The organism is Dyella sp. OK584 (assembly GCF_057787755.1).
In genome coordinates this window covers 1,317,303-1,374,450 of sequence record NZ_CM173542.1, presented here as the reverse complement: position 1 = coordinate 1,374,450, position 57,148 = coordinate 1,317,303, and the positions used below count along the sequence as shown (strand labels likewise).

Genomic DNA, 57,148 nt, shown 5'->3' with positions numbered 1-57,148 from the left:
ATGAACCGCCCGAGCCTTCGCGCGGCGTTCGGCGATAAGCACACCATCTACCTGAAGGCGCTGGCCGATTACTGGGACTTCAAATTCGTTGTAATGCGCGAAGCGCTACAGCGTGGCCTGACCTTGAAAGACGCCCTGATGCGCGTCTACGACGCGGCCCTATCCATCTATTTCTCCGGTGATGGCCACGCGCGCGGATGTTTCGTGGTGGGTACGGCCATCACTGAAGCTGTCGAAGACCCTGAGATACAGCGCGTTGTGATGGACGGCCTTCATCTGCTCGATGCGGATTTCGAGGCGCGCCTACGACTGGCACGTGACGCGGGAGAACTGAAAAAGGACGCTGATCTCGGCGCTCTCGCTTTGCTCGCTTCCGCGACCATGCACACCATAGCCATTCGCTCCCGCGCGGGCGCCTCCCGGAAGGAGCTGCGGAAGCTCGCGCAGAAGGCAGTGAGCGTGATCTGCGGATGACCTGCGAGCAGCAGAGCCATGCTTGATGCACTCCCCGACGTGATTGCTCCACGTCTTGCAGTGTTGTTCTGCGGCATCAACCCCGGGATGTTGGCGGCGACCACGGGACATCACTTTGCCGGACGAGCGAATCGCTTCTGGCGTGTGATTCATCTCGCAGGCTTTACGCCCGAGGAACTCCAACCAGAAAACGATCAGGTGATCCTTCAGTACCACTGTGGTCTGACGTCAGTAGTCAAGCGGCCGACAGCACGAGCGGACCAGCTGTCGCTGGAGGATTTCACTTCTTCTGCCACCGAGTTCGAACAGAAGATCGGCCGCTATGCACCGCGTTTCGTCGCCTTTCTCGGCAAGGCTGCGTACGCCGCGCTGTCGGGTCAGCGAGATGTCGCCTGGGGTTTGCAACCGGCCACCATCGCGGGCTCCGCCGTTTGGGTACTACCCAATCCGAGCGGGCGGAATCGTGCCTTTACGCTCGATCATCTGGCCGAGGCTTATCGTCAACTTTATTTGGCAGTGCGTGAGGCCTGATCTTCATTGGTCGGGCGGACGCTTCAAAACAATCAGGCTGATTCACATCAGGGCTTGAACGTCACCGGGCCCGACACGTACCGACTATTCGGCACGCTCCATCGCCACGGCAAATCCATTCCCACCCGGATCCCGACACGAGGTCCACCCGACAGACCTCTGGGTGGCGCGACACCGTCATCGACTATCGCAAAACCATCGCGAGCGCTGACAAGATCAATGCCATTTTGCGGCCCGGCTATTCCCATGGCCTGCGTCAGGCGTGCCGGCCCGCGACACAGGTCGCGATCGTTAATGCCCGAGGGACGTGCATCGCGCATTTTCTCCAGGCCATGCAAGGGCTCCAGCGCTCGGATAAGCACGCCCTCACCTGCCGGCCTGCACACGCAGTTGCAGCACCAGTGCATGCCATAGGTGAAGTAGACATACATGTGCCCGGCGGGCCCAAACATAATGGCGTTTCTCGCGGTCTTTCCGCGAAACGTATGCGCTGCCGGGTCGATTGAGCCGACGTAGGCCTCCACTTCCACGATGCGGCCCGCCCGACCGTCTGCGCAGGCCAGAATCTTGTTGAGTAATTGAGGCGCCACCGTCGTTGCAGGCCGCTCGAAGAAGGGCCGCAATACGATGGCTCCTGGCCAAGCTCTAGCCTGACGAGACCCTTTGGGCATCCGACTGCTCCGTCCGTCTTATCGATGACGGCATTCTAGGCATCCCGAATGTTTTCCCTTGGTCAACATGTTCCCGATGCGGGCCTGCAATTCAGAAAGCGCTCCAAAGATTGCTTCTAGACGCGACGTCCGTTGACGTTCCAAACGGACGGAATATCAGGATGGGGATTGATCCGCTGCGAGCACTTGTGTGCCTGAGTAACCAAGAGCAACCTGACTACTCCTTTGAGCGCACGCACGTACTGCGCGCCGCTCAACTCGGGTGTTGGATGCCTACTTCGCGCGTTGGTGCTGTAGGCACGCGAACCAGAATGGAGGCCGATGATGGAAGCGCAGAACATTCGGATGGCCATCGATCGACACTGGGCCGCATCCGCTGCGGGTGATCAAGATGTCGAGCATGTGATCTATCACGATGATGCTGTGTGCGAGTACCCACAGTCAGGCGAGATCATCCACGGTCGGCATAACCTGCAAGCGCTTCGCAGCCATCACCCAGGCAGACCATCGGGCTTTGTGGTCCGACGTATCGCAGGAGAGGGCAACCTCTGGGTTACCGAGTACGTCATTACGTACGAAGGCAAGCGTGCCTACACCGTCAGCATCATGGAGTTCCGGGAGGGAAAGGTGTCGCACGAAACTCAATACTTCGCCGACCCCTTCGACGCTCCTGCCTGGCGTGCGCAGTGGGTCGAACAGGGAGCGTAATCGACGGCATTCAGCGACAGCATCTGGTTCAGCGGCCTTGCGGGAAGCTGCCGGACTTTGGGGCAGTCTCGCCGGCCCGCGTCATTGGCCGCTCATTTGCTGGCATCACGTCACGGCCGGCATCGACAATACGAACGCAAAAGCGCCATCCGATTCGTATCGGCAGCCAAGCTCGCCGCCGTGATGGCGAGCAATCTGCCGCGCCAGCGCAAGGCCCAGTCCGGTGCCGGCGCGGTCGTGTGCTGCGCTACCTCGGTAGAACGGCTCGAGCACCCGGTCAAATTCGTCTTCCGGCAAACCCGGACCGTGATCGCGCACGACGAGTTCGGCACGGCCTTCTGCTGCCCGCAGCCGCACCTGCACCGGCGGCAATCCATGGCGGCTCGCGTTATCCAACAAGTTGCGCATGAGCCGAAGCAACAGCCGCGGGTCACCCTTCACAGTCACATGTATCCCATCCAGGTCGACGCCGTCGTGGCGCGCGCATTCTTCCGCGGCCAGCGCCAGCAGATCGACCGGTTCGGTCACCTCCAGATGCGGCATCGCTTCCAGACGGCTGGCCAGCAGGATCTCGTCAATCAAGGCATCCAACTCGTCAATGTCCTGCTTCAGGCCGTCACGGCGATCCTTATCGACGCTGGGCCCGATGAGTTCCAACGCCAGGCGAATACGCGTTAGCGGCGTGCGCAATTCGTGCGAGGCATTGGCCAACAGGGTCTTGTGATGTCCGACGAGCGCTTCAATCCGATCGGCAGCCTGGTTGAAGCTGAGCGCCAGGCGCGCCACCTCGTCGCGGCCCTCCACCGCAACCCTGGCACGCAGATCACCGGCGCCCAGTGATTCCACTGTGTGCTGCAGTCGCTCCAGACGGCGGGTAATCCGCCGCACCACCGGCAACACCAGGAGGCCGATGATGGCGCCCAGCGTAAAGAGACTCAGCAGCAGTAGATGCAGAGGGGGGCGTTCACCACGGGGCAGGCTTGCCTGCAGCGAGCGACCATCAGGCAGATGCAGCGTCCAGAGTGTGTCATCCGAGCGTGGCAACGCCGGCCGGCCACCGGTGCCCAGTCTCGCGCCCGACTCGGCAATCAGCCGGTGGGAATCGTCCAGTAATGCCAGGTGCAAGGGCTGCCCCTGCGCCAACCTATCGAGGGTTCGCTGTTGCTCCGCCACGGGTGCTTGCATGGGCGGAAGGGCATTGACGATGACTTGTGCCTGCGAATGCAACATCGTCTGGTAGGGCCCGCCACTGCTGTGCCAAAACCAGGCGATAGCGATGGCGAAGGCCATGAGGCTGGCGACGACGGTGAGGTAAATGCGCAGGTAGAGGCGCGTCATGGTGGGCTCAATCCTGCTTGCGCGCGAACAGGTAGCCGGCGCCGCGCACCGTGATGATGCGCTTGGGAGACTTGGGATCGCCCTCTATGGCCGCGCGTATGCGTGAGATATGCACGTCGATGGAGCGATCGAACGTGTCCAGTTGTTCGCCGCGCACCAGGTCCATCAGCATGTCGCGCGACAACACTCGCCCGGCATGCTGCGCCAGCGCGAGCAGCAGCTCGTACTGGTAAGAAGTCAGCTCCGCCTCGCTTCCCGCGACTTTCACCGAGTGCGCGTCGGTGTCGATCTCCAGCTGGCCGAACACCAGCGTCTTCATCGCCCCTGTGGCCGGCGCCGTTCGTCGGCGCAAAATTGAGCGCAGCCGCGCCAGCAATTCGCGTGGCTCGAACGGCTTGGGAAGATAGTCGTCGGCGCCGATCTCCAGGCCAACGATGCGGTCGATCGCGTCGCCCCGTGCCGTGAGCATCAGCACCGGCAAGTCGGACCGCTCGCGCAGCTTGCGGCAAACGTCGAGCCCGTCCATGTCCGGCAGCATCAAGTCGAGAATGGCGGCATCCAGGGCGTCCGCGCTGAGTCTTTCCAGCGCTTGCGCCCCGGTTGCCGCCTGCGATACCTCATACCCATGGTTACGCAGGTATTCGTCCAGCATGCCGGCCAGACGCGGATCGTCCTCTACCACCAGGATGCGTTCGCTCATTATTTCCGCTCTAGTGCGAAAGCTGCATCATAGCCACCAGACAACGCGTTCAACCATGCATCGACGCTGTCATCGACATATGTTGGGTCAAGTGTTCGACAAGCTTTTGTCGCTGGCCCGGCGTCAAGACGTTGCTGCTGTCTTCCACCAGCCGGGTCATGCGCTGCGCGATCTGGTCGTGCACGGCGACCTGCGCGGCACTTGCCTGCTCCAGCGCCACGCGATCGATCGTGGGAGCCGCTAGCAGATCCAGTACTTGCGCATGGCCCGCGTGCAACTGTTGGAACATCGGCAGCAGATCGGCCGCCGCTTGCTTGAAGATAGGGTCCAGAGCCGATTTCTGGACATCAGTCGCGTCGACCTCGATGTACAGGTGCTGGCAGACCTTGTCGATATGCGCAGCCATGTCGGCCTGGGACATGGGCCCCGCCATATGATGCATGGCTGAAACACCGCCGTCGGTCGCCAGCACCGCGACGCCGGCCGCCAGCGCGGCGCCGCCGATGAAGCCCAGGAGCGCAGCGCGCAGAGTGCGGTTCTTTTGCGTGTATTGATCGATTGCCATGATTTTCTCCTGTGCGGGATCAGTCGTTTCGACCAGGCGTAGCTTGTGCCCAGTGCATGAGCGCTTTGCGAAGCCCAGGTAAAGAAATGTGAAGCAGTCGGAAGCTCGTCAGACTGACGGCCGCTCGCGCAGCATCAGCACGCCGGCGGCAACGTTCCATACGGCCTGCAACAACAGAGTGCCGACGACCACGCCCAGGTCCATCTGCGCCCCGGCAGCGATCACCATCACCGCTGGCAGCCCTCCCGCGACCAGGCCGACGCAACCCACCACGCGCCGCATGCCCGCGTCGCGCAACAGGGCCACGGACCATGCGATGGCCGCCACCGATTGCAGCACCCATGCCACACGCGCAATGTCGGTCAGGGCGATGGATTCGACCACGTGGATCATCCACCGTGCTGCCTGCATCGCCTCAGGTGTGCCGTTGACGAAATCTGCCGCGATGCCCGTGCTGATGAAGCCGTCGAGAATGGTGGCTGCAAACATCAACACGCTACCCAGGGCATAAGTCATCAGCCCGATCAGCACAGGAGCCCGTCGCAGATCGAGCCGTTGGGATAGCACCGTAAAGCCGTACATCAGGCCGCATATGCAGGCCATCGCAACCACGTGTACGTTCTGATGCCACGATTGGATCTGCACCATGCTTTGCAGAATTTCCAGCGTGGTCTTGCCGCTCGCCCCGCGATCCAACGCGACCGTGGCGGTAGATACAATGGCACTCGCCAAGATGGTGAGCCCGGCAAGGCGATCATCACCACTGGCTGGTATGGCCGTCGCGTAATGATCGACAGAGTGTTGCAACGATTCGATGCGGGTAGTCATGGCGAGCCTTTCACCTTGTCCAGTCGCACGGATGTGCGGGACATCAAGCTAGGCCGTCTGTTTGGCTGCGATATGTACTGCCGGTAAAGAATTGTGAAGACCGCTGCGGATCTGCCAGCGCCGGAATCGCCGGTTGGACGTGGCTGGAATTCGGGGTAGCGAGGAAAAGCGGTCAGTGACATTTTTGGATGGAATGACGAGATCGAAAAATGACTCCGACCCCTTTTGCTACCCATGTGCCCACACCACCATGGCTTTCCAGCAGAACTCTTTCCGTTGTCGCTGCGAATGATCTTCGGCAGGCCGCGTGTGAGTGCCAGGCGATCCATAACGCGAGTGACGCCTGCACCTGAGATCGCGCGTTCCACTTCGATCACGACTGACTCATGCGTGGCATCGTCGACGACGGTGACCCTTCCAAAATATAGCGATAAGCGGCGCCGGATGATGTCCCGGCCAACACGAGTGGGCAGTTCAGCGCTGTGGCGAAAGCCTATGGTGTCGCCGCTGGCCAACCTTCCAAGTCTCGAGCCCGGGATAAGTAGAATCGGCAACACTGTTCTCGTGGGCACGACATTTCACAGGGACTTTCCTCCAGTCTCCAGGTGTCGCTTCCGCCCCTTTTTTAAGACATCAAGCGGGCCGCGCGTTAGCGAGGATCAGTGCCGCGTCAATGCCGCCCTCCAAGATCTTCTCTGCGTGCGCCGCGTCTGGCACTGCGCGCGCGAACTCAAGTGTCCCCACCATCAGTGCGAAGATCGCTGTCGCACGGCGATGAGCGTCGGCCGAGTCAGCGTTTTCAAGCAAGGCTGCCAACAGCGAAACATAGCTGCTCAGCCCCTGCTCGTAGGCCTTCCGAGTTGGCTCAGGCTGCCGGGCGATTTCCGGCAGTAGTGCCGCAGAAGGACAGCCACTTTCCGGTTCTTTAAGGTGATCAGGGCTCAAATAGCCCCGGATGACGCCCTCTAGATCGAGACCCGCGTGCAGATCTTCCTCGAGGCGAAGTTGCTGGTCCCTAAGCGCGTCGACCAATGCGTCAAGAACCAGTTTTTCCTTGGACTCAAAGTGGGTATAGAACGCTCCGTTCGTCAAACCCGCCTCGCCCATAATCCCAGCGACTCCCGCGTCCGATACCCCATCACGGCGAAAGCATTTCGAGGCCGTCTCGAGTATCTGGCGCCGTGTCGTTGCCTTTTTACCTTTCTCGTAACGCATCGTTCTATTCGCTCTTGAGATATGCCTGCGAGCTCAGCTTGCGGCCTCTTCCAGCAAGGCCCTGAGGTCGCGATCAAGCTGTAGCGCCACCTCATCGACTTCATCGCTGCCAAACTGCCCAAAAGCAAAAGCAGGGCGGTCGTACTCGAATGCGACCTGACCATCGCTATCCTCGCGCAGTAGCACTGCGGATAGGCGCATAGAGCCCAGCTGACAATTGGTGCCGTGTCATCTTGGACGCGGTAAGTGGATTCCCAATATCGTACTGAATGGAACGGCGCTGGAGTCCTGCAACAGCTAGTAACGCGCCATGATCACGCTGGGCGAAAATAGACAGTGGGGGGCATGTTTCCAGTTCCTGAAGCGCTCGCCTGCTCTCACCGTAGCGCAGGAGGACGAAGATCCCATCATCAATGCGAGGCGCCAAGGATGAGAGCTTGGCGCGAACGTCTTCGAAAGGGTTTGCTGAGCTGATAGTGACGTGCTCGACCGAAATCGTGCGCGCAGAATACGTTGCGTTTGACATGTGGTGATCCTTCCTATTGCTAGCGCGAGATGGTGTCGGCCCCTTCCCAATGGAAAGGGGCCAGAGTTTCAGAAGGTTGCCGCCTGGGCACCCAAAACGGCTTCAATGCGGCGAGCCAGGCCCAGTAGGGCGCGGTCGCTTCGTAAAGGAGCATCTAGCTCAAGGCCAATGGGAAGGTTGCCCCCCGACAGACCCATGGGCAGGCTGATGCCCGGTAGGCCCACGCTGTTTGCGGATACGGTGTTGGTCGCCAGGGCGAGATAGGTGACGTCCTTGCCCCCAATAGTGAAGTTTGTCTGCTGGTCGATCAGAGGTGCCGTGCATGGTGTGGTCGGCTGCAGAATTGCCGCAGCTCCTTGCGCCAGGAATACCTTGTCCAGCCGACGCTGGATTTCCGGGCGACTGACAGTTAGCGCTGCTTGATAGGCTTCGTGGGAGATCGCGCCCCCACCTCCGGGCAATACCATGTGTCCCCAAACGTCGCGTAGCTCGGGCTTGAGGGCGTGATAGATCTCATCAAACGTTGTCGGGATTTGGTGGCGGCGAACAAACTCCGAGACCGCGCCCATCGTTTCGTGGAAGAAGATGCCCCACGTTGCGGAATGGATGAGGGCGCCATAATCGTCGCCAAGGTCTACCTCAATCACTTCAGCACCCGCGCCCCGCAGCTGGCGCAGCGACTCATGGAAGCGAGCTTCGACTTCAGGATCGACCAGGTTGAGGAATTGGCGCGGTGCGTAGGCCAGACGGACGCCCGTCAGGCTATGCCCGCGCTTGAATGGTTCCCCCGCGCGGTCGCCTGTCACCACCTGATCTACCAGCGCGATATCTTCAACGCTGCGGGCGAACACACCGGTCGTGTCGAGAGTATGGGAAATGGGTGCCACACCGGCGCGAGGCCATCGACCAGTCGTCGGCTTGAAGCCCACCACACCAACAAGAGACGCGGGCACACGGATCGACCCAACGGTGTCACCACCCAAAGAAGCAGGAACAATGCCGGCGCCCACGGATGCAGCGGAGCCGCTCGAAGAGCCACCGGTCACCCGATCATGCGCGTGTGGGTTTTTTACTTGGCCGAAGTCTCCATTGCTGCCGGTCAACCCGAAGGACATCTCCACGAGGTTGTTCTTACCGAACACCAATGCGCCGGCATCTTTAATCGCGCGGACAACATCTGCGTCTTCCCCCGGCACGAAGTGCCGGAGACCTCCGATCCCCAGGCTCGTTGCCAACCCCTTCGTCAAGTAACTGTCCTTCACCCCGATCGGGACGCCCAAGAGCGGGGCTGCCGACCCGGCGGCGCGCGCCTTGTCCGCGTCCCTTGCTGCGGCGAGGACTCCGGCCTCATCAATGCTGATGAATGAGTTGAGATCGGTCTGCGCTCGCGCCTGCTGCAATAGAGCAGACGTGTAAGCCTCGGACGTAACTTCGCCGCGGCTGATTGCGGCGGCGGCCTCTGCTAGCCCGAGCATGGCTAGGCCCCCGGCGCCTGCCTGCGCAGGGCGGCTGGAGATATCGATGGCGGCGGTTGTGTCGTTCATAAAAGCCTCGCAAGAGCGGAGTGAAGTGCCGTTGTCATGGCCGCGCAGGGCGCCACCGCGATGCCATTACGATCATAATATGGCATTACTAGCGTAATTCAATAGGCCGCAGCCAGTCGCTCGGGGAGTTAGGTTCAGGATGGAGCGCAGATGGGGAATGAGTGGTGACGGCAGGGCCGTGTAATTGCGTGTCCCTGTGACCGTACGGTCACCGCGCCCCCCAGGCTAAATTCCGTTTTGGGTTGCGGATTCAACCGGTCGTTGCAACACCCATAGACTGCGACAGCAGGAGGTGTGTTGCCAATGGCCCAGCGACCGCGGATCCATTACACAGACACCCACAAGGCCCTGATGTGGGACCGCTGGCAGCGTGGCAAGTCGTTGCACGAGATTGCCAAGCTGTTTGATCGGCACCACTCGGCGGTGCATCGGATACTTGCCGAGACCGGCGGCATACGACCGGTGCCCCGTCGCCGTGCCGAGCGCGCGTTGACCCTCGCCGAGCGCGAGGAGATATCGCGAGCGATGGTGGCGGGCCGTTCGATCCGCGCGGTTGCCTTGCAACTGCGGCGAGCACCGTCGACCATCAGTCGCGAGATTCAGCGTAGCGGTGGTCGGGACGGTTACCGCGCCAACCAGGCTGACCAGAAAGCCTGGGATCGCGCGCGTCGCCCCAAGGTCTGCAAGCTAGCCAGGTACCGGAAGCTTGCGACCCGGGTGACGAAGAAGCTGCAAGGACGATGGGCGCCGGAGCAAATCGCCGGCTGGCTCAAGCGCACGTCTAAGGGCAACGAGGACGATCAGGTGTCACACGAGACCATCTACCGCAGCCTCTACGTCCAGGCCCGTGGCGCCTTAAAAAAAGAACTATTGGCGCACTTGCGGCGCACCCGAACGATGCGCCGGTCGCGGCAGCACACCCAAAAGACGCCCGGTCACGGCCAGCTCCGCGACACGGTATCCATCAGCGAACGCCCAGCCAGCATCGAGGACCGGGCTGTACCCGGTCATTGGGAGGGCGATCTGCTCTGCGGCAGCGGCAACAGCCAGATCGTCACGCTCGTCGAACGGTACACACGCTTTGTCATGCTGATCCAAGTCGCGCGCAAGGACACGGAGACGGTCATCGATGCGTTGATCAAGCACGCACGCACCTTGCCCAAGGAACTCTATCGATCGCTGACGTGGGATCGCGGTAGCGAGATGGCCGACCACAAGCGCTTCACGCTGGCGACCCATATCCAGGTCTACTTCTGTGATCCGCAGCATCCGTGGCAGCGCGGCTCGAACGAGAACACCAATGGATTGCTTCGGCAGTATTTCCCTAAGGGCACCGACTTGTCCGCGCACTCGCAGGCCAAGCTCAACGCCGTCGCGCGGGAGTTGAACGGACGTCCAAGAAAGACCTTAAACTTCGAGACGCCGGCCGAGCGATTTCATCAAACTGTTGCGATGACCGGTTGAATCCGCAGCCGAAAGCGGACATTACGGGATGCCCTCGTGGATAGGACGAGAGCCCTCAGTGCAGCGATATAGCGCAGCCCCTACCCGAGGCAAGAGTTCGACTGCATCCTGCTTTGAGTCTGCCCACAGCTTTATGTAGATCCTGTCGGCATGCTTCGTTGCCCCCACGTAGAAGTCGTTCGCAGTGAAACCATAAAGTCTTTCTTCAAGCGACGCATTGCTGACGTACCCAGTGATGAGCGACATAGTTGTTGGCAATTCCTTTGCTCCAACGGCGGTCCACGGCCTGAAATCACCCTCGAATTTATCGGGTCCCGGGTGGCGGCTGATCTCGTAGTTCACGACACGGCTATTTCTACGAATGGTTCCCATAATTCCGTCGATACCCACTACGAACGTGAGCTTGTACTGGGATGGATCTCTAATGCATATCTGAAACGAGGGGCTGATGGCCTTAGGTTCATCGGCCGAGAGGCAGATCATCGGCGCCAGGGCCAGCACGCATACCAGGATGGTCTTTCGAAGCATTAAGTCGTCTCCAATCACAGACCAGTCGCCCATAGTACGGTGCCTCAACGGTGTCCACTTTGGCTCGCAAGCGGAAGCCAGTGCGAGCGAGATTACTTCCTCCGTTTGCGAGCCAAAGTACGAGCCAACGCTAGCAGACCAAACCCGGCGCCAAGGGCGACGCAAAACCAGAATAGCCATAGGAAGACCACTGGTCTTTGGCATCGAACCAGCCTGGCATCAAGCGAAAAGGTCCCATCGCAAGGTATGTATGCCAACGAAAAGCCGCTCACCGCATAGACCCAAAAGATCGCTGCGAGAAGGAACATGGCCCCCATGACAACCACTAACCATTTTTGAGACCGCTGACGTTCCTTCATGTCTTCCTCCCGCCCCTTCACCAGGTCCGCTCCGGGTCGGAAGCAGACCTTACCCCTAGCCTAAAGATCACGATCCTTGGTTACATGCCAAGCAAAGCATTCCGCTAGATCCGATGGTATTCCTGGGGCGCTTTTGATCGCCCAAGCATGAATACTGGCCTCCTCATCAACCCGGGCTCCGCCACTCCATAAGGTGACGTAATGCACCTTGTCGGGTGCGCCATGGAAGAAGATGAAAGGCGAATCAGAGTTTGGAGTATCGACGTAAACGATCTTCCAGTCGCGCAGCTCGAAGGCCTGGAGAACCGACACCCTGGGTACGTTGAGCTGCCTTGCGATTGCTCCAGCCCATTCGAGCCTCTGCGATTCCGATAAGTCACGCCTAACCAAGTCGCATGGTGAAGCTGCCGCGACCCCGCTGACTAGGAGCAATCCGATCAAATGCAATGAACGCATACGCCCCCTGAATTGGTATCTCGACATCGTCTGCTCCGGGTCGTGAGCGGACTTTGCCGTTGATCCTCGAACCTACGGCTAAGCCTACTCAACCTGGCGCGTGGAAATACTCCTCGTACCGCCTGACGGAGGCAGAAGCGGGCAACCCAACGGATCCGGCCCCAGCCACTTCAAGCCCAACGATTTGATCATCGACCGCCCAAACGATGATGTCGATGGTCTGACCGTTCCAAGTGCCACAGGCTTCAGCGACTTTTGTACCTGCCGCTGCGTCACCGTCTGGACCGAACCACACCGTCGCGCATCCACACTTGCAAGATGCTGTCACTTTGAGTTGTCCGACCGAGGCCATCATCTCTGATGACACGGCCCGGACGGCGCCGACCTGTACGGTGCGCTCCACCACCGAAGCTTCTTCCAGCGAGATTGATCGAATCATTGGCATGGGATCGGGTCGTCGTATCGCGCAAGTTATCGGGTGGTCAAAGGTGGCGGCGCTTAGGTCCGTTTTGGGTCGATGGTGTTGAAAAAGTCGCTTTTGAAATTTGGGGTCGCCGGAAGCTCGAAAAGTTGGCCGCGACGATCGCTTTCTGGCGAATCTTATGCGCAAATTTACGCAGAATCGAACTGTCGCGGGCATCGCGAACGAAAATTTCTACCCATATTTTCTTGGTCGGACTTTTTCAACACAATCGGTCGGAAGCGGACCTTTCCCGCAAGAAACGTCTGCGCAGCCTCGGCCTCCAACTCGCCTTGCGTATGCATGCGAGCAAACTTCCCCAAAGATGCGTCCAACACATTGGCGTTCCGCGCATCTTCCCCTTGATACACGCAAAAAAAACCCGCCTATTTGCGCTTGCGACGAAAGGACGTTGCAGAGGCGTAGCGGGTGCGTTGGGGCGATGATACTGGGTCGGAATTAATAGATGTCAAGCATATCATCGACCGTCGCCGGGCCGCCCTTTCCCGGCTGTGGTCCAGCCCTGTCCGGGGCGTGGCCAAACTATGGTTGCGAGTCGCATAGTTTGGCCAAAGTGGCCAAACTATGGTTACCCGCACAAACTCAGCAGTCCGCTACAGAGAAATGGTGGGCCCACCAGGATTCGAACCTGGAACCAAGGGATTATGAGTCCCCTGCTCTAACCGTTGAGCTATAGGCCCATGCTGTGCCGGCGATTGGTGCCGGGCGTGGGGCGATCATGGTAACGGTGTCGGGGGAGGGCGTCGACCTTCGGCGGCGGGAGGGTTGCGGGGCGGGTGTCGGCTTGGCGGCGCGGGTAACGTAGACTTTCACCCGCTGCGCCACTTTGCTGGCGCCCCACTGCAGAAGGATGCGCCATGCGCGAGCTGATTGAACGTTATCTGGCTGCCTATAACCGCATGGATGTCGACGGCATGCTGGCGACGATGCATCGCGAGGTGGTCTTCGAAAACTATACGGCGGGCGTGCTGAGCGTGCGAACGCAAGGCGTCGACGAGCTGCGCCACCTGGCGGAGAGTTCGCGCTATTTGTTCTCAGCGCGCCACCAGCTTCTGCTTGCTTATGAGGAGCGTGAAGGCACGGCCACGACACACATCCTGTTCGACGGTACGTTTGCGGTGGACCTGCCCAACGGGGTGCGAGCCGGGCAATCGATTACGTTGAACGGGCGCAGCGAGTTTCGGGCGCGTGACGGGCTGTTGGCGTATATCGCCGACTACAGCGAATAATCCGCGGCATGCGCGTCTGCGTGCATGCCGTCATGCTCGGCACGACGAAGCAGTGCATTGCGCCACCGCTGTTGTTGCGCCGTCGTCGCATCCAGCAGCCATTGCGGTTTTCCGGCGATCAGCGCGGCCACCGCCATACCGTCCTCATACAGCACGCGCGTGCCGATCACGGCGGGCAGCTTGTTGCCGACCAGCACCGTTCCTACGAGATTGAGCGGGTCCGATCCGCTCAGGCACACGAGTTCGCCTTGTGGTTCAAGCTGGCGTACGGCACGCAATCGAGCAATGGCTTCCGGTAGCGCGAACTGCTCGCCGACCAGACCTTCGACGAAGCGACCACCGCGGATTTCGCCGCGAGCTTCCAGCCGGTGATAGACGCGCAGCAGTTCGCGCCAACTGGGCAGCCAGGGGGCTTCGCGTTCCAGCAGTTTCCAGAACACGACGCCGTAGCGGCGCAGGAGGCTTCGGGCGATGTGCTCGAGGGTGTCGGGGTCTTTGGCGGTCGCGATAGCGGACGATTTCGCGGGCACCCGCCCTTTACCCCCTTCAGGGGGCTCATCCGACCCTTCGGGCCACCTTCTCCCCGGTGGGGAGAAGGAACTGGGCGTGCGCACGAGTGACCAGCGGCCCGCGTCCTCGATGCCGGTGAGCATGTGACGGCGCAAGCGGCGATGGCGATGTGCATCGCGCTTGGCGGCCGGCACCAGCAAGGCACGCAGGCCGGCGAAGCTGTCGGCGGTAATGCGACCGGCTGCCACGAGTTCTCCGAGCGCGTCTTCCAGTTCGGTACGCAGCAGGTGCGCGGCGGACAGCAGCTCATCGAAGAACAACGCGCCTTCGTTGCGCAATACATCCAGCACCGCCTGGGCGCGCGAGGACACAAGCATTTCCTGCGCGTTGCCTTCGGCGACGGCCGCGCCCGTCCATATCGACAGGCTTCGTCGCGGCAACAGCACGATGGGCGTGGCGCGCACCGGGCCACCTCCGCCACCGCTGCCCGTTCGCAACCGACTCCAGCTGATGCGACCCGCGCGGCAAAGATCGTCCAGCCAGCTGATCGCGTAATCGTCGATGCGCGCCGGTAGAAGCTCCGCTTCCCACGCGTTGGCGGCCGCTTCGAAACCTTCCAGTTGGGTGAGCACGGCTGGCAGCGCGTCCGGGCCACTCAGGCGTGAGCCCGGCGCGACGTGCTGCCATTCAAACAGGAAGCGCATCAGGTCGCGCCGACTGACCGGCTCGATCTCACGACGCAGGCGACCGATGGTATAGCGGTGAATGCGCGCGAGCAGGTGTCGCTCGCACCACTCGATATCGGCGTGGCCCGGGGTGAAGTGGCCCTGCATCACGTAGCCTTCCGATTGCAGGCGCAGTAACGCGAGGTCGATGTCGGAGGCAGGCACCTGCAGCGATGCGGCGAGTTGCGCAACGGTGACCGGACCGAGGCCGGTAAGGCGACCGCGCACGAGTTCAAGCAGGGAGTCTTCGCGGGTCCACGTTTGTGCGGCGTATTCCGGTGGTGCGGAAATGGGCGGCTGCAGGGTGGCATCCGGGTGAATGGCTTGCCATTGGGGGAGTTTTTCGGCGGCTATCCACAGGGACTGGAGCGAGCCCTGCCCCTCACCCCGGCCCTCTCCCCGGAGGGGAGAGGGAGTTAGGAGCGTGGCGCGATGAGATTCGGTCAGTGATTTCAACCAGTCGGTCCAGCCTTCGTTGGTGTCGGCTTCGCGCTGCGTGATGCCACCGAGCATGCCAAGCGCCTCATGCATTTCGTCGGCGCTGCGCACTTGCGGCCACGCTTCTTCGCGCACGGCGGCGATGGCGTCTTGATCGAGGCGCCCAAGATCGTCCGCGCTATCGGCATTGGTCCAGCGCCGCGATTGCACCGCTTGCGTGCGGCGCTCTTCCAGCGGCGCGTCGTCGAGATAAGCGTAGGGCGCCGCATTAAGCACCTCGCTGGCCAGCGGGCTGGGCGCGGCAAGGTCGCGTGCCACGACGGTGATCGAACCGTCCTCCAGGCCACGCAGGATGTGCAACAGCCCATCGATATCCATCGCCTCACGCAAACAATCGTGCAGGGTCTGGTTAACCAGCGGGTGATCGGGAATCTCACGCTCGCCCACGATGTTCTCGAGACAGGCCACCTGGTCAGGGAACACTGCGGCCAACAAGTCCTCGCTCTTCATGCGCTGCAGTTGCGGCGGCACCTTGCGCCCGCCCTGGAAACGCGGCAGCGCGAGCGAGGTGGTGGCGTTCCAGCGCCAGCGCACTGGGAACAGTGGCGCATCGAGCAGCGCTTGCACCAGCACGTGCTCTGCCGAGCTGGAATGCAGGTAGTGCGCCACTTCTTCCAGCGGGAAGCTGTGACTGGTGGAGAGCGACAGCACGATGGCGTCTTCGGTCGCTGCCGCCTGCAGCTCGAAGTTGAACTGGCGGCAGAACCGCTTGCGCAACGCCAGACCCCATGCGCGATTGATGCGGCTGCCCCAGGGTGTGTGGATGATGAGCTGCGTGCCGCCCGATTCGTCGAAGAATCGCTCGAACACCAGCGTGCCCTGCGTTGGCAGCACGCCAAGGGCGGCTTTCGCGGCGGCCATGTAATCGGCCAGTTGCTGCGCCGCCGACTCGCTCAGGCCCAGCGTGTGCATCAGCCAGTGCATCACCGCGCTTGCGCCGCCCTCGTCCAGACGAACAGCAATTTCTTCGCGCAGGCGCGACACACCGTGGGACAACTCAGCCGTGCGGCCAGGTGCTTCGCCCAGCCAGAACGGAATGTTCGGTGGCACGCCCTGCGCATCTTCCACGCGCAGACGATCGCGCTCCACGCGCAGGATGCGGTAGCTGGTATTACCCAGCTGGAATACGTCACCCGCGAGGCTTTCCACCGCAAAGTCCTCGTTCACCGTGCCGATGATGGTGGCCTGCGGTTCGAGTACCACGAGATAGTCGGCGGTGTCGGGAATGGCGCCGCCGGACGTCACTGCTGTCAGCCGCGCGCCACGTCGTGCGCGCAGTTGGCGATGCACGGCATCGCGATGAATGTAGGCCGCACGCGCACCTCGTCGAGTGGTGAAGCCATCGGCCAGCATGCGCACGGTGGCGTCGAATTGCTCGCGGGTGAGATCACGATAGGGATGCGCGCGGCGCAGCATGTCGTACAGCGCGTCCTCATCCCAGTCCTGGCAAGCCACCTCGGCCACGATCTGCTGCGCCAGCACATCCAGCGGCTGCGGCGGCTGGATCAATGTGTCCAGCTCGTTGCGGCGTACGCAATCGAGCAAGGCCGTGCACTCGACCAGGTCGTCGCGCGTGGCGGGAAACAGGCGTGCCTTGGGCGTGCCATCCACCGCATGACCCGAGCGGCCGGCGCGCTGCAAAAAGGCGGCAATGGAACGCGGCGAACCAAGTTGGCACACCAGGTCCACATCGCCGATGTCGATGCCAAGTTCCAGCGAGGCGGTAGCGACCAGCACGGAAAGCGCACCGCGCTTGAGTCGCTGCTCCGCATCGAGGCGCTGCTCCTTGGCGAGACTGCCGTGATGCGCGGCCACGGCTTCCTTGCCGAGGCGTTCGGAAAGGTGCCGTGCTACGCGCTCGGCCATGCGGCGTGTGTTGACGAACACCAGTGTGGTGCGATGCGTTTCCACCAGCTGGGCGAGGCGGTTGTAGACCAGCTCCCAGCATTCGTTGGACATCACCGCTTCCAGCGGTACCGGTGGCACTTCGATGGCGAGGTCGCGCTGGCGCGTGTGGCCGGTGTCTATGATGACAACCTGACCCTTCTCCCCTTCGGGGAGAAGGTGGCCCGAAGGGACGGATGAGGGGCGGGTGCTTGCGAGGGCGTCTTTCAATGCACGCTTTGAAGAGGTGCCTTCGCTAGATTGGCCCTTTACCACCTTTAGGTGGCTCACCCCAACCCTCTCCCCAAAGGGGAGAGGGAGACAAGCGTGCGCACCGACAAGGAACTTCGCTACTTCTTCGATTGGCTTCTGCGTGGCGGAAAGACCGATGCGCAACAACCGACGCTGGCACAGAGATTCCAGCCGCTCCAGCGAAAGCGCCAGGTGCGCGCCGCGCTTGCTGGATGCGAGCGCATGGATTTCATCGACGATGACCGTGCGCGTGCCCGACAGCATGCGGCGTCCCGATTCGGAACCGAGCAGGATGTACAGCGACTCGGGCGTCGTCACCAGAATGTGCGGCGGTTGCTTGCGCATCACGGTTCGTTCGGCCTGCGGCGTGTCGCCGGTGCGAACAGCCGTCCGGATGTCCACGTCGGGCAAGCCCAGTTTTGCCAGTTCCGCGCGGATGCCCTCCAGCGGGGCTTCCAGGTTGATGCGGATGTCGTTGGACAGTGCCTTCAGCGGCGACACGTAGACGACGGTGGTGACATCCGGTAGCGCGCCGCCGTTGGCCACGCCCTCGCGCACCAGCGTATCAATGGCGGAGAGAAAGGCCGTGAGCGTCTTGCCGGAGCCGGTCGGCGCCGCCACCAGGGTGTGCCGGCCCGACCGTATGGATGGCCAGGCAGCTTTTTGCGGCGCCGTGGGCGCAGCGAAGGCGCCCTGGAACCAGGCCGCGACGGCAGGATGAAAATCGTGCAATGGCATGGACTTAGGCCTGGCTGGCGCGCCCGGGCGACCGCTCCAAGATGGGGGCGACGGGACGTTTTGGCAACGCATTGCAGGAAAATGCGCTTTTGTCAGCCGCCTCTTTCAATGACAATAGCGTTACGCCGCCGTTCGTTTAGGTATGTTCTTACGGCGCCAGTTGCCTTCCATTATCCCGGGGACTTTCCAATGACCGCCGCCAGCCCGACGCGCCTTGCCGTGCTTGCCCTTTCCATTGCCAGCGCCTTGGCCATGGGGGCTGCTTCCACCGTCCACGCTCAGGACACCACCTCACCGACCGCCCCTGCCAAAGCGCAGAACAGCAAGCCGGTGGAACTTGCGACAGTGAACGTGACTGCTGAAAAGCGCGTCGAGAACCTGCAGAAGGTGCCGATTTCGATGACCGTGTTGACGGCTGCGCAGCTGGACAACTACGGCCAGTCGGGCGACACCGTGCTGCAGCTCGCTTCGCGCGCACCCAGTGTGTACGCCGAAACGTCGTATGGCCGCGAGTTCCCGCGCTTCTACATCCGCGGTCTGGGCAACAGCGACTTCGACCTCAATGCATCGCAGCCGGTGTCGATGGTTTACGACGACATCGTGCAGGAGAACCCGATCCTGAAGGGCTTCCCGCTGTTCGACCTCAACCAGGTGGAAGTGCTGCGCGGTCCGCAAGGCACCATGTTCGGCCGCAACTCGCCGGCCGGCGTGATCAAGTTCGATTCGGTCAAGCCGAGCCAGGACACCAGCGGCTACGCGCGCGTTTCGTACGGCAGCAAGGGCACGGCCAACGCCGAGGCAGCACTGGGCGGCGCGCTCAGCTCGCACTGGTCGGGCCGCGTGTCGGTGCTGGCGCAGCATCGCGACGGCTGGATCGACAACGACTACACCGACAAGAAGGACGCGCTGGGCGGTTACAACGACCGCGCCCTGCGTCTGCAGGCACTCTATGAGAACGACGGCTTCAGCGCGCTGCTCAACGCCCATGCGCGTTGGCTGGATGGCACGGCGGAAGTCAATCGCGGGAACGCCATCCCACTCGGCAGCGACAGCCTGGTGCCGGGTTTCAGCCGCGATACCGTCTTGCAGGATGGCCGCAACAAGCAGCACCTGTTCAGCTGGGGCAGCAACGCGCACCTCACCTGGAACCTCGGTGACTACACCTTCACCTCGATCACCGGTTTCGAAAAGGCTGACACATACAGCCTGGGCGACGTGGACGGCGGCATCGCCATTCCGCTCAACCCGAGCCAGGACAAGGCAAAGACGGCGTTCCCGGTCGAAACGGCCGACGCACTACCGCATGATCGCCAGATCACCCAGGAATTCCGCCTCGCCAGCAACCAGCAGGATCGCCTGAACTGGCAGGTGGGCGCGTACTACTTCTACGAAAATATCGCGATCAGCAACTTCGACTACGCGACACTCAACAATCACGCGCTCGACGGCTATGCGCAGCAGAGCCAGACCACGCGTGCGTGGGCGGGTTTCGGGTCGGTCGACTACCACCTCACCGACGACTTCGACGTGCGCGCCGGTACGCGTTACTCGCACGACTCGCGCGATTTCCACGTGGACCGCATCCTGTCGCCGATCGGCGGTGGCCCGCTGTCGCTCAGCGCGAACCCGCATGACTCACGCTGGAGCGGCGACCTCACCGGCACCTGGACGCTCAACCCGAACGTCAACGTGTACGGCCGCATCGCCAACGGCTTCCGCGCACCGAGCGTGCAGGGTCGCGTGCTGTTCGCCGACTTCATCTCGCAGGCCAAGCCCGAGACGATCACCTCGTACGAGCTGGGCATCAAGACCACCAGCATGAACAACCGCCTGCGCTTCAACGCGGACGTGTACGACTACAACATGCACAACCAGCAGCTCACCGCGGTGGGCGGCGACATCAACGTCACGCGCCTGATCAACGCGGCCAAGACGCAGGGTTACGGTGCCGAGTTCGACATGGAGGCTTACCTCACGCCGAACTTCGTGCTCACCGCCGGCGGCAGCTACAACCACACGGAGCTGAAGGATCCGAACCTCGCGGTGGCCATCTGCGGTTCCGGCTGCACGGTGCTCGACCCGCTCAATGCGCAGGGCAATGCGCTGGTCAACGGCAACCCGCTGCCCAACGCGCCCAAGTGGATCGGCAACCTCACTGCACGCTACGGCATTCCGTACGGCGAGAGCGGCGAGTTCTTCATCTACACCGACTGGAGCTACCGCAGCGAAGTGAACTTCTTCCTGTATGACTCGACGGAGTTCCGCAGCAAGCCGGTGGCCGAAGGTGGTTTGCGCGTGGGTTACAACTGGAATTACGGCAAGCGCGAAATCGCCCTGTACGGCCGCAACATCACGAACAAGCAGTACATCACCGGTGCGATCGACTTCAACAACCGCACCGCGTTCGTGAACGACCCGCGCATCATCGGCGTGGAATTCCGCGCCGACCTGTAACGGTCAGGGCCGACCTAACCGTCGTGCCATGGAAGGGAGCGGTCATGCCGCTCCCTTCTGGTTTTCCACCGGCGGACAACCATACCGGTTCCGCTTGTTGCAGAATCCTCACCTTTCCCGACGAGAGCGCGTAGTGAACCACCCTGGCGACCACCGCAACGACGGCCACCATCTCCTGGCCATGGCCGATGAGCAGGCACTTTTCGTGCGCGACTGGCCGCATGCGCGTGCCCAGGATGCGGTGCTGATCGTGCATGGACTGGGCGAACACAGCGGGCGCTACGAACGGCTCGCGCAGTGGTTCCACACCCGCGGCTATGCCGTGCGCAGCTATGACCAGCGTGGCCACGGCCGCACGGCCGGAGTGCGCGGGGGCTTGAGTCACGCCGACGACCTGCTTGAGGATCTGGCCACGGTCTACAACGACTACGCCTCGTCCCTGCCCCGGTTGCCGCTGCTGCTCGGCCACAGCATGGGCGGCCTGGTGGCGGCGCGCTGCGTGCTGGACCGGCGTATCCGGCCGCCGGCGATGGTGCTTTCCTCGCCCGCCCTTCGCACCTGGGAGCCCGTCTGGCGCCAGCGCCTGGCCGGCATGGTCAGTCGCGTGCTGCCCAATCTGCCGCTGCCCAATGGATTGCCGTTCGACAAGCTCTCGCACGACCTGCAAGTGGAGCCGGCCTATCGCGCCGACCCGCTGCGACACGGCTGGATAACGCCACGCGTGGCCGACTTCATCTTCCGTGTCGGCGAAACCACCATCCGCGACGCAGCACAGCTGTCCATTCCCACCCTGCTATTGGTGGCGGGCGCGGACAAACTGGTGGATCCATCGGGCAGCCGTGACTTCGCTGCCGCCTCGTGGGCAGGCAAGCATCTGACCACGCGTTACTTCGATGCGCTGTACCACGAGCTGTTCAACGAGGCGGAGCCTTCGCGCAGCCAGGTATTGAAGCAGCTTGGCGACTGGTTGCAGAAACGCGGATGACGTTCGCGTGTCTGTAGGAGCGCACCCAGTGCGCGACAAGCCTGCGATGCGGTCACAACGTAGCCCTGCGGTCGCGCACAGGGTGCGCTCCTACAGTGGATCTCGCTACATCCATTCGTGCTTGCTGGTGAACGTGATGGTGAGCCATTCCACGCGGATATCGCTGCCCACCCGGCGCGCGATGTCGCTGCGCACTTCATCCACTTCGCTCATGGTGCCCAGTGGCCGTGAAGGCTCCACCAGGATATGGATGTCGATGAAGCGCATGCGGCCGATCTTGGCGACGTAGCTCGCAAACTCGAGATAGCCGCGCTCACGCACCAGGGCGTCCATCACGGTGCGCACGCGCTGGTCCAGCGCGTCGGGTGCCAGCTGCAACACTTCGCGCAGCGCCTGCCAAAGGCTGCTCAGCGGCAGCGGCAACAGCGCCACGATGAGCAGCAGCAGGATGGCGGAATCGATATAGCGGGTCCAATGATCCAGCGGGCCGCCCTCGATCAGCGCCGCCAACGCAAAGCCCACCAGCACCGCGATGCTGATGCAGGCGCCGATCAGCCATCCGCGTGCATCCAGCTGCAACAGCACCGACCCCAATGCGTTCGCCTGACGACGCATGATGATGGTCATGCCCATGCTGACCACACCCATGAATGCCGCCCAGGCAGCACCGAAGCCGAACGCGAGTTCGTGACCGCCGGCAAGCAGATCGTGCAGGGCCGTGAATGCGGCATAGCTGCAGATGATGGTGAGCACGGTGGCGTTGAACACCACCATCAGCGGCTCCAGGTGCCAGTAGCCGAACTGAAAACGGCGACTGCCTTCGCTGGACAGCAGATGCGACACCAACAATGAGCCGGCGGTGAGCACCACATCCACCAGCGAATAGAAACCATCGAAGGCGATGGCCTGCGAATGCATCAGCAGGCCCACGGCGACGCACGCGGCGCCGACCAGGAACGTCACCAGGATGGAGAGGCGCAACTGGCGCTGCTCGCGGGAAGTGTCCATGCAAGACCCCGTAATCTGTCGCGCCCCATTATGTAGGAGCGCCACCCGTACGCGGCAAGCTGGCGGAGCGGCATCTCGTGACCCGACGGTTGCGCACTGGGTGCGTTCCCATGAGGCGTTCAAGCGCCTGGCGCCATGCCACGGGTGGACTGGACTATGAAAGCAGCGGCGACGTGCGGCGCTGTCTTCAAACTTTCACGTTTTACATCCACGCAGAGCGCCAGCATTTATAACCGCTCTCTACTCGATCGCCTCGAGGGATGCCATGTCGAACAAACCCAGTTCGCCGTCGCGACGGGACTTTCTGCGACAGTCGATGATGGCCGTACCGGCGGTGAGCCTGCTGGGATCGTCTGCCCTCGCGCAGTCTCAGGGCGGTGTGGCAGCGACCGCAAGACCGGCGTACTCGCCCCGGTATTTCACCGCGCCGGAATGGGAATTCCTGCAAGCGGCGGTCGACCGGCTGATTCCTTCCAACGAGGATGGGCCGGGCGCCGTGGAAGCGGGCGTGCCAGAGTTCATCGACCGCCAGATGGAGGACACCTACGGCCACGGCGGCTACTGGTACATGCAGGGTCCCTTCGCACCCGACACGCCGCCGACGCTGGGCTATCAGCTGCGTTTCACGCCACGCGACCTCTACCGCACCGCCATCGCCGCGATCGACGACTGGTGCCAGAAGCAGCACAGCAAGAAGTTCGCCGCGCTCTCGCCCGACGAGCGTGACGCAGTGTTGCATCAGCTTGAGAAGGGCGAGATCAAACTCGACCAGTTGCCGGCCCCCGCGTTTTTCACGCAACTGCTGACCAATACCAAGGAAGGCTATTTCGCCGACCCGATGTATGGCGGCAACAAGCACATGGCCGCGTGGAAAATGATCGGCTTTCCCGGCGCACGCGCCGACTATGCCGACTGGATCGAGCAGCCCGGCAAGGTCTATCCGTTTGGCCCCGCGTCCATCGACGGAGACAAGACATGATTCGCATGAAACCGGTCGACGTGGTGATCGTCGGCTTCGGCTGGACCGGCGCGATCATGGGCATGGAACTCACCGAAGCTGGCTTGAACGTGCTGGCGCTGGAACGCGGCAGCTATCGCGACACATCACCCGACTTCACCTATCCGCACAATGCCGACGAACTGGCCTATGGCATTCGCGGCAGGCTGTTTCAGCCGCTGGCCAACGAAACCATCACCATCCGCCACAACCTCAACGAGACGGCGGCGCCCTATCGGCAATACGGCTCGTTTCTGCTTGGCAATAACGTGGGCGGCGCGGGCATTCACTGGAATGGCCAGCATTACCGCCCCTCGCCGGAAGATCTGGAGTTCCATAGCCATATCAGCAAACGCTATGGCGCGAAGTTCATGCCCGATGACATGCAGATCCAGGACTACGGCGTGGGCTACGACGAGCTCGAGCCGTTCCTCGACCAGTTCGAATACCTGTGCGGCACGTCGGGTCGCGCCGGCAACCTCAACGGCGAGATCAAGGACGGCGGCAATCCATTCGAAGGGTTGCGCAAGCGCGAATATCCCAACCCGCCGGTGGCCGACAACTATGGCGCAAAGCTGTTTGCGGACGCGGCGCGTGCACGCGGCTACAAGCCGTTTCCGCAGCCTTCGTCCAACGCGTCGCGGCCGTACACCAACCCGCATGGCGTCAGGCTCGGGCCGTGCAACCTCTGCGGTTACTGCGAGCGTTTCGGCTGCTTCATGTATTCCAAGGCGTCGCCGCAGACCACGATCCTGCCGGTGCTGATGCGCAAGCCCAACTTTGCGTTGCGCACGCAAAGCCACGTCACGCGCGTCAATCTCGACAACACCGGCAAGCGTGCGACCGGCGTCACTTACATCGATGCGCAGGGCCAGCAGGTGGAACAGCCGGCAGACCTGGTGATCGTTGCCGCGTTCCAGATGCACAACGTGCGACTGATGCTGTTGTCTGGCATCGGCACACCCTACGACCCCAACACCGGCAAGGGTGTGATCGGCAAGAACTACGCGTACCAGATGATGAGCAGCATCTCGCTCTTCTACGACAAGGACGTGGCGATCAATCCTTTCATCGGCGCGGGCTCGGGCGGCAACCAGATCGTCGACGAGTACAACTCCGACCATTTCGACCACGGGTTACATGGCTTCATCGGCGGCGGTTACATCCTCGGCGGCCAGACGGGTGGTCGGCCCATCCAGCAATTGGTCGTGCCACCGGGCACGCCAGCCTGGGGCGAGAAGTGGAAGCGCGCCGCCAAAGAAAGCTACCTGCACACCACCTTCGTGGGCACGCATGGTTCGGTGATGGCGTATCGCGACCGCTATCTCGATCTCGATCCAACCTACAAGGATCACCTGGGCCAGCCGCTGTTGCGCCTGACGTTCGACTGGCACGACAACGAATACAAGATGACGCGTTTCCTCACTGACCGTGCACAGGAAATCGCCGATCAGATGAAGCCGCGCCAGACATCGCAGACCATTCGCAAACCCGGTGACCACTACGACACGCGCCAGTACCAGACCACGCACACCACCGGCGGCGTGATCCAGGGTGCTGACCCGAACACCAGCGCGCTCAATCGCTTCCAGCAGAGCTGGGACGTGCACAACGTGTTCGTCACCGGCGCCTCGGCGTTTCCGCAGAACCTCGGCTACAACCCCACTGGCCTCATCGGCGGGCTCACCTATATGTCGGCCAAGGCTATCCGCGAAGCCTATCTCAAGAACCCCGGCCCCCTGGTGCAGACATGAACACCGTAGCCCGGCGTCGACAGGGTGGTAGCGGTCTGGTCCGCCTCATCGTGATGTTGGTCGTGCTGGTGCTGCTGGCGTGGGGCATCACGCACCTGTTCCGTGGTGGCGGTGGCGATGCGTCCGCCACGGCGCCCGCGGCTACGGCGGAACAGATCCAACAGGGCGAGTACGTCTCTCGGCTCGGCGATTGCGCGGCATGCCACACCGCGCCCGGCGGCAAGCCGTTTGCGGGCGGGCTGCCGATTGCCTCGCCGATCGGCACCATCTACAGCACCAACATCACACCCGATCCCAAGACGGGCATCGGCAACTACACGTATGGCCAGTTCGAGCGCGCCGTGCGACGCGGTATCAATGCGGCGGGTCATACGCTGTATCCGGCCATGCCCTATCCCTCGTACGCGAAGGTGAGTGACCAGGATGTCCAGGCGTTGTACGCATATCTCATGCACAGCGTGGCGCCGGTGGAACAGGCCAATCGCCCCGAGGGCATCCATTGGCCACTGTCGATGCGTTGGCCGCTCACTTATTGGCGGTGGATGTTCGCGCCGCCGGTAGCGCCGGTGGAAACCGCATCAACGGGCGATGCCGCGATGGCTCGCGGCCAATACCTGGTCGAAGGACTGGGTCACTGCGGCGCCTGCCATACGCCACGCGCGTTCACGCTGCGAGAAAAGGCGCTCAGCCCCAGCGACGGCACGGCCTACCTGAGCGGTGGTGAGAGCGACAACTGGACCGCACCCAGCTTGCGCGGCGAGCTGGCCAGCGGATTGGGTGGCGTCAGCCAGGAAGAACTCATTGCCCTGCTCAAGACCGGCCGCAGTGAACGCAGTGCCGTGTTCGGCGGCATGGCCGATGTGATCGAACACAGCACCCAGTACATGAGCGACGAGGATCTGACCGCCATCGCGCATTTCCTCAAATCGCTACCGGCGGCGCGCCAGGAGAATGCATTGAGCTACGACCAGGCGACCCGAACCGCGCTGGCCAGCGGCAATGTCAGCGCGACGGGTGCCCAGCTCTACGTCGATAACTGCGCCACCTGTCACCGCACGGACGGCCATGGCTATGGACAGGTCTTCCCCGCGCTGGCTGGCAACCCGGTGCTCAATGGCAGCCATGCGGATTCGGCGATCCGCCTGGTGCTGCACGGCGGGACCATGCCTGCCGGCCGCATTGCGCCGACGCAGTTCAGCATGCCCGCTTTTCGCGATCGACTGAGCGATCAGCAGATCGCCGAACTGCTCACCTTCGCGCGCTCCAGCTGGGGTAATCGCGGCGGTGCGGTGAAGGCCCCGGACGTTACGCGCCTGCGGAGCCTGCCACCTGCTGGCCAGCCTTTGATGACCGGCTACGATCCGCGCGCCAACGCCGAACCTGAAAAGAAGTAGCGCCGGGCTTCGTCGTTCAGCGCTCCGCCACCGCAGGTCCTGATGCCTTAGCGGTGTCTGCGACGCTGCCCGACCATCCACCGCCCAAGGCGCGGAAGGTCGCCACCGCAGCGCGCGCATCATCGGCGTGCACACGTGCGAGCTGATCGCGCGAAGCCAGCAGTTGTCGGTCCTCGTCGAGCACTTCGATGAGACTGATTGCGCCACCCTTGTAGGCATCCTGGGCCGCATCGCGTGCCTGCTGGTGTGCGATCACTTCCTGCTCGAGATCGCGGTGCTGGGTTTCCAGCTCGGCCAACGCAACGATGGCGTTTTCCACATCTTCCGTCGCGCGCAGCATGGACTGCCGATATTGGGCGAGTGATTCGGCGTTGGCACCCTTGGCCTGCGCGACCTCCGCATCGACTCGACCGAAATCAAACAGGCGCCAATGCAGGCCAAGCACCGCCTGCGGCTGGAAGGCCGCTGATGAAAACAGCGAGCCACTCTGCAGGCTCTCAAAACCGAGCAGGCCGCCCAGTGAAACTTTCGGGTAGTACTCGGCAACGGCCACGCCGATGCGTGCATTGGAAGCAGCGAGCTTTCGCTCTGCCGCGATCACGTCGGGGCGGCGGCGCAGCAACATATCCGGGCCGCCTTCGGAACCAATGACGGGTACGGTGAAAGTCTGCGGGCTGTCCTGCAGCTCGGCGGCGTAGGTGCCTGGTGCGGCGCCCATCAGCACGTCCAGGCGATTGAGCTGCTGCGCCAAGGTGATGCGCAGCGGCGGCAAGGTCGCCTTCGCCTGCAGCACCAGCGCCTGCGCCTGCGCGATTTCACGGGACGTGGCCAGGCCACCCGCAAGCCGCATCTTCACCAGATCAAGCAGTTTCGTTTCGGTATCAACCTGCTCCTGCGCCAGACGAATGCGCGCCTGTGCGCCACGCACCTGGAAATAGCTGTCGGCCGCCTCAGCCGCCACCGATACGCGCACGCCGTCCTGGCCCGCTTCGGCGGCTTCCGCTTCTGCGTTCGCCGCTTCTGCTCCGCGATGCAGGCCACCAGCCAGATCCAGTTCCCAGCTGGCTCCTGCACCGATGTTTTCCAGCGTCTGCGAGCGCTTGTAACCGGGAAAGGTGCTGCCAATCGCGCCGAGCGGGCTTTTTGTGGACTGGTGTTGCTGCGCCACCTGAGCGTCCAGGCTGCCTTGCGGCGCAAGCTGCGCGCCTGCTTCGCGAGCGGCGGCACGCGCCTGATCCACGCGTGCCAACGCGGCGGCGAGGTCGAGGTTCTGCGTCATCACACGACCGATGATGCGAGTGAGCTCCGGGTCATCGAACCCCGACCACCAGGCGTCCAGCGACGGTGCGGGACGCGTGGCATCGCGTCCGCCCAGCATCGACTGGTACGCGTATTCATTGCCAGCCTTGACGTCCGGTCGAACATAATCCGGGCCCACCGTGCAGCCTGCCAGGCCCGCCATCGCGGCGACGAAAGCGGCTAGTCGAAGCGTGAAACGACGCGGCAATGACGAACGAGTCATGTCGCCGGAAGAAAGCGAAGTGTTCATCGTGATGTCCTGGGCCGTTGAGCCCGACGAAAGGAAGAATGAAACCTGGAGTGGAATTCAGTGCGCATCGGCGGACGGTGCGGCTGGCGGCGCCACTTTGCGCATCAGCGGCACCATCGCGGTGGCGATCACAAAGCAGACCATGATGGTGAGGAAGGCGTCGGCATAGGAAAGCGTCTGCGCCTCGCGAAACGCCAGCAGCCAGAGCTGGTGCAACGAAGCGTTGCCGGCTTCCGTCGCGTTCTGGCCAAGTTCCGCCAGGTGTCCGGTGGTCTGCGCCAGCCAGCCATTCATCGCCTCGTTGTTGGTATTGAGGCGTTCGGCCATCCGGTAGAAATGCAAGTTGGTGCGGTCGTTGAGGATGGTGGCGCACACGGCGATGCCGATGGCGCCACCGAGGTTGCGCATCAGGTTGAACAGGCCCGAAGCCAGTTTCAATCGCGACGGCGCGAGCCCACCCAGCGTCAGGGTCACGGTCGGCGGAATCGCCAACTGCTGGGCCATGCCACGCAGGGCCTGCGGCAGCAGCAATTCATGCGCGCCCCAGTCGTGCGTAATGGGGGAGAAATCCCACATCGACACAGCGAACAGCGCCAGCCCGGCCATCATGATCCAGCGCAGATCGAATCGCTGCGCCAGCATCGAGTAAATCGGAATGGTCAGGATCTGGAAAATGCCGGTGGAGAACACTGCCTCGCCAATCTCCAGCGCGCTGTAGCCACGCACACGTCCTAGAAAGAGCGGCGTCAGATAGATGGTGGCGAACAGACCAATGCCGGTGACAAAGGAGAAGAAGCAGCCCAGCGCAAAGTTGCGATCGCTGAGCGCGCGCAGGTCCACCACCGGATGGTCATAGGTCATGCTGCGCAGAATGAAACCAACGCCCCCGAGGCCCGACAGCCACGCGGTAGTGAGGATGGTGCTGTCACTGAACCAGTTCCACCGAGGGCCTTCTTCCAGCGTGTATTCCAGGCACCCCAGGAACAACGCCAGCAGCAGCATGCCGAGGTAGTCTGCGCGACGCAGCAGCGAAAGGTCAGGAGAGTCGATGTTCACCAGCGTCGGCACCGCGACCGTCACAAAGATGCCTGGCACGAGATTGACGAAGAAAAGCCATTGCCACGACGCGTGATCGGTGATCCAGCCGCCCAGCGTTGGTCCCAGGGTCGGCGCCAACGATGCGATGGCTCCAATCGTGGCAGCGGCAATGACGCGCTGCTTGCCGCCGAAGAACACGAACGCCGTGGTGAATACCAGCGGGATCATCGAGCCGCCGAGAAAACCCTGCAGCGCGCGGAACACGATCATGCTCTTGATGTCCCAGGCCATGCCGCACAGCATGCTGGTGATGGTGAAGCCCGCCGCGGATGCCGCAAACAACCAGCGTGTGGAAACCACGCGCGACAACCAGCCCGACAGCGGGATCACCACGATCTCGGCGATCAGGTAACTGGTCTGCACCCACGCGGTTTCATCGGTACCTGCTGACAGGCCACCGCCAATGTCACGCAACGATGCGGACACGATCTGGATGTCCAGCAGCGCAATGAACATGCCCACGCACATGCTGGCAAACGCGAATACTTTCTGCGCCATGCTGAGCGACGCCGGATCCATCGGCCCGTACAGCGGAACGGCAGATGCCGTGGTGCTCATGGTGCGTTCGACCGCCCGGCGGCGCGCGTATCCACATTGGCGACTACCGACAGACCCGGGCGCAGCACGCCCAGCACGTCATCCTGCTTGTCCAGCACCACGCGCACCGGTACGCGCTGCACGACCTTGGTGAAGTTGCCGGTGGCGTTCTCCGGGGGAAGCACACTGAACTGCGCGCCCGTGGCTGGCGCCAGGCTGGAAAGGTGCCCGTGGAATACCTTGCCCGGCATCACATCGGCACGGATTTCCACCAGCTGCCCGGCATGCATGCGTGCCAGTTGGTCTTCCTTGAAGTTTGCGTCCACCCACAGGCCATGCGCTGGCACGACGGACAGCAGCTGCGTGCCGGCAGCGGCATAGGCGCCGACGCGGGCACGGCGATTGCCCACTACGCCATCGACCGGAGCACGCAGCTCGGTGTAGCCCTCGTTGAGTTGCGCGATGTCGCGCTCCGCCTTCGCCTGCGCAAGTGCGGCACGCGCCTGCTGCTTCTGCGACTCGATCACGTCGATCTGGCGCTGGGCGGCGATGAGGCCGGCCTGCGCCTTGTCGGAATCGGCCCGGGCGGTCTTGTAGGTTGCATCCGCACGCTGCGCGCTTTCGATGGAAACGGCCGATCGGCTGGAAAGTTCGCGATAGCGTGCTTCGTCATCGCGCGAGCGCTTGGTTTCCGCATCAGCAGCGGCAACGCCAGCCTGCGCCTGCCTGATGATCGCCTCCTGCAGTTTTTCGGTGGCGTCGAGATTGGCAAGCAACGCCTCCTCGGCGGCCACGGCGCCGTCGGTCTTGGCGACGGCGGCGCGATAGTCGCGGTCGTCGATCTTCAGTAGCAAGTCGCCAGCGCGGACAAACTGGTTGTCGGTCACCGCAAGTTCGGTGACATAGCCCGACACCTTGGGACCGATCACGGTGACATCGCCACCGACATACGCGTCATCGGTGTCTTCGATGAATCGGCTCACCGTCCACCAGTGGCCTCCATAGATGGCACCTGCGATCAACGCGGCACCCGCGGCAATGTGGAGAGCGCGCTTTCGCTTGCTGCGTGGCGCGGGTTCCGAGACGGCGGGAATCTCCGCACGCTCGACGGCGGTAATACTGCTCATGACGAAGACTCCGGGGATGGGGAAACGGAAAGGGTGGAATGGCGGTCCTGCGTGCGGCGCCTGTTCCTGAGTTCGATGCGCGCACGAGTGCGATCGCTGGCGGCTGGCCCCGCCTGCAGCAGATGTCGCTCGCGCGTGATGGGTTCGCCGGTTCGAAGATCGACCAGCGCTGGCTCGACCACCTGACCCGATTGCTCGTCGACAGGCAGGATGCTCAGCCCCTCGGGCGCGAGATGGCGATTGCCCCAGGCCATCAACGACAGCATCACCGGCCGGAAGTCTCGGCCGCGTTCGGTAAGCACGTATTCGAAGCGGGCGGGCTTTGTGTTGTAAGGGCGGCGCTCCAGCAAGCCTGCCTTGACCAGATCAGCAAGCCGCCGACTAAGGATGTTCGGCGCAATACCCAGGCTGTTCTGAAATTCGTCGAAGCGAGTCATGCCGTAGAAGGCGTCCCGCAGGATAAGCATGTTCCATCGCTCGCCAACCTGTTCCAGGCTGCGGGCCAGGGGACATTGCATGCCCTCAAAACTCTTGCGTTGCATGACGGGAGTCTCGCCCCTTCTTTAAATTACGATCATCATATAAAGAGAGACTAGCGTGATGCAAGTGACTTTTTGTGACGACGGCGTGATGGCAATAGCGAGTGGCTCGAGCGACGCGCGCTAACGCGCCGCCGTCAGCGGCTCATGGTGGATGCAAGTCGCGAAAGCGCGCGGCTGAAGACGCGCGGGATCAGTCCGTGGACGCAACCAGGGCGAGCGCGGTCTTGCGACCCGCGGCGAGGATGTCGTCCGAAACATCCACGTCGCCCACCGCGCGGGCGAGTGCGAGTGTGCCGAGCAGGGTCGAGAACAGCGCCATGGCGGTTGCCCTGCGCTGCTTGGGCTTGATGGTCTTGGGCAATGCATCGGCAATGAGCGAAAACAGGCGCTCGGCACCAAGACCAAACTCGGCGCGCACAGCCGAGGGACCACGCGCTATCTCGGGGGCCAATGCTGCTGCCACGCAGCCTTCCGCGGCGTTCTGGCGATGCGCTGGACTCAGATAGCGGTTGATCAGCCCTTCCAGGCCACCGTGCTTGGGATCGTGCAGCGCATCCGCCAACCGCTCGTAGGTGCCCTGCCAGCCTTTCGCGATCGCTTCGCGAGCAAGATCGTCCTTGGAGTCGAAGTGGTTATAGAAGCCACCCTGCGTCAGGCCGATATCGCCCATGAGGTTAGCCACACCCACGGCGGCGATGCCTTCTCCGCGAAAGCGGGTCGCAGCCGTCTCGATGATCCGCTGCCGCGTGGCTTCCTTGTGACCTTTGTCGTAGCGCATGCAATCGCTTCCTGCCGGCATCACGCCAGCTATTGAAATCCACCCGGCCGATCATATCGTATTATGACCGTCATATAAAATGGCGGTGCTGTCTCCCCCCTCCTTTCCCGAATATCGGAAGCAAGCCTTCATGAAAATCCAAGGTTCCATCGCCCTCGTCACCGGCGCCAACCGCGGCCTCGGCCTCGCCTTCGCCAAGGCGCTGCTCGACGCTGGCGCGCGCAAGGTCTATGCCGGCGCCCGCGACCCATCCACGGTGTCCTTGCCCGGCGTCATTCCGGTCAAGCTGGACGTTACCAATCCCGACGACGTCGCCGCGGCAGCCATCATCTGCGCCGACGTCGATATCGTCATCAACAACGCGGGCGTTACGTCTTCCACGTTGCTGCTGGACACGAAAGATGGTGGCGCATCGCTGCGTCGTCTGCTGGAAACCAATCTTCACGGCATCCATGCCGTGAGCCAGGCCTTCGCACCGGTGCTGAAGGCGAACGGCGGTGGCGCACTGATCAACATGCTGTCCGCACTCAGCTGGGCGAGTCTGGGCACCACCGGTGCGTATTCCGTGACCAAAGCGGCCGCCTGGGCACTGACCAACGGCCTGCGCAACGAGCTTCACGCGCAGGGCACGCAGGTGCTTGCGGTGCACGCCGGCTACATCGACACCGACATGGTCAGCCACGTCGACGCCCCCAAGTCGAGTCCCGGCGATATTGCGAGCCGCACATTCGATGCGCTCGGCAAGGGCGAACTGGAAGTTCTCGCCGACGAGACATCGCGACAGGTGAAAGCGGGCTTCGGCGCGGCGCCGTCGTTCTATCTCGGCGTAGCCTGATCAAACCCGACCCGATCCGGGTGCGCTCCATGAGCGCACCCGGATGCCGGGCGCACCCTCTTTGCCACACGGGCCGACGGGACGCGCCCGCATCGCGAGCGAAGGAATTCCCTGCGCGCAAACACAGAACCATTCGCTGCCGCATGGAATCACGCCAGCGCTACGTTGCACTGCACTACTGGACGAAAAAGCTCAAGGGCGTCAGGCTTATTGTCTCCCCAAGCCAGGACCGTCCATGAGAACGCCAGCCCGTGCCGCCCCGACCCTGCTTGCTGACCTCGGCGGCACCAATGTGCGATTCGCGCTGGCCGACCCGGGCCGTGCGTCGCCGTTGCTGGACGACAGTGTGCGGCGTTACCGCGTCAAGGATTACGCCTCGATCGCCGATGCGATCCGCCAGTACTTTCTGGAAACCGGCGAAACCGCATCGCGCGCCATCATTGCTGCCGCTGGTCGCATCAGCGAGGGCGAAACGGTCAAGGTCACCAACAATCCCTGGCAGGTAGCCGCTCATGCACTGCAGGCCGAGCTGGGCATGGAGTGGGTGCACCTGGTGAATGACTTCGCTGCGCAGGCGATGGCGGTGCCACTGCACACACACGACCAGCTGTCATCGGTTGGCCCGACGTCGATGCCGACGCTGGGCGTGCGCGATACGCAGACGTTCGTGGTGGTGGGACCAGGCACGGGCCTGGGCGTTGCCGGCCTGATGCGCCGCGAAGGTCGCTGGATCGTGCTGGAAACCGAAGGCGGCCATGCCGGCTTCGCGGCCCACACGGCGGAAGATGTGGAAATTTTGCATCGCGTCAACGCGCGCTTCGGCCGCGTCTCGAACGAACGCATGATCTGCGGCAACGGCTTGGTGAACCTGTACCTCGCCCTCGCCGACATCGCCGGCCAGCCGGCCGAGGAATACACGCCCGAAGACATCACCTCACGCGCCGAAGCCGGCAGTGATCCGCTGTGCGTGCGCACGGTGGAAACGCTCGCGGGCATCTTTGGCAGCGTGGCAGGCGATCTCGTGCTCAGCCTGGGTGGCTGGGACGGCGTCTACCTCACTGGCGGCATGCTGCCGATCCTGCTGCCGTGGCTGAAGCATGGCGGCTTCCGCGAACGCTTCGAAGCCAAGGGGCGCTTTCGCGAAACGATGGAGCAGGTGCCCACGGTGGCCATGATGCATCCGGACCCGGGCCTGCTCGGCGCCGCCGCGCTCGCCGTGCTCGATGCCGGCAAGCCGCTGGTGCCGGGGCAGTAACAGTACGCACGCATTTGGCCATCCATTTCCCGATGGATGGCATCTTCGACGGAGACTTGCCATGGCCCGCAGTGATACGGCCTTCCTGTTCGATCTCGACGGCACGCTCGTCGACAGCGTCTACCAGCACGTGCTGGCGTGGAAGGAAGCACTGGATCGCGAAGGCGTGGAACTGTCGGTGTGGCGCGTCCACCGCAAGATCGGCATGAGCGGCGGGCTGTTCGCCAATATCCTGCTGCGCGAAACCGGCCTGGAGATCACCGAGGAACGCCTGATGCGGCTGCGCACCTGGCACGCGGAGGCATACAACCGCCAGGCCACGCAGGGATCGGTGCGTCCACTGCCCGGCGCACGCGAGCTGCTCGCTTTCCTCACCGAGGCAGAGATTCCCTGGGCCATCGCCACCAGCGGGCGCATGACTACTGCTGCGCACAATCTCGAAGCATTGGGCGTCGATCCGTCCAAGGTGCCGGTGGTAACGCGCGACCAGGTGCGCCACGCCAAACCCGATCCCGACCTGTTCATCACCGCGGCGCAGCGCCTGGGCATGGACATCCATTACAGCCTGGTGATTGGCGACAGCATCTGGGACATGCTGGCCGCGCAGCGCGCACGCGCACTGGGCATTGGCCTGCTTTCCGGCGGCTACGGCCAGGAAGAGCTGGAAGATGCCGGCGCTTTCCGCGTCTATGAAGACCCCGCTGACCTGCTCAAGCACATCGACGAAGTGGTCGCGCGGAGCTGACGTCAGGCGCGATTCATCGCCGCGCGCACCGCTGCGGTTAGTCTCGGAGTCTGATTCGCCGACCGGAGGACGCCATGCGCCGATATTTCGCCATGCTTGCGCTCATCCTGCTCACCGCGTGCTCGCCTTCCTCGCCACCGCCGGAACAAAAGCCGCCCAAGCCGCAAGCCGAGCAGACAGCGCCTGACAACGCCCAGCTGGGTTCCGCCGAGTGGTATGTCTGGGTGGATGAACGCCTGCACGTCACCGACGACGGCCACGGCCCTGACCGCGGCTCGGACGAATGGAACCGCGCAGTGCAACACAAGCTGGGACAGGAAGCGCCGCAATCGCAGCCAGGTTCACCGCAATGGCAGCAAGCGGTGGATGCGCTGCTGCGCACGAGGCCTGCTCTTTGATGCCGTTACTTCCTCTCCCCTCCGGGGAGAGGATTGAGGTGAGGGGCGGGTGCTCGCGGGAAGGCTACAGAGGAAGTGTCTCGTACTCGCGCGATCGCAAGATTGACCCCTCACCCCAGCCCTCTCCCCAAAGGGGAGAGGGCGAAAGGATCGGTCAACCCGGCGCCAGCAACGCATCCAGATCCGACTGATCGAAACTGAGCCTCTCGCGCGTGCCGCCGCCTTCCAGCACAGCCTCGGCGAGTTCCGCCTTGCGCGCTTTCAGTTCCTCGATGCGCTCTTCCACCGTGCCGCCGGTGATCAGGCGGAACACGAACACCGGCTTGTCCTGCCCGATGCGATGCGCACGATCGGAGGCCTGCGCTTCCGCTGCGGGATTCCACCACGGGTCGTAGTGGATCACGGTGTCGGCCGCGGTGAGGTTGAGGCCCACGCCACCGGCTTTCAGCGACAACAGGAACAGCGGCACCTCGCCTTCCTGGAATTGACGTACCGGCTCGGCACGATCGCGCGTTTCGCCAGTGAGCGTGACGTAGCGGATGCGGCGGCGATCCAGCTCATGTGCGATCAGCTTGAGCATCTCCGTGAACTGCGAGAACAGCAGCACCTTGCGACCTTCCGCCAGCAGTGCCGGCAGCATGTCCATCAGCAATTCGAACTTGGCCGAATCGCGCACACCACGCGCGGCTTCCAGTTTCACCAGGCGCGGATCGCAGCAGACCTGTCGAAGCTTGAGCAGCGCGTCGAGCACTACGATGCCGCTATGCGAGATGCCGCGCTGAGCGATCACTTCGCGCAGTTCGTCCGCCAGCGACAGGCGCAGGCTTTCGTACAGCTCGCGCTGCTTGCCTTCCAGCACGACGCGACGCGTGATCTCGGTCTTGGGCGGTAGCTCGGAGGCCACCTGCGCCTTGGTACGGCGCAGGATGAAGGGCGCGAGACGACGGTTGAGGCGATCCTGACATTCCGTTTCGCGATGACGCTCGATCGGCACGCGATAGTGGCGACGGAACGCGCCCTCGTCGCCGAGCAGGCCGGGCACAGAGAGATCGACCTGCGACCACAATTCGCCCAGATGATTTTCCAGTGGCGTGCCAGTGAGGCAGATGCAACGCGGCGCGCGCAGGCTCAGCACGGCGCGGCGCGCCTGCGTGCGCGGGTTCTTCACCTGCTGCGCCTCGTCCAGCACGATCAGCGCGAATGGCTGCTTGCGCAGTGTGACCACGTCACGCGGCAACAAGGCGTAGCTGGTCAGCACGATGTCCTGCGCACCCAGCTGCGAAAAATCACCACCGCGCTGCGGGCCATGCAGTGCCAGCACGCGTAGGTCCGGCGCAAAGCGCGCAACTTCCGCCTGCCAATTGGGAATCAGGCTGGTAGGCACCACCACCAGCGCCGGCTCGGTGAGCGCACCGCTCTGCTTGAGTGACAGCAGGTGTGTGATGAGCTGCAGCGTTTTGCCCAGGCCCATGTCGTCGGCAAGCACGCCGCCCACACCCGCCTCGGCCAGCGCGTTGAGCCAGCGCAGGCCCTCGCGCTGATACGGACGCAACTCGACGGTGAGACCTTCCGGCACCGCATCGCTGGCGCGCTCGGCGGCGTCGCGCAGACGTGCAGTGAAGCCACGCAAGGCCTCGGGCGCTTCCAGTTGACCACCACTGGGTAGCGCTTCGACCAGTTCTTCCAGACGGCCGGCTTGCACGCGTGGCAAGTGCAACGCCTTGCGCGGGCGCTCGAGATACTCGGCCAGCGGTGCCAGCAGGCCGCGCAATTCCTTCAGGCGTACCGGCACGCGGCGGCGCTCGTCCACTGGCGCGTACCACACGGCGTCTTCCGGTTCGTTCGGCGCGGGGCTGAGGTTCAACTGATGCTCGGCCAGCGCCTGCGCCACCGCGGGTAGCAAGTTGTGGCGCTTGCCTTCCACCTCGATGCCGATTTCCAGATCGAAGGCGTGGTCGTCGGTGTCTTCCACCGCATTGCCGTACCAGCGCACAGGCCCTTCCAGCACCTCGAACGGGAAGCTGGGCGCGTAGTCGAGCACGAAACCTTCGACCTCCAGCTTGGGCCGAAGCGCCAGCCAGCGTGCAGGCGTGTTCACTTCCAGCGCACCGGCGTAACCCTTGCCGGGGAACAGCCAGGCGTCTTCGGGCAGCGTGTCGGCCAGATCCCAGGGCAGGCCCTCGGTGTCCACGCCCGGCGTGAGGCCGGCGTGTTCCAACTGCTCCATCGCGGAGAGTTCTTCGGCGCGACGGCGGGTGATTTCCACCAGATGACCATTGCGCACGCGCCGCACCAGCGGCTCGCCGCCACGGCCCGGCAGGCGCTCGCCTGCGTAGTCGAAGGCCAGCCGCGCATACGCCAGTGGCGGCGTACCGGCGGCGAGGCGGGCGTGACGTGTCAGCGCATGCAGGGTCAGCACCGGCTTGGGCACCAGCGCGGCATGGCGCATCTCGCCCAGCACCTGCGGCAATGGCAGGCGATGCGAAAGGCGGCTGCTTGGCAGCGCGTTGCGCAGCGTCTGGCTGTATTCGTGCTTCAGCGGCGGCAGGTCGAGCCACTGCGTTTCTTCCAGCGGTGCTTCCAGATGGCCAAGCTCGGCGCGCTCGGCGTCGAGATACCACAGGGCATCGATACGCAGCAGGCGATGGTTGGTCGGCATCGAGGGCAGCAAGCGCTGGCTGCCATCCTGTTCCAGATGCCATTGCCAGTTGAGCTGATGCGACTTGCCACGCGACAGGCGCAGACCAGCCAAGCCACCGAGGAAACACGGCGAGGTGTCGAGGATCTCGGCCAGCAACGCGTCGCCGACATGGCCGGACAGGCGCGCATAGCTGCGGCTCTTGCGCAGACTCTGCGGCAATCCGAGCACCGTGGCGGCAAGGCGCTGCTCGTGCGGCTCAAGCGGGTGTTGCGCCAGATGCTTGCTGTCCAGTGGCGTCGGGCGCACGAAACGGCCCTGCTCGGCCACGGTCAGCAGAACCGGGGCTACGTCCAGGTGCGCGGACGGCACTCCTTCCTCCGGCATGACCTCAAGGAAGAAGCCCAGCACGCCGCGTTCGCGCGGCACGCCCGCCGTGGGTGAAGCCAGCAGCTTCCGCCAGACGCCAGGCAGCGGGTCTTCGCCGCTATCGCTGCGTTGCTGGGTCAGACGGTCCTGCCGTTTATCGTCCGGTGACTGCATGCGCATTCGGTCCGCAGGGGCGACCAAAAGATTCAGCTTAGCAAGGCTCTTGCGTGCGTGCGCGTCTCAACGCCCGGTTTTTTCGTACCGGACGTCGAAGCAGAGAGATAGCGCCATCGAAATGGCTTAAAGCAAGAGCATCTGCCGCAAACTACGGCGCGGATGTGAACAGGCCCTTGGGATATTCCGGCTTCTGTTCGCGGCTCATCAGCATCTTGAGCCCTTCGGCCGGCGTGACCTCACCATGCAGCACGGCGCGCACGCCGCTGCTGATCGGCAGGTCCAGATCATGTTTGGTGGCCAGGCGTACCACCTCATCGGCGGTAAGCACGCTTTCCACCACCTGACCAATCTCGCGCACAGCGTCGTCGATGGCCTGCCCGCGACCCAGCGCCAGGCCCAGGCGACGATTGCGCGACAGGTCGCCGGTGCAGGTGAGGACCAGGTCACCCAGGCCAGCGAGACCCATCAGCGTCTCGGGACGGGCGCCAAGGGCCACGCCCAGTCGCAGCATCTCGTTCATGCCACGGGTGATCAGGCCGGCGCGGGCATTGAGACCCAGGCTCATGCCATCGGCAACGCCAGTGGCGACTGCCAGCACGTTCTTCATGGCGCCACCCAGCTCCGCGCCCAGCACATCACTGCCGGAATACGCGCGGAAATTCGGCGCGTGCAGCAACAGGGCCATTTCATGCGCAAAGGCGTCGTCATCCGAATGCACCGTGACGGCACTGGGCAAGCCAGCCGCCACTTCGCGCGCAAACGACGGGCCCGTGACCACCGCTGCCGGACGTCCCGGGAAGCGCTCGGCCACCAGTTCATGCAGGAAACGGCCGGTACCGGGCTCGAAGCCCTTGGTCGCCCAGGCAATACGGACGTCGGGCTCCAGCCACGGCTGGATCTCCTCCAGGATGGAGGCAAATGCGTGGCTGGGTACGACGATCAGCACCACCTGCGCGCCGCGCAGGGCGGCAGCCAGGTCGGGCTGGTACGCCAGCTCGGACGGCAGCTCGACATCCGGCAGGTAGCGCAGGTTGCGACGGCCCTCGGCCATCGCTTTCAGCGCGGAGGCATCACGCCCCCACAAACGGGTTGGCACCTGGTTGCGGGCAGCGAGGGCCGCCAGCGCGGTACCCCACGAACCGGCACCCAGGACGGCCAGTGTTGGACGCTCAACCATGAGCAGGCTCTTCTTGGATCAGCTGTTGAGCGTCGGGGCGGCGCTGCCGGTAAGGATGCGGCGCTGCTGTTCGGCATACAGCGCGTCGAAATTGATCGGCTGCAGCAGGAACGGCGGGAAACCACCCTCCAGCACCAGCGAAGACAGAATCTGGCGCGCGTAGGGGAACAGCAGGTTCGGGCAGTAGCTGCTGAGGATGCCCGCCAGGTCTTCCTCGGCGAAACCGGCAATGCCGAACACACCGGCCTGGTGCACTTCGGCCAGGTAAGCCGTGCGCTCGCCCAGCGTGCAGGTCAGGGTGAGGCTGAGCACCACCTCAAAGAGGTCGTTGCCCATGTCCACCGACTTCTGGCCCAGGTTCAGTTGTACCTGCGGCTGCATATCGGTTTCGCCGACTTCCTGGAAGATCTGCGGGGCGTTGGGTGCCTCGTAGGACACGTCCTTCACATAGATCTTCTGCAGCACCAGCTGCGGCTGACCGGCCTGGCCGTTGGCGGCGACATCTGCCATGGGGTATTCCTCTTCAAAGTGTCCGGTGCGTGAAAACGCAAAGAGTAGGATTGTTCCATACATCCCTGCGGGCTGCCATGCGCCAACGCCCCCGAAGTGGGCAAATATTGCGCACGACCCTGTTTTTCTGAGAGAATCGCCGGCTCGACCACGCCGACCCGATCCATCGGGCAGGTCCGCCACGCGATGCGGACCTCACGGCAGACCCGAAAGCACCATCCACCAGCATCGCGTGGCGCCAGTCGCCGCTGGGCCGATGCCGCCCTGGCTAACGGGTGGCAAACGCGCCCTTGGGCGCTTTACAGGAGGTCATCATGGCCCGTATTTGCCAAGTCACCGGAAAGGGTGTGCAGACTGGTAACAACGTCTCGCACGCTAACAACAAGACCCGTCGCCGCTGGTTGCCGAACCTGCATGAGCGCCGCTTCTGGGTCCCGAGCGAGAACCGCTGGGTGAAGCTGCGCGTTTCCAACCACGCCCTGCGCACGATCGACAAGAACGGCATCGAAGCCGTGCTCGCCGACCTGCGCGCCCGCGGCGAAAAGATCTGAGGATTGAGCCATGGCTAACAGCAAGCAAGATAAGATCCGCCTGATCTCTTCGGCCGGCACCGGCCACTTCTACACCACGCAGAAGAACAAGAAGAACACGCCGGAAAAGTTCGAGTTCAAGAAGTACGATCCGGTTGTTCGCAAGCATGTGATCTATAAGGAAGGCAAGATCAAGTAAGCCCTCAGGGGTTTGCTGCTTCCACGAAAAACCCGCCGCAAGGCGGGTTTTTTGTTGGCGCCGCCAGTGTGGCCGGCGTTTCTTGGCAGAGTGCTTGCCGTTTGCGGGAGCACGCCCAGTGCCTGACTGGTTCTTGCCTCAGGCTTGGGCGTTTTCGCCAGCGTGCCGCCTGCGCAGCGGGCGTTTCGATCGCCTGCCGGCGACCGAGTCACTTTTCTTTGTTGGCCCAAAGAAAAGTAACCCAAAGAAATGGCCTGACAGGCTCTTAGCGAGATGGTAGATACGAGCGCTGGAGGTCTCTGCCAGCCGGCTGCGTTACGTGCTACCTCAGTGACTGCCGCTACACCGCGAGGCGCCGTGGCGCAGAGGAGGTGCAGCGGTGCGTGACCTACAGGCCTTGGGGGTTCCTGCAGCCGGCTTGGTTGTGCGCTGCCTACGGCGAGCGGCTACACCGCGGGGCGTCGATGCATTGAGGGCTTAAGGCGTGGGGGATGTCTGTTAACTGAAACGTCTATGGGATGGGCGATGGGCGAACGCGCTACACCACCGTGTCGCATGATTGACCCCTCACCCCAGCCCTCTCCCCAAAGGGGAAAGGGAGCCAAGCACGGAGCGTCGCGCTGCTTTAAGTCCTCAATACATCGCCGCCCCGCGGTGTAGCCGCACCGCCTAGGCAGAGCCGTTCGCTATTTGCCTGCCTCGAACTGCAAAGCCTGTATGCCGCAGTTCGCTGCGCCCCCCTCTGCGCCACGGCGCCTCGCGGTGTAGCGGCCACCCCTGAGGTAGCACGCAACGTAGTCGGCTAGCCAAGATCGACAGGGCTTCTATCCCCCATCTCGCTGAAAGCCTTTAAGGCCATTTTCTTTGGGTTACTTTTCTTTTGGGCCAGCAAAAGAAAAGTGACTCGAGCGCCGGCAGGCGATCGAAACGCCCGCCGCGTAGGCGGCACCCTTGCGAAAACACTCAACCCTGAGGCAAGAACCCGTCGCGCACTGGCTGCACTCCCACAAAGAAAAAGCCCGCCTTACGGCGGGCTTTTCTTCATCTCAGCGTCAACGCCCAATCAGGCATTAGCGACCGAGTAGCTCTTCAAGCGCGCGGCGAACTCCTGCAGCGCGCGGATACCGCTCTGCTCGGCTTCGGCAATCCACTGCTGCAGGCCCTTGAGCGCCTGGTCAGCACCACGCTGCTCCATCAGGGCCGCAAGGCGATTGCGGAAATCGCACACGGTATTGAGCGTCGGGCGCTTGGCCAGAACGGCCTGCATGCGGTCACGACCTTCGTTGTCGAGCCAGCGACCACCATCGGCCAGTGCGCGACGCATGCGACGCGGCACCGACTTGATGCTCTCGCCAGCATGCTGTGCTTCGTCGCGAAGCGTCGGCATGATCACGTTGCGGTAGTAGTCGGTCATCGCGGCAAAACGATGCGTCAGCACGCCCTTCAGGGTCTCGGCATCCGGCAAGTGCACGTTCGGGCGGACATCAAGCGCCGGCGCCACGCGCAGCACCTTGGCCAGACCGACCGCGCGCAGGGCGCAGATCGCTGCCCAGCCAATGTCGAACTCCCACTTGCGCAGGGCGAACTTGGCCGAGCTCGGGAAAGCGTGGTGATTGTTGTGCAGCTCTTCGCCACCGATCCAGAAGCCCCACGGGATCAGGTTGGTCGCGGTGTCCGCACTTTCAAAGTTGCGGTAGCCCCACCAGTGGCCGATGCCATTGACGAAGCCGGCAGCCCAGAACGGGATCCAGATCATCTGCAGCGCCCACAGCGCGGCACCGATTACGCCGAACAGCGCGACGCTGATAAACAGCATCAGCGTCGGACCCCAATACGGATGCGCGCTGTAGAGCTTGCGCTCGATCCAGTCGTCCGGCGTACCGCGGCCGTACTTCTCGAGGTCTTCCTTCACTTCGCTGGCGTCGCGGTACAGCGACACGCCGTCCCAGAACACCTTCTTGATGCCGTAGATCTGCGGGCTGTGCGGATCTTCCTCGGTCTCGACCTTGGCGTGGTGCTTACGGTGCACCGCCACCCATTCCTTGGTGACCATGCCCGTGGTGAGCCAGCCCCAAAAGCGGAAGAAGTGAGAGATCGACCAATGCAGGTCGACGCCACGGTGGGTCTGGCAGCGATGCAGGTACAGCGTCACCGTGAAGATGGTGAGCTGGGTCATGATCAGCATGTAGATCGTCATGCTGAGCCAGCCGGCATGCGTCAGGCCGTTGGACAAGAAATTGAGAACTGCGTCGAGCATCGGGAAACACCCAGGTATATGAAATTACAGTCTAAAGGAGAGGTTTCCGTACCCGCCAGCATGGACAGCGCAAGTAATTGTCGCACCCCTTGGGCGCAACGAAGTTAATGTGCTGTGTCACGCAAATGACGCCCCCACCCCGTTGTGTGGAAATGGGGGCGCCGTGACAATCATGCAATGAGCGCGCCTATCGTCGTACTGGAACTGGATCACATCACCCGCCACCGAGCGGGACGCCCTGCCGTATCCAGTCTCAGCCTGCGGCTGGACGCGGGTCAGGTGCTGGGTTTGCTGGGCGTCAACGGTGCCGGCAAATCCACCACGCTGGCGATGATTGCCGGGGCCCTGGTGCCCGACAGCGGCAGCATCAAGCTGAACGGCGAAGACTTCATCGAGCGTCCGGAACTGGCGCAGCGCGTCATCGGCTGGCTGCCGGAACGTGCCCCGTTGTGGCCAGAACTGACCGTAGGCGAACACCTGGACGCACACGGCCGCCTGCGTGGCCTGCACGGCGCCGCGTTGACGCAGGCCCGCCAGAGGATCGTCGAACGGCTGGAGCTGGGCACGCTGGTGCGTCGCCTGGCCGGTGTGCTGTCGCAAGGCCAGCGCCAGCGACTGGGGTTGGCCTGCGCGCTGCTGCACCGGCCTTCGCTGCTGGTGCTGGACGAGCCGGCCAACGCGCTTGATCCGGTGCAGGTGGCGGCGCTGCGTGCGGTGATCCGTGAGCAGGCGGCGGAAGGCACCGCCATCATTCTCTCCACGCACCTGCTGGCCGAAGTAACGGCCGCGTGCGATCGCGTGGCCATCCTGCATGAGGGGCAGCTGCGCTACGACGCGCCCCTCGCCAGCGATGATCACAAGACACTGGAGCAAACCTTTTTCGACATCGCCATGCGCGGCAACGGGAGCGACAACAGGATGCAGGCTGCATGAGTGTGCTCGCCGTGACACGGCTGGAGCTGCGCCGATTGTTTGTCCGTCCACTGGCCTGGGTACTTGCGGCGCTGACGCTGGCGCAGCTGGCGTGGCGCTTCGTGTTGCTGCTGGGTGGCTTTCTTGCTGGTCAGATCAAGCTCGCGGCGCTGCCTGGCGGGCCGGGCTACACCGATCTGGTAGGCGTGCCGATGCTCAGCAGCATCCTCACGGGCGGCATCCTGCCGTTCGGTGTGGCGGAATTGGCGTTGGTGATCGTCCCGCTGCTGACCATGTCCACGCTGGCCGGTGAGCGCAGCAATGGCACGTTGCCGTTGTGGTTCTCGGCGGGCCTTCCTGCCTCGCGCATCGTGCTGGGCAAATACCTCGCGCTGATGCTGTGGCTGGTGTTGTGGCTGGTGCTCGCGCTGGCCATGCCGCTGAGTCTCGCCCACGGCATCACGCTGGACTGGGGCAAACTCGCCTCTGCATCGCTGGGCATGCTGCTGACGCTGGCTGCGCTGGCCGCCATCGGAGTGGCTTGCTCGGCCTATGCTTCGCACGCTTCCATTGCCGCCAGCATCGCACTCACGCTCGGCCTCGTGCTGGCGGGTATGAACATCGCCGTGCAGAAAGCCGGTGCGACCAGCGGTGTGTTCAACTGGCTGGCACTGAGCGGACACCTGGAAACCATGCTGCGCGGCCTAGTCTCCACCGCCGACGTCGCCTGGTTCCTGCTGGTGATCGTGGTGGCGCTGGCGCTCGCCACGCAACGACTTGCCGCCGAACGGGAGCGTGGCTGATGGCGCGCTTATTCCGGCATTTGAATGGATGGCTATTTGCGTTCGCACTGTTGTTGGGTGCTGGTGCCATCGGCTACCTCACCACGCGCTATGAGCATGTGGCCGACTGGACCTTCGGCGGCCGCGCCAGCCTGTCGGCGGAAAGTCGCGCCGTGCTGGCGGCACTGCATGGCCCGGTGGAGATCGTCAGCTATGCGAATCCGCAAAGCGATCTTCGCCACACGATCGCTGGCTTCGTGCAGCGCTACCAGCGCGTGAAGCCTGATCTCACCTTGCGTTTCGTCGATCCACAGCAGGATCCGGCGGCCATGCGCGAGCTGGGTATCACGGTCGACGGCGCGCTGATCCTTCACTACCAGGGCCACGAACAGCGATTGGATGAACTGTCCGAACGCAGCCTCACCAATGCGCTGGAACGCCTGGCGCGCGGCGGCGAACGCATCGTGGCGTTCGTGTCAGGCGACGGCGAGCGTCGCCCCGACGACAAGGGCAACGCGGACCTCGGCACCTTCATGGCGCAACTGGAAGGCCGCGGCATGCGTGCCGTGCCGCTGAACTTCGCGCAGGCTACCGCCGTGCCGCAGCACACCGACCTGGTGGTGCTGGCAAGTCCGGAACTCGCCCTGCCCGAGGGCGCGGTGAAGGCGCTGAGCGACTACGTTGCCAACGGTGGCAACCTGTTGTGGCTTAGCGAACCGAGCAACGATGACCTGCACTTGCAACCGCTCGCCGATGCGCTGGGCGTGCGTGTGTTGCCAGGCGTGTTGGTCGATGGCCAGGGCGCGGCACTGGGCCTCAAGGATCCGCGCATGCTCGCGCTGGGCGATTATCCCCAGCATGCAATCACTCGTGGCTTCACGCTGACTACGCTGTTTCCGCAGGTATCCGCGCTGGCGTTGGCCGCGCGCACCGACTGGCAGGTGGCGCCCTTCCTGCGCTCCAGCGCGCAGAGCTGGACCGAGTTCAAGCCGATCGACAACGCGGAAAGCTCCACCGTCCAATACGACGCCAGCGCGGGTGAACTGAAGGGCCCGCTGGACTTCGGCTTCGCGCTGAGTCGCCTGTCGCCCAGCCCGGACAAGGCCGAGCAGCGCGTGGTGATGGTCGGCGACGGTGATTTCCTCTCCAACACCTTTGTGGGCAACGGCGGCAATCGCGCACTGGGTGAACGCATCTTCGACTGGCTCCTGGGCGACGATGCGCTGGTGCAACTGCCGCCGCGCGGCGCACCGGACCGCGTGCTGCAGATCTCGCAGGCGCAGCTGAGCACGGTGACGCTGGGCTTCCTGGTGGTGCTGCCGCTGCTGTTGCTGAGTCTGTGTGGCTGGATCACGTGGCGTCGGCGTCGCGCATGAAGCGGGCCACCCGTCAGCGGCTATGGTTGATCGGTGGCGCTGTTGCGTTGGTCGCGGGCGCCGCCTGGCAATGGCAACGCGACAGCGCGGAAGCTCCCGGTACCTTGCTGCACGTAGAGCCATCCACCATCACCGAAGTGGCGCTGGGTATCGGCAAGGGCCCGGTTGAGCATTACGCCAAGCGGGACGGTCACTGGTGGCGCACCGACGGCACACCTGTTCGCACCGATGACGGCCGCCTGGGCGGGTTAGCCGACACCGCCGCCGCCGACGTGCTGAGCTGGCGTCCGGCCAGCGATTTCGACCCCGCAAAGATCGGGCTGGCTTCCCCGCTAGCCGTGCTGACGCTGGATAACCAGAAGCTGGAGTTTGGCGAAACCTCAGTTACTGGCCCGCAGCGCTACGTGCGCGTGGGTGATCGTGTGGCTTTGATATCGGTGCGTTTTACGCCGAGGCCCGCAACGGCTCAGGCGATACAAGCTCACTAGCCACAAGATCTTGCTCGTCATCCTGGCGAGGTGCTCTTCAACAGCCGACGGGCTGGTCAAGCTGGAATGACGAGCAAAGTGCACTTGCGCCCCGGGTTGTCCTCCCCATATCTAGAGCCATCCCTAGTCAGGAGCGATAACATGACGAAGCAGGCGATCGGTGTAGTGGGCATGGCGGTGATGGGCAGCAACCTGGCCCTCAACATAGAAAGTCGCGGACATGCCGTGTCCATCTACAACCGCAGTCGCGAGCGCACCGACGAGGTCATCGCCGAGAACCCTGGCAAGCGGTTGATACCGGCGTATTCGCTGCAGGAGTTCGTCGACTCGCTGGAAAAGCCGCGCCGCATCCTGCTGATGGTGAAAGCGGGAGACCCCACCGATGCCACGCTGGCGCAGCTCAAGCCGCTGCTGGACAAGGGTGATATCGTCATCGACGGCGGCAACACGTTCTTCAAGGACACCATTCGCCGCGAGAGCGAAATGAGTGCGGCCGGCCTGCATTTCATCGGTACCGGTGTTTCCGGCGGCGAGGAAGGTGCGCTGCATGGCCCTTCGATCATGCCGGGTGGTCCGCGTGATGCGTACGACCTGGTGGCGCCCATCCTCACTGAGATCGCGGCGCGCGCACCCGACGGCGAACCTTGCGTGGCTTACATGGGCCCCAACGGCGCGGGCCATTACGTGAAGATGGTGCACAACGGCATCGAGTACGGCGACATGCAGCTGATCGCCGAGAGCTACTCGGTATTGCGCAACGTACTGGGCCTTTCCAACGACGAGTTGGCCCAGGTCTATGGCGAGTGGAACAAGGGCGAGCTGGATAGCTACCTCATTGCGATCACCGCGGATATCTTCACCAAGAAGGACGACGACAGCGGCAACGCACTGGTCGACATGGTGCTCGACCGCGCGGCACAGAAAGGCACCGGCAAATGGACCAGCCAGAGTGCGCTGGACCTTGGCGTGCCGCTGCCGCTGATCACCGAGTCGGTGTTCGCGCGCTTGCTCTCGTCGCTCAAGGATGAACGCGTCGCTGCCAGCCGCATCCTGCCTGGCCCCGCGACCACCACGTTCACTGGCGACCGTACGGCCTTCATTGAAGCCGTGCGCCGAGCGCTGTACTTCAGCAAGATCGTTTCCTACGCGCAGGGCTTCGCGCAGTTGCGCGCAGCGTCCGATGAGTACCAGTGGAACCTGCCCTACGGCACCATCGCGCGCATCTTCCGCGCCGGCTGCATCATCCGTGCCCGCTTCCTGCAGAAGATCACCGATGCCTATGCGCGCGACGCACAGCTGAAAAACCTGCTGCTCGATCCGTATTTCCGCGACATCGCCGCGCAATACCAAGGTGCGTTACGCGAAGTGGTATCCGCGGCGGTGAATGCCGGTGTGCCGGTGCCCTGCTTTGCCTCCGCCATCGCGTATTACGACAGCTATCGCGCGGAACACCTGCCCGCCAACCTGCTGCAGGCACAGCGTGACTATTTTGGCGCGCACACCTTTGAGCGCATCGACAAGCCGGGCAGCTTCCACGCGGACTGGTCGTAATCGATGCCCGAACTGCCCGAAGTCGAAACCACGCGTCGCGGGATTGCCCCGCACCTGATCGGGAGACGCGTCACGGGCGTCACGTTGCGCCGCCCCGATCTGCGCTGGCCGATTCCGCCAGAGATCACCACGCTACTGCCAGGCCAGCGCATCGAGGATGTTGAACGTCGCGCGAAGTATCTTCTGCTGCATACGCAGGCCGGGAGTGCTTTGCTGCATCTGGGCATGACCGGTGTGTTGCGTGTGTTGCCGCCCGATGCACTCGTGGGCAAGCACGATCATGTAGACATCGCGCTGGAACCGACGACAACCGAAGGACCACGCATATTGCGTTTCACCGATGCGCGCCGCTTTGGCTGCCTCCTTTGGCAGGCGCCGGGCGAAACGCACGAATTGCTCCTCTCGCTCGGTCCTGAGCCGCTTACTGACGATTTCGACGGTGACGTGCTTTGGCATTTGTCGCGTGGCCGCAAGGCTGCGGTGAAGTTGTTCCTGATGGATAACGCTGTGGTGGTTGGCGTTGGCAATATCTACGCCAGCGAAGCGTTGTTTGCGGCGGGTATTGATCCGCGCAAACCGGCGGGCTCTGTTTCGCGTGCGCGTTATGCGCGGTTGGCGGGAGAAGTAAAGCGCATTCTGGCGTGGGCGATCGAGCGTGGTGGCACCACATTGCGTGACTTCATCAAGCCGGATGGGGCGCCGGGGTATTTCTTCCGCGAGTTGCAGGTTTATGGGCGCGAGGGGGAACCTTGTCGGGTGTGTGGAACACCGATACGGCAGGTGGTTCTGGGGCAGCGTTCGACGTTTTGGTGTTCGCGCTGTCAGCACTAGCTCCTGGCTCCTGGCTCCTGGCTCCTGGCTCCTGGCTCCTGGCTCCTGGCTCCTGGCTCCTGGCTCCTGGCTCTTAGCTCTTAGCTCTTAGCTCCTTCTCCCCTCCGGGGAGAAGGTTGGGATGAGGGGCCAATCTCGCGATAGCGTAGGTACTAGCGTTGACGCCAGTTTGCCGCCTACGCGGCGGGCGTTTCGATCGCCTGCCGGCGACCGAGTCACTTTTCTTTGCTGGCCCAAAGAAAAGTAACCCAAAGAAATGGCCTCAAAGGCTCATAGCGATGGGTGGGATACGAGCTTGAAGCACGTCGCCAGACGGCCAGGTCGCGGCCCATGGTTATGCACAGCTGCTACACCGCAACGCGTCAGGGCGCAGAGGGCTTAAAGCATGCGCTTTGTGACCATCCCTCGGTTGTAACAAACGTCGCGACCTTCGGGCGATCCTGTTTTAAGTCCTCACCGCTTCGGCGCGTTGCGGTGTAGCCGCTGTGTGTAACCTGGGGTAATCAACTCTCAGGTCACAGAGACCTTCCAGCGCTTCTATCCCACGGCCCGCTGCCAGCTCTAGAGGCTCTTTCTTTGGGTTACTTTTCTTTGGGCCAGCAAAGAAAAGTGACTCGGCTGCCGGCAGGCAGTCGAAACGCCCGCTGCGTAAGCGGCACCCTGGCGCTAACGCTCGGCCCACGCGTAATCGCGAGCACCCGCCCCTCATCCCAACCTTCTCCCCATGGGGGAGAAGGAGCGCCTCGCTTCAATCAGGCCAGCGAAATTCCACAAACGTATTGTTGAATTCCGGGTCCTCATCACCTCCGCCGAGACGGGCCATCAGGCCGCCATGCAACCCTTCGGCATCCAGCTCCTGGCCGTCACTGAAATGCGCACCCAGCGCCTCCAGCTCCACCAGCCGCTCGCACAGCAAACCAGCGCGGTTGGTGTCGCGCTCCGGTACGTTGCGAATGCTTATGTCCGGACGGCCAAACTTGCGCATGCCGCGCGTGTGTATCCAGTAGCGTCCATCCTGCTCTTCGTTGTCGCGCAGGATCAGCAGGTGATTGCGGATTGGCGCGCCATCGCGCACCAGGTAATGCCGTCGCCAGGTATCGGCGTCATACAGGGTGAGGACCTGCGGATCGAGAATGGCGGTGCCGCCCACATCGAGCAATGCGGCCAGCACACCCAGCGTGTCGCGAAGATAGCCAGTGTCCGCGCTGTCAGGAAGACGGCCGCGCACTACCAAAACTTCCGGCGAGTCCAATGCCAGCTTGTATGCCTCGGGTGCATCGTCCTTGAACATCCGGCCCACACTGCCCTTGAGCGGATAGCCCTCCCACTGACGCAATGCGTTGTGGTGATGGCTGGTCAGCTCCATGCCTTGGGGCAAGCCTTCGCTGCCATAGTCGGCCGAAGGCGCGCGCCCCGGCTCGAACTTGCCGAATACGTAGAACTGCAGCAGGGCCTCTTCATCGCTCGGCTGCCAGTGGGGACGCTGCCAGGCGGGAATGTAAACCTTGGACATGGCTTTCCTTGTGTCAATGCGCAGGGCTCAATGCCCTTCGCCCAGCGGTAGCACGGACTGCTGCAATTCAATGTGGCCGCGCCCCTCGGTGATGCGCTTGAACTCGGCGCGGCTCACTGAGACATAGCGGTCGTTGCCGCCGATCTCAACCTGCGGACCCTCGGTCACGGCTCGGCCACGCTCATCCACGCGGACCACCATAGTGGCCTTGCGGCCGGTATGACAGATGGTCTTGATCTCTTCCAGGTTGTCCGCCCAGGCCAACAGGTAACGACTGCCCTCGAACAGTTCGCCGCGGAAATCGGTGCGAAGGCCATAGGCAAGCACCGGAATATTCAACTTGTCCACGACGTCGCTGAGCTGCCATGCCTGCGCCTTGCTCAGGAACTGCGCCTCGTCGACGAACACGCAATGCAGCGCGCCGCGTGTGGCCATGTCGGCCTGCACCAAAGCGAGCAGATCCTCTTCCCCGCCGAATCGGCGCGCGTTGGCCTTCAGGCCGATACGCGAGGCCACCACGCCGTCGCCGAAGCGGTTGTCCAGCGCTGGCGTGAGGATGAGCGTGCGCATGCCGCGCTCGTGATAGTTGTACGCGCTCTGCAGCAAGGTAGTGGTCTTGCCGGCATTCATCGCCGAGTAATAGAAATAAAGCTTGGCCATGATCGTTCCTGCAACGGGGCGCTGATGTTACTTGGTTGACGGCGGCACGCGGCTCAATCCTGATCCAGCGGCGTGGTACCCCCGCTGAAACGGCTCCGGGCCTGGGACAGGCGGTAGCGCCGCTCCGCGAGCCAGCCGCGCCATTGGCATAGTGCCAGCACGCCGTAGATCACCCGAAAAGCGAGAATGCGGGTCCATACCTTGAACGAGTCGAACACGTCGCCCGCCAGCATCGAAATGACGCCCTGCTCGATCTGGAACGTGTTGCGCGGCGAGCAGAATAACTGGCGCATCACCGGTCCGTTGAAGCGGTAGATGAAGAACGCGAAGCGCCGCATGCCTCGCCGCTGGCGCCGTTCAAGGCGACGCTGCAGCCGCTTCTCCACCCGTGGATCGAGCAGGGCGCGATCCACGACTTCCACCGCCTGCTCTGCGCCGCTCATGGCCAGGTAAACGCCGGAGGAGAACACCGGATCGAGGAAGGCGAACGCGTCACCAATCAACACCCAACCCGGGCCACCCATGCATGAGGAGTCATACGAATAGTTGCCGGTGACGCGCACTTCATTGCCGATCAGCTCGGCCTGTTCAACGCGCCGCCACAACCCTTCGTTCTGGCGCAGCGTGTCCAGCAGGAATTCCACCGTGCGCCCGCGCCGCTGCTTGAGATAGTCGGGCCGGCACACCGCTCCCACGCTCATCACGCCATCGGGCAGTGGGATCATCCACATCCAGCCGTGATCGAACCGATAGATGCTGATATTGCCGGCATCGGCGCCAGGCCGCGGCTCGGCGCCACGGAAATGTCCGAAGATCGCCGCGCTCTGGTGTTCGGCGTTCTTGCGCCGCAGTTTCTTCCTGCCGGAGAGGAAAGCATCGCGCCCGCTGGCGTCGACTACATAACGAGCCTGGATGCGATAGTCGGCGCCGTTCTCATCCACCACTTGCAGCGTGCTCTCGCGCGGCCCGGCATGTTCGACCTGGCGTACTTCGTGGCCCTCGCGCGCATCTGCGCCACATTCGCGCGCATGCTGGAACAGCATGGCATCGAAATCCTGCCGCCAGACCTGATACGCATGAGGTGGGCTATTGCCCAACGCGCGCGCAAACGCGTAAGTGTTGTAGCCCTGCGGATTGTCCGCTTCGAAATCGGCGCCGGGCTTGTAGACCCCTAGCGCGCGAACTTTCTCCATGACACCAAGGCGCTCGAACACCTTCAGGTTCATCGGCAGCAACGATTCGCCGATGTGGAAACGCGGATGGTGATCCTTCTCCAGCGCAATCACGCGATAGCCACGCCGCGCCAGCAAGGCGGCCGCCGTGCTGCCCGCTGGGCCGCCGCCAATGATGGCTACGTCGCATTGCTGCATTGCCGTGCATTCGCCGTCGCCCATGCCCTGATCGCCCTCCGTTTGGCCTGAGCCATTATGGCGCGCGCAAAGGCCGCCGCCATGCCCTTTGGCATCGCCGCCGAACACCGTACAAACGCCCGCCATGTCAACACGACGGCCGACCGTGTTCGTCCCATTCAAGCCATGGTCGCATGCTTCAGCTGGCAGGATGCGGTCCGTCCGAAGGTTTACGGACCGGTTGCAGCTCGCCTACCTCGACGTGTCCCTTCAACATCTGTACCTGCCACTGCAGGTCTTTCACGCGCAGGTAATGCGCAGTGTCCATGCGCGCCGAGTCGCCTATCTCGCTCAGGTCGACGCTCGAGCCACCGCCCCGCCCGAGCAAGCGGGCGACATTCTCACCCGAGGCGGCACGGCTCGCATCATCCGCGTAGATCGCCACACCGTTGCCGACCCAACCAAGATGACTGCCGGTGATCTGCGAACGAATGCTGCCCAGCTCAAGCGTGAGGCGACGAGCACCGACTTCGTCGCCGAAGTCCGCTTCCAGTTTCTGCCTTAATGCGTGCGCCTGCGCACGCTCGGTCTCACTGAGCTGTGCCGCATAAAAGTCGCTTTGCCGTTGCAGCTCGAAATAACCACGGCTCGCTGCCAGTTCCATCCATGCGTAGCCATTGACCCGGTCCTGGGCCACGCCGTCGCCATTCCAGTACATCAACGCCACCAAGGCCTGGGACGTCTTGTCGACATAGCGCGCGGCCAGCTGGAAATCGTGGAAGGCTTCGCGCTTGCGGCCTTCGTAGTAGGCCTGCATGCCCAGGTTGCGGAAACGAAGGTCGGGATGCGCTTCGATGAACGGCCGCGTCGCCATATCGGCAAGTATGGCGCTGCTGCGTTTGAGGTCACCATCCGAAGCGGCGCCTTCCTGCGCCAACGCCTTGCCAACGCAGGCGATCGTGACAAACGCCAGGGCAAGAATCGCGAACCTGCTCATCTCACGCTCCAGTGAGGCGGGCACTGGCCGGTGTCGCCGGCATCCCTGGCCCGACCGGCCGAGCATACTACGCCCTGCCCGTCGGCCGAGCCGATGACCTCTGTTACCATCGTGCGCCGTCCTTGCCTCTGCGCACACCATGCTCAATCCCCAACAATTGGCCGCCGTCGAACACTGCGACGGCCCGCTGCTGGTATTGGCCGGCGCCGGCTCGGGCAAGACCAGCGTGATCACGCAGAAGATCGCGTATCTCATCGCGCGCAAGAAACTTTCGCCGTCCAAGATCGCCGCCATCACCTTCACCAACAAGGCGGCGAAGGAAATGCGCGAGCGCGTGTCCAAGCTGATCAGCAGCGAGGATGCCGCAGCGCTTACCGTGTGTACCTTCCACGCGCTTGGCCTGAAGTTCCTGCAGATGGAGCACCAGCGTGCGGGCCTGCGCAGGGGTTTCTCGGTGCTCGACGCTGACGACAGCGAGGGCATCATCAAGGAGCTGTCACCCAAGGGCGTGAAGCCCGACGTGCTGTTCAACATTCGCAATCTGGTCAGCCGCGCCAAGAACGCGGGCCTCTCGCCGGAGGAAGCGTTGGCCGCTGCCCGCAGTCCGCGCGAGATGGATGCGGCGATGATCTATCAGCTGTACCAGCAGCGCCTGGCCGCGTTCAACGCGGTGGACTTCGACGACCTGATTCGCCTGCCGCTGCGTATCCTCGAAAGTGACGAGGAGTGCCGCATGGCGTGGCGCGAACGCCTGCGCTACCTGCTGGTGGACGAGTACCAGGACACCAACGACGCGCAGTTCCGCCTGCTGAAGGCGCTGGCTGGCGAGCGTGGCCGCTTTACCTGCGTGGGCGACGACGACCAGTCCATCTACGCGTGGCGCGGCGCCAATCCCGAGAACATCGACCAGCTCGGCAAGGACTGGCCAAGCCTGCGTGTGATCAAGCTGGAGCAGAACTACCGCTGCGGCAAGCGCATCCTGCGCGCGGCCAACAAGCTGATCGCAAACAATCCGCATCAGCACGAAAAGAAGCTGTGGAGCGAGCATCCCGAAGGCGCGCAGATTCGCGTGCTGGAGTGCAAGGAAAACGAGCACGAGGCGGAGCGCGTGGCTGCCATCGCCACCACGCTGGCGGAAAAGCACAAAGCGCGCTGGCACGACATCGCCATTCTGTATCGCGGCAATTTCCAGGCACGCCCGCTTGAAAAAGCGCTGCGCCTGGCGCGCGTGCCGTATCACCTCACTGGCGCGCTGAGCTTCCTGGATCGCCAGGAGGTAAAGGATCTGCTGTGCTATCTGCGCTTGCTAACCAACCCGAGTGATGACGCTGCGTTCCTGCGCGTGGTGAACGTACCCAAGCGCGAGATCGGCTCGACCACACTGGAGAAACTCGGCCAGATCGCGCAGACACGCCACGCGTCGCTGCTCGATGCCGCGCGCAGCGATGCCGTGCTGCGCCAGCTCACACCGCGTCCGGCGGCAGCGCTTGCATCTTTCACCAACCTCATTGACGAACTGCGTAGCGCCTCGCTGCATCAGGGCGCGGCGGATCTGGTGGAAACCGTGCTCAAGCGCACCGGCTACGCCGAGCAGATCGCCGCCAGCACCACCGACGCAGCGCTGCGCGAACGCCGCCTGGGCAATATGCGCGAACTGGCCGACTGGTTCCGCGCCATGCAAAAGGGCAACAACAGCGCTGGCGACCTGGCCGCGCAGCTGGCCCTGCTCAGTCATGCCGACCGCGACGAACCCGGCAACGCCGTGCGCATGATGACGCTGCACGCCGCCAAAGGCCTGGAGTTCCGCTTCGTCTTCATCGTCGGCTGCGAGGAAGGCACGCTGCCACATGAGGGCGCCATGGACGAAGGTCGCGTCGATGAAGAGCGCCGCCTGATGTACGTGGGCATCACGCGCGCCAAGGAAATGCTCACGCTGTCGTGGTCGGCCAAGACCAAGCGCTACGGCGAGGTGCACAGCAACCAGCCCAGCCGCTTCCTGCACGAACTGCCGCAGGATGACCTGCACTGGCAGGGTAAGGATCCGGAAGCGGACAAGGAAGTGGTGCGCGAGACGGCCGAGTCGCACATGGCGAAGATTGCGGCGATGCTGGCGGGCAACTAGGCCGTTCAAGGACCGTACTTCATCGGTATCGGCGTAGCGCACGCGGTTCGTCCCTCGCTTAGAATCGACCGATCGCGCCACATTCCGGACATCCATGACCGACCCGGCCCAGCTCTACGCTCAGCTCGTAGCCGCCTTCAATCAGCGGCAATGGCAACTTGCCTACGATCTCGCTGCACAGCTGGTACCACTCGCCCCGGATCATGGGGGCGTTTGCTATATGGCTGGCATCGCCTGCCTTGAACTGGAGCACATGCCTGCAGCGTTGGGGCTTCTCCACAAGGCATCGGATCTGGAACCGCGGCGCGCGGATATCGTTGCCCAGTTCGCAAAGGCACTGTCGCTGGTAAGGCGCTCGCGCGAATCCATCGTCGCTGCTGACAAGGCCATGGCGCAATCGCCTGGCGACCCCCACACGTTCGACACGCTCGGCGTGGTCTACACCCAGGCCCATGCGCACGATCGCGCAGCACATGCCTTCCGCGGAGCCGTTGCTCTTGTGCCGGACCGGCCGGCCTATCGCTTCAATCTCGCAACTGCGCTGGTTGCGCTGGGTGACGTTGCCGCCGCAGAACAGGAGTTGGAAGCGTGCATCCAACGGGACCCCACGTTCTGGAAGGCGCACCTGACGCTCTCGCAGCTCCGAAAGCAACAGCCTGAAGCGAATCACGTTGAACGCCTGCAGTCGCTGGTTGCGCGCCATCCGCATGTTGACGAGGCGCAGACCTACCTGAACATGGCTTTGGCCAAGGAGCATGAGGACCTTGCGCAATACCCGCAGGCATTTGCGCATTTTGTCCGAGGGAAATCTTCGGGGAAGGCGTTGCGCAACTACTCGATCAAGGATGACGTAGCGCTATTCGAAGCGTTGACTCGCACCTTCGACATGCCCATCGATGGAGCCGATGGCGACCCGACTCACGAGCCCATCTTCGTGATCGGCATGCCACGGTCTGGAACGACCCTGGTGGAACGCATCATCTCCAGCCATCCTGATGTCTATTCCGCTGGCGAGCTGCAGAATTTTGGC

General features: G+C 63.1%; 49 protein-coding genes, 1 tRNA gene and 1 pseudogene (2 of these 51 only partly in view). 24 read left to right on the top strand and 27 right to left on the bottom strand.

Annotated features, from left to right (window positions below; all coding sequences use genetic code 11):
* Together AC3CBN_RS06125 and mug are read left to right on the top strand one after the other, a co-directional pair.
* Positions 1-474, top strand: partial view of a TetR/AcrR family transcriptional regulator gene (locus AC3CBN_RS06125; protein WP_488635931.1) — the 3' portion only. The gene continues 240 nt to the left of window position 1, outside the view; only the last 474 of its 714 coding nucleotides appear in the window; its start codon lies beyond the left edge, outside the window; it ends in the stop codon at positions 472-474.
* An 18-nt stretch (positions 475-492) separates the two neighbouring features.
* A complete protein-coding gene (mug, locus tag AC3CBN_RS06120) occupies positions 493-1,005 on the top strand; it encodes a G/U mismatch-specific DNA glycosylase (protein ID WP_488635930.1) in 513 nt (170 codons plus the stop codon).
* Positions 1,006-1,052: 47 nt separating this feature from the next.
* Here the strand turns inward: mug and AC3CBN_RS06115 are convergent, their stop codons facing one another.
* The gene (locus tag AC3CBN_RS06115; RefSeq protein ID WP_488635929.1) at positions 1,053-1,676 is read right to left on the bottom strand and encodes a DNA-3-methyladenine glycosylase; all 624 of its coding nucleotides are present in this window, start codon (positions 1,674-1,676) and stop codon (positions 1,053-1,055) included.
* Between the two features lie 324 nt (positions 1,677-2,000).
* On the opposite strand from AC3CBN_RS06115, the gene AC3CBN_RS06110 reads away from it, so the two are divergent.
* The gene (locus AC3CBN_RS06110) at positions 2,001-2,384 is read left to right on the top strand and encodes a nuclear transport factor 2 family protein (protein WP_488635928.1); all 384 of its coding nucleotides are present in this window, start codon (positions 2,001-2,003) and stop codon (positions 2,382-2,384) included.
* Between the two features lie 105 nt (positions 2,385-2,489).
* Here AC3CBN_RS06110 and AC3CBN_RS06105 read toward each other — a convergent pair whose 3' ends face one another.
* The 8 genes and pseudogenes from AC3CBN_RS06105 to AC3CBN_RS06070 all read right to left on the bottom strand — a co-directional run bounded on the left by AC3CBN_RS06105 (position 2,490) and on the right by AC3CBN_RS06070 (position 9,100).
* On the bottom strand, positions 2,490-3,722 hold the full coding sequence (locus AC3CBN_RS06105) for a sensor histidine kinase (protein ID WP_488635927.1): 1,233 nt from the start codon (positions 3,720-3,722) through the stop codon (positions 2,490-2,492).
* Positions 3,723-3,729: 7 nt separating this feature from the next.
* On the bottom strand, positions 3,730-4,422 hold the full coding sequence (locus tag AC3CBN_RS06100; protein ID WP_488635926.1) for a response regulator: 693 nt from the start codon (positions 4,420-4,422) through the stop codon (positions 3,730-3,732).
* Between the two features lie 49 nt (positions 4,423-4,471).
* A complete protein-coding gene (locus tag AC3CBN_RS06095) occupies positions 4,472-4,987 on the bottom strand; it encodes a Spy/CpxP family protein refolding chaperone (RefSeq protein WP_488635925.1) in 516 nt (171 codons plus the stop codon).
* Between the two features lie 108 nt (positions 4,988-5,095).
* Entirely contained in the window at positions 5,096-5,815 is a 720-nt protein-coding gene (locus tag AC3CBN_RS06090) for a hypothetical protein (RefSeq protein WP_488635924.1), read from the bottom strand.
* 234 nt (positions 5,816-6,049) lie between these two features.
* Positions 6,050-6,228, bottom strand: a pseudogene (locus AC3CBN_RS06085) (integrase catalytic domain-containing protein); the annotation flags it as partial.
* Positions 6,229-6,448: 220 nt separating this feature from the next.
* Entirely contained in the window at positions 6,449-7,030 is a 582-nt protein-coding gene (locus AC3CBN_RS06080) for a TetR/AcrR family transcriptional regulator (protein WP_488635923.1), read from the bottom strand.
* Positions 7,031-7,063: 33 nt separating this feature from the next.
* Positions 7,064-7,231, bottom strand: coding sequence for a DUF302 domain-containing protein (locus tag AC3CBN_RS06075; protein WP_488635922.1), 168 nt, complete (start codon positions 7,229-7,231; stop codon positions 7,064-7,066).
* A 393-nt stretch (positions 7,232-7,624) separates the two neighbouring features.
* The gene (locus AC3CBN_RS06070) at positions 7,625-9,100 is read right to left on the bottom strand and encodes an amidase family protein (protein ID WP_488635921.1); all 1,476 of its coding nucleotides are present in this window, start codon (positions 9,098-9,100) and stop codon (positions 7,625-7,627) included.
* Positions 9,101-9,403: 303 nt separating this feature from the next.
* Here AC3CBN_RS06070 and AC3CBN_RS06065 point away from each other — a divergent pair, with 303 nt between their 5' ends.
* On the top strand, positions 9,404-10,564 hold the full coding sequence (locus tag AC3CBN_RS06065; RefSeq protein ID WP_488635920.1) for an IS30 family transposase: 1,161 nt from the start codon (positions 9,404-9,406) through the stop codon (positions 10,562-10,564).
* Between the two features lie 21 nt (positions 10,565-10,585).
* On the opposite strand, the gene AC3CBN_RS06060 is transcribed toward AC3CBN_RS06065, so the two are convergent.
* The 3 genes from AC3CBN_RS06060 to AC3CBN_RS06050 all read right to left on the bottom strand — a co-directional run bounded on the left by AC3CBN_RS06060 (position 10,586) and on the right by AC3CBN_RS06050 (position 13,068).
* Positions 10,586-11,092, bottom strand: a complete 507-nt coding sequence (locus tag AC3CBN_RS06060) for a hypothetical protein (RefSeq protein WP_488635919.1) — start codon at positions 11,090-11,092, stop codon at positions 10,586-10,588.
* 903 nt (positions 11,093-11,995) lie between these two features.
* Positions 11,996-12,352 carry a hypothetical protein gene (locus tag AC3CBN_RS06055; protein ID WP_488635918.1) on the bottom strand — a complete coding sequence of 119 codons (357 nt, stop codon included), beginning with the start codon at positions 12,350-12,352 and terminating at the stop codon, positions 11,996-11,998.
* Positions 12,353-12,992: 640 nt separating this feature from the next.
* Positions 12,993-13,068, bottom strand: a tRNA-Ile gene (locus AC3CBN_RS06050).
* A 177-nt stretch (positions 13,069-13,245) separates the two neighbouring features.
* Here AC3CBN_RS06050 and AC3CBN_RS06045 point away from each other — a divergent pair.
* Entirely contained in the window at positions 13,246-13,617 is a 372-nt protein-coding gene (locus AC3CBN_RS06045; protein WP_488635917.1) for a nuclear transport factor 2 family protein, read from the top strand.
* On the opposite strand, the gene AC3CBN_RS06040 is transcribed toward AC3CBN_RS06045, so the two are convergent.
* Complete coding sequence (locus AC3CBN_RS06040) at positions 13,605-18,224, bottom strand: DEAD/DEAH box helicase (RefSeq protein ID WP_488635916.1); 4,620 nt, start codon at positions 18,222-18,224, stop codon at positions 13,605-13,607. The genes AC3CBN_RS06045 and AC3CBN_RS06040 overlap by 13 nt on opposite strands.
* Before the next feature lie 189 nt (positions 18,225-18,413).
* On the opposite strand from AC3CBN_RS06040, the gene AC3CBN_RS06035 reads away from it, so the two are divergent.
* Together AC3CBN_RS06035 and AC3CBN_RS06030 are read left to right on the top strand one after the other, a co-directional pair.
* Positions 18,414-20,678 (top strand): TonB-dependent receptor, encoded by a 2,265-nt coding sequence (locus AC3CBN_RS06035; protein ID WP_488635915.1) that lies wholly within the window; start codon positions 18,414-18,416, stop codon positions 20,676-20,678.
* Positions 20,679-20,811: 133 nt separating this feature from the next.
* Complete coding sequence (locus tag AC3CBN_RS06030) at positions 20,812-21,663, top strand: alpha/beta hydrolase (protein WP_488635914.1); 852 nt, start codon at positions 20,812-20,814, stop codon at positions 21,661-21,663.
* Positions 21,664-21,768: 105 nt separating this feature from the next.
* Here AC3CBN_RS06030 and AC3CBN_RS06025 read toward each other — a convergent pair whose 3' ends face one another.
* Positions 21,769-22,671, bottom strand: coding sequence for a cation diffusion facilitator family transporter (locus AC3CBN_RS06025; protein WP_488635913.1), 903 nt, complete (start codon positions 22,669-22,671; stop codon positions 21,769-21,771).
* A 265-nt stretch (positions 22,672-22,936) separates the two neighbouring features.
* Between AC3CBN_RS06025 and AC3CBN_RS06020 the strand changes: the two genes are divergently transcribed.
* Genes AC3CBN_RS06020 through AC3CBN_RS06010 form a run of 3 tightly spaced genes read left to right on the top strand, consistent with a single transcriptional unit; the run spans position 22,937 to position 26,816 of the window.
* Entirely contained in the window at positions 22,937-23,650 is a 714-nt protein-coding gene (locus AC3CBN_RS06020; RefSeq protein WP_488635912.1) for a gluconate 2-dehydrogenase subunit 3 family protein, read from the top strand.
* Entirely contained in the window at positions 23,647-25,422 is a 1,776-nt protein-coding gene (locus AC3CBN_RS06015; RefSeq protein WP_488635911.1) for a GMC family oxidoreductase, read from the top strand. The genes AC3CBN_RS06020 and AC3CBN_RS06015 overlap by 4 nt, the downstream gene beginning before the upstream one ends.
* Positions 25,419-26,816 (top strand): c-type cytochrome, encoded by a 1,398-nt coding sequence (locus AC3CBN_RS06010; protein ID WP_488635910.1) that lies wholly within the window; start codon positions 25,419-25,421, stop codon positions 26,814-26,816. The genes AC3CBN_RS06015 and AC3CBN_RS06010 overlap by 4 nt, the downstream gene beginning before the upstream one ends.
* 16 nt (positions 26,817-26,832) lie before the next feature.
* Here the strand turns inward: AC3CBN_RS06010 and AC3CBN_RS06005 are convergent, their stop codons facing one another.
* The 5 genes from AC3CBN_RS06005 to AC3CBN_RS05985 all read right to left on the bottom strand — a co-directional run bounded on the left by AC3CBN_RS06005 (position 26,833) and on the right by AC3CBN_RS05985 (position 32,447).
* The gene (locus AC3CBN_RS06005) at positions 26,833-28,365 is read right to left on the bottom strand and encodes an efflux transporter outer membrane subunit (protein ID WP_488635909.1); all 1,533 of its coding nucleotides are present in this window, start codon (positions 28,363-28,365) and stop codon (positions 26,833-26,835) included.
* 57 nt (positions 28,366-28,422) lie between these two features.
* The gene (locus AC3CBN_RS06000; protein WP_488635908.1) at positions 28,423-30,021 is read right to left on the bottom strand and encodes a DHA2 family efflux MFS transporter permease subunit; all 1,599 of its coding nucleotides are present in this window, start codon (positions 30,019-30,021) and stop codon (positions 28,423-28,425) included.
* Complete coding sequence (locus AC3CBN_RS05995) at positions 30,018-31,127, bottom strand: HlyD family secretion protein (RefSeq protein WP_488635907.1); 1,110 nt, start codon at positions 31,125-31,127, stop codon at positions 30,018-30,020. The genes AC3CBN_RS06000 and AC3CBN_RS05995 overlap by 4 nt, the downstream gene beginning before the upstream one ends.
* A complete protein-coding gene (locus AC3CBN_RS05990) occupies positions 31,124-31,645 on the bottom strand; it encodes a winged helix-turn-helix transcriptional regulator (protein WP_488635906.1) in 522 nt (173 codons plus the stop codon). The genes AC3CBN_RS05995 and AC3CBN_RS05990 overlap by 4 nt, the downstream gene beginning before the upstream one ends.
* Before the next feature lie 214 nt (positions 31,646-31,859).
* Positions 31,860-32,447: a TetR/AcrR family transcriptional regulator gene (locus tag AC3CBN_RS05985; protein WP_488635905.1), complete on the bottom strand. Its 588-nt coding sequence runs from the start codon at positions 32,445-32,447 to the stop codon at positions 31,860-31,862.
* Positions 32,448-32,577: 130 nt separating this feature from the next.
* Between AC3CBN_RS05985 and AC3CBN_RS05980 the strand changes: the two genes are divergently transcribed.
* From AC3CBN_RS05980 to AC3CBN_RS05965, 4 genes are all read left to right on the top strand, one after another.
* Positions 32,578-33,282, top strand: coding sequence for an SDR family oxidoreductase (locus tag AC3CBN_RS05980; RefSeq protein WP_488635904.1), 705 nt, complete (start codon positions 32,578-32,580; stop codon positions 33,280-33,282).
* A gap of 235 nt (positions 33,283-33,517) precedes the next feature.
* On the top strand, positions 33,518-34,537 hold the full coding sequence (gene glk / locus AC3CBN_RS05975) for a glucokinase (RefSeq protein WP_488635903.1): 1,020 nt from the start codon (positions 33,518-33,520) through the stop codon (positions 34,535-34,537).
* A 61-nt stretch (positions 34,538-34,598) separates the two neighbouring features.
* A complete protein-coding gene (locus AC3CBN_RS05970; RefSeq protein ID WP_488635902.1) occupies positions 34,599-35,282 on the top strand; it encodes an HAD family hydrolase in 684 nt (227 codons plus the stop codon).
* Between the two features lie 74 nt (positions 35,283-35,356).
* On the top strand, positions 35,357-35,680 hold the full coding sequence (locus AC3CBN_RS05965; protein WP_488635901.1) for a hypothetical protein: 324 nt from the start codon (positions 35,357-35,359) through the stop codon (positions 35,678-35,680).
* A 154-nt stretch (positions 35,681-35,834) separates the two neighbouring features.
* On the opposite strand, the gene AC3CBN_RS05960 is transcribed toward AC3CBN_RS05965, so the two are convergent.
* The 3 genes from AC3CBN_RS05960 to secB all read right to left on the bottom strand — a co-directional run bounded on the left by AC3CBN_RS05960 (position 35,835) and on the right by secB (position 40,551).
* Positions 35,835-38,861, bottom strand: a complete 3,027-nt coding sequence (locus AC3CBN_RS05960) for a DEAD/DEAH box helicase (RefSeq protein ID WP_488635900.1) — start codon at positions 38,859-38,861, stop codon at positions 35,835-35,837.
* Between the two features lie 151 nt (positions 38,862-39,012).
* Positions 39,013-40,041: an NAD(P)H-dependent glycerol-3-phosphate dehydrogenase gene (locus AC3CBN_RS05955; RefSeq protein ID WP_488635899.1), complete on the bottom strand. Its 1,029-nt coding sequence runs from the start codon at positions 40,039-40,041 to the stop codon at positions 39,013-39,015.
* 18 nt (positions 40,042-40,059) lie between these two features.
* Entirely contained in the window at positions 40,060-40,551 is a 492-nt protein-coding gene (gene secB / locus AC3CBN_RS05950) for a protein-export chaperone SecB (RefSeq protein ID WP_488635898.1), read from the bottom strand.
* Between the two features lie 314 nt (positions 40,552-40,865).
* Here secB and rpmB point away from each other — a divergent pair, with 314 nt between their 5' ends.
* Positions 40,866-41,102, top strand: coding sequence for a 50S ribosomal protein L28 (gene rpmB / locus AC3CBN_RS05945; protein ID WP_102301867.1), 237 nt, complete (start codon positions 40,866-40,868; stop codon positions 41,100-41,102).
* A 10-nt stretch (positions 41,103-41,112) separates the two neighbouring features.
* Positions 41,113-41,280 (top strand): 50S ribosomal protein L33, encoded by a 168-nt coding sequence (gene rpmG / locus AC3CBN_RS05940; protein ID WP_008211962.1) that lies wholly within the window; start codon positions 41,113-41,115, stop codon positions 41,278-41,280.
* Between the two features lie 1,063 nt (positions 41,281-42,343).
* Here the strand turns inward: rpmG and AC3CBN_RS05935 are convergent.
* Positions 42,344-43,537 carry a DesA family fatty acid desaturase gene (locus tag AC3CBN_RS05935; RefSeq protein WP_488635897.1) on the bottom strand — a complete coding sequence of 398 codons (1,194 nt, stop codon included), beginning with the start codon at positions 43,535-43,537 and terminating at the stop codon, positions 42,344-42,346.
* A gap of 177 nt (positions 43,538-43,714) precedes the next feature.
* Here AC3CBN_RS05935 and AC3CBN_RS05930 point away from each other — a divergent pair, with 177 nt between their 5' ends.
* From AC3CBN_RS05930 to mutM, 6 genes are all read left to right on the top strand, one after another.
* The gene (locus tag AC3CBN_RS05930; RefSeq protein ID WP_488635896.1) at positions 43,715-44,470 is read left to right on the top strand and encodes an ABC transporter ATP-binding protein; all 756 of its coding nucleotides are present in this window, start codon (positions 43,715-43,717) and stop codon (positions 44,468-44,470) included.
* Positions 44,467-45,252, top strand: coding sequence for an ABC transporter permease (locus AC3CBN_RS05925; protein WP_488635895.1), 786 nt, complete (start codon positions 44,467-44,469; stop codon positions 45,250-45,252). Before AC3CBN_RS05930 ends, AC3CBN_RS05925 begins: the two co-directional genes overlap by 4 nt.
* Positions 45,252-46,607, top strand: coding sequence for a GldG family protein (locus AC3CBN_RS05920; RefSeq protein WP_488635894.1), 1,356 nt, complete (start codon positions 45,252-45,254; stop codon positions 46,605-46,607). Before AC3CBN_RS05925 ends, AC3CBN_RS05920 begins: the two co-directional genes overlap by 1 nt.
* Positions 46,604-47,095, top strand: coding sequence for a hypothetical protein (locus tag AC3CBN_RS05915; protein WP_488635893.1), 492 nt, complete (start codon positions 46,604-46,606; stop codon positions 47,093-47,095). Before AC3CBN_RS05920 ends, AC3CBN_RS05915 begins: the two co-directional genes overlap by 4 nt.
* Positions 47,096-47,236: 141 nt before the next feature.
* Entirely contained in the window at positions 47,237-48,646 is a 1,410-nt protein-coding gene (gndA, locus tag AC3CBN_RS05910) for an NADP-dependent phosphogluconate dehydrogenase (protein ID WP_488635892.1), read from the top strand.
* 3 nt (positions 48,647-48,649) lie between these two features.
* Positions 48,650-49,477, top strand: a complete 828-nt coding sequence (gene mutM, locus AC3CBN_RS05905) for a bifunctional DNA-formamidopyrimidine glycosylase/DNA-(apurinic or apyrimidinic site) lyase (protein WP_488635891.1) — start codon at positions 48,650-48,652, stop codon at positions 49,475-49,477.
* A 748-nt stretch (positions 49,478-50,225) separates the two neighbouring features.
* Here the strand turns inward: mutM and AC3CBN_RS05900 are convergent.
* The 4 genes from AC3CBN_RS05900 to AC3CBN_RS05885 all read right to left on the bottom strand — a co-directional run bounded on the left by AC3CBN_RS05900 (position 50,226) and on the right by AC3CBN_RS05885 (position 53,996).
* The gene (locus AC3CBN_RS05900) at positions 50,226-50,990 is read right to left on the bottom strand and encodes a hypothetical protein (RefSeq protein ID WP_488635890.1); all 765 of its coding nucleotides are present in this window, start codon (positions 50,988-50,990) and stop codon (positions 50,226-50,228) included.
* Between the two features lie 27 nt (positions 50,991-51,017).
* On the bottom strand, positions 51,018-51,650 hold the full coding sequence (locus AC3CBN_RS05895; protein WP_488635889.1) for a thymidine kinase: 633 nt from the start codon (positions 51,648-51,650) through the stop codon (positions 51,018-51,020).
* 53 nt (positions 51,651-51,703) lie between these two features.
* Positions 51,704-53,044, bottom strand: coding sequence for an NAD(P)/FAD-dependent oxidoreductase (locus tag AC3CBN_RS05890; RefSeq protein ID WP_488636672.1), 1,341 nt, complete (start codon positions 53,042-53,044; stop codon positions 51,704-51,706).
* 154 nt (positions 53,045-53,198) lie between these two features.
* Complete coding sequence (locus AC3CBN_RS05885) at positions 53,199-53,996, bottom strand: SEL1-like repeat protein (RefSeq protein ID WP_488635888.1); 798 nt, start codon at positions 53,994-53,996, stop codon at positions 53,199-53,201.
* 139 nt (positions 53,997-54,135) lie between these two features.
* On the opposite strand from AC3CBN_RS05885, the gene AC3CBN_RS05880 reads away from it, so the two are divergent.
* Positions 54,136-56,118 (top strand): UvrD-helicase domain-containing protein, encoded by a 1,983-nt coding sequence (locus AC3CBN_RS05880; RefSeq protein ID WP_488635887.1) that lies wholly within the window; start codon positions 54,136-54,138, stop codon positions 56,116-56,118.
* 94 nt (positions 56,119-56,212) lie between these two features.
* Positions 56,213-57,148, top strand: partial view of a tetratricopeptide repeat-containing sulfotransferase family protein gene (locus AC3CBN_RS05875; protein ID WP_488635886.1) — the 5' portion only. Its footprint extends 642 nt past the window's final position; 936 of the gene's 1,578 nt are visible here — the first part of the coding sequence; its start codon is at positions 56,213-56,215; its stop codon lies off the right edge, out of view.

Bases quoted from the DNA above. Each gene is read 5' to 3' on its own strand.
- AC3CBN_RS05985 (WP_488635905.1), bottom strand. From the start codon at position 32,447: ATGCGCTACGACAAAGGTCACAAGGAAGCCACGCGGCAGCGGATCATC.
- AC3CBN_RS05885 (WP_488635888.1), bottom strand. From the start codon at position 53,996: ATGAGCAGGTTCGCGATTCTTGCCCTGGCGTTTGTCACGATCGCCTGC.
- AC3CBN_RS06115 (WP_488635929.1), bottom strand. From the start codon at position 1,676: ATGCCCAAAGGGTCTCGTCAGGCTAGAGCTTGGCCAGGAGCCATCGTA.
- AC3CBN_RS06070 (WP_488635921.1), bottom strand. From the start codon at position 9,100: ATGAACGACACAACCGCCGCCATCGATATCTCCAGCCGCCCTGCGCAG.
- secB (WP_488635898.1), bottom strand. From the start codon at position 40,551: ATGGCAGATGTCGCCGCCAACGGCCAGGCCGGTCAGCCGCAGCTGGTG.
- AC3CBN_RS06090 (WP_488635924.1), bottom strand. From the start codon at position 5,815: ATGACTACCCGCATCGAATCGTTGCAACACTCTGTCGATCATTACGCG.
- AC3CBN_RS05890 (WP_488636672.1), bottom strand. From the start codon at position 53,044: ATGGGCGACGGCGAATGCACGGCAATGCAGCAATGCGACGTAGCCATC.
- AC3CBN_RS06035 (WP_488635915.1), top strand. From the start codon at position 18,414: ATGACCGCCGCCAGCCCGACGCGCCTTGCCGTGCTTGCCCTTTCCATT.
- AC3CBN_RS05920 (WP_488635894.1), top strand. From the start codon at position 45,252: ATGGCGCGCTTATTCCGGCATTTGAATGGATGGCTATTTGCGTTCGCA.
- AC3CBN_RS06105 (WP_488635927.1), bottom strand. From the start codon at position 3,722: ATGACGCGCCTCTACCTGCGCATTTACCTCACCGTCGTCGCCAGCCTC.
- AC3CBN_RS06110 (WP_488635928.1), top strand. From the start codon at position 2,001: ATGGAAGCGCAGAACATTCGGATGGCCATCGATCGACACTGGGCCGCA.
- AC3CBN_RS06005 (WP_488635909.1), bottom strand. From the start codon at position 28,365: ATGAACACTTCGCTTTCTTCCGGCGACATGACTCGTTCGTCATTGCCG.
- mutM (WP_488635891.1), top strand. From the start codon at position 48,650: ATGCCCGAACTGCCCGAAGTCGAAACCACGCGTCGCGGGATTGCCCCG.
- AC3CBN_RS06055 (WP_488635918.1), bottom strand. From the start codon at position 12,352: ATGCCAATGATTCGATCAATCTCGCTGGAAGAAGCTTCGGTGGTGGAG.
- AC3CBN_RS06010 (WP_488635910.1), top strand. From the start codon at position 25,419: ATGAACACCGTAGCCCGGCGTCGACAGGGTGGTAGCGGTCTGGTCCGC.
- AC3CBN_RS06100 (WP_488635926.1), bottom strand. From the start codon at position 4,422: ATGAGCGAACGCATCCTGGTGGTAGAGGACGATCCGCGTCTGGCCGGC.
- AC3CBN_RS06075 (WP_488635922.1), bottom strand. From the start codon at position 7,231: ATGCGCCTATCCGCAGTGCTACTGCGCGAGGATAGCGATGGTCAGGTC.
- AC3CBN_RS06025 (WP_488635913.1), bottom strand. From the start codon at position 22,671: ATGGACACTTCCCGCGAGCAGCGCCAGTTGCGCCTCTCCATCCTGGTG.
- mug (WP_488635930.1), top strand. From the start codon at position 493: ATGCTTGATGCACTCCCCGACGTGATTGCTCCACGTCTTGCAGTGTTG.
- AC3CBN_RS05960 (WP_488635900.1), bottom strand. From the start codon at position 38,861: ATGCAGTCACCGGACGATAAACGGCAGGACCGTCTGACCCAGCAACGC.
- AC3CBN_RS06045 (WP_488635917.1), top strand. From the start codon at position 13,246: ATGCGCGAGCTGATTGAACGTTATCTGGCTGCCTATAACCGCATGGAT.
- AC3CBN_RS05965 (WP_488635901.1), top strand. From the start codon at position 35,357: ATGCGCCGATATTTCGCCATGCTTGCGCTCATCCTGCTCACCGCGTGC.
- AC3CBN_RS06095 (WP_488635925.1), bottom strand. From the start codon at position 4,987: ATGGCAATCGATCAATACACGCAAAAGAACCGCACTCTGCGCGCTGCG.
- AC3CBN_RS05915 (WP_488635893.1), top strand. From the start codon at position 46,604: ATGAAGCGGGCCACCCGTCAGCGGCTATGGTTGATCGGTGGCGCTGTT.
- AC3CBN_RS05970 (WP_488635902.1), top strand. From the start codon at position 34,599: ATGGCCCGCAGTGATACGGCCTTCCTGTTCGATCTCGACGGCACGCTC.
- AC3CBN_RS06060 (WP_488635919.1), bottom strand. From the start codon at position 11,092: ATGCTTCGAAAGACCATCCTGGTATGCGTGCTGGCCCTGGCGCCGATG.
- AC3CBN_RS05930 (WP_488635896.1), top strand. From the start codon at position 43,715: ATGAGCGCGCCTATCGTCGTACTGGAACTGGATCACATCACCCGCCAC.
- AC3CBN_RS05900 (WP_488635890.1), bottom strand. From the start codon at position 50,990: ATGTCCAAGGTTTACATTCCCGCCTGGCAGCGTCCCCACTGGCAGCCG.
- AC3CBN_RS05995 (WP_488635907.1), bottom strand. From the start codon at position 31,127: ATGAGCAGTATTACCGCCGTCGAGCGTGCGGAGATTCCCGCCGTCTCG.
- AC3CBN_RS06040 (WP_488635916.1), bottom strand. From the start codon at position 18,224: ATGCCATTGCACGATTTTCATCCTGCCGTCGCGGCCTGGTTCCAGGGC.
- AC3CBN_RS05980 (WP_488635904.1), top strand. From the start codon at position 32,578: ATGAAAATCCAAGGTTCCATCGCCCTCGTCACCGGCGCCAACCGCGGC.
- AC3CBN_RS05955 (WP_488635899.1), bottom strand. From the start codon at position 40,041: ATGGTTGAGCGTCCAACACTGGCCGTCCTGGGTGCCGGTTCGTGGGGT.
- rpmG (WP_008211962.1), top strand. From the start codon at position 41,113: ATGGCTAACAGCAAGCAAGATAAGATCCGCCTGATCTCTTCGGCCGGC.
- AC3CBN_RS05880 (WP_488635887.1), top strand. From the start codon at position 54,136: ATGCTCAATCCCCAACAATTGGCCGCCGTCGAACACTGCGACGGCCCG.
- AC3CBN_RS06065 (WP_488635920.1), top strand. From the start codon at position 9,404: ATGGCCCAGCGACCGCGGATCCATTACACAGACACCCACAAGGCCCTG.
- rpmB (WP_102301867.1), top strand. From the start codon at position 40,866: ATGGCCCGTATTTGCCAAGTCACCGGAAAGGGTGTGCAGACTGGTAAC.
- glk (WP_488635903.1), top strand. From the start codon at position 33,518: ATGAGAACGCCAGCCCGTGCCGCCCCGACCCTGCTTGCTGACCTCGGC.
- AC3CBN_RS06020 (WP_488635912.1), top strand. From the start codon at position 22,937: ATGTCGAACAAACCCAGTTCGCCGTCGCGACGGGACTTTCTGCGACAG.
- AC3CBN_RS05895 (WP_488635889.1), bottom strand. From the start codon at position 51,650: ATGGCCAAGCTTTATTTCTATTACTCGGCGATGAATGCCGGCAAGACC.
- AC3CBN_RS06015 (WP_488635911.1), top strand. From the start codon at position 23,647: ATGATTCGCATGAAACCGGTCGACGTGGTGATCGTCGGCTTCGGCTGG.
- gndA (WP_488635892.1), top strand. From the start codon at position 47,237: ATGACGAAGCAGGCGATCGGTGTAGTGGGCATGGCGGTGATGGGCAGC.
- AC3CBN_RS05990 (WP_488635906.1), bottom strand. From the start codon at position 31,645: ATGCAATGTCCCCTGGCCCGCAGCCTGGAACAGGTTGGCGAGCGATGG.
- AC3CBN_RS05935 (WP_488635897.1), bottom strand. From the start codon at position 43,537: ATGCTCGACGCAGTTCTCAATTTCTTGTCCAACGGCCTGACGCATGCC.
- AC3CBN_RS05925 (WP_488635895.1), top strand. From the start codon at position 44,467: ATGAGTGTGCTCGCCGTGACACGGCTGGAGCTGCGCCGATTGTTTGTC.
- AC3CBN_RS06080 (WP_488635923.1), bottom strand. From the start codon at position 7,030: ATGCGTTACGAGAAAGGTAAAAAGGCAACGACACGGCGCCAGATACTC.
- AC3CBN_RS06000 (WP_488635908.1), bottom strand. From the start codon at position 30,021: ATGAGCACCACGGCATCTGCCGTTCCGCTGTACGGGCCGATGGATCCG.